This is a genomic window from Microbispora sp. GKU 823, assembly GCF_002027145.1.
In the GTDB taxonomy this organism is placed as follows: Bacteria; Actinomycetota; Actinomycetes; order Streptosporangiales; family Streptosporangiaceae; genus Microbispora; species Microbispora siamensis.
In genome coordinates this window covers 1-55,207 of sequence record NZ_MWJN01000050.1, presented here as the reverse complement: position 1 = coordinate 55,207, position 55,207 = coordinate 1, and the positions used below count along the sequence as shown (strand labels likewise).

The window sequence follows — 55,207 nt, the reverse complement described above, 5'->3', positions numbered from 1 at the left end:
GCGCAGCGTGCGGTAGCCCTCGACGATCTTGTGGACGTTGCCGCTGGGGTTCTCGCCGACGCCCATGCCGATGAGAGCGGTGGCGACCACGAGGAGCTGGCCGATCGTCTTGTAGGTCGTCTCCATCGAGGGGTGCGCGACGGCGAGGTCGTTGAACGTGGCCACCATGATCGTGAATCCCACTCCGGCCATCAGCCCGCCGAACAACGCGCCGCTGATGTAGCCGATGCCGCCGACGACCGTGAGCATGACCAGCGCCAGGCTCGCCATGATCGAGAAGTTGTCGCCGGCGACCGAGCCACTGGCGCTCGCCATCAGCACCCCGCCGAGGCCCGCGATGGCCGCCGAGAGCATGAACACGCCGAACTTCAGCTTCACCAGGTTCTGGCCGAGCATGGCGGTCGCCGCCGGGCTGTCCTTCATCGCCGCCAGGCGCCTGCCGTACCCGCCGGCGCGCAGCGCGGCCAGGCCGACCGCGATCAGCGCGAACAGCACGGTCGCGGTCATCAGGAACGTGCGCGGGTCGCGCAGGTCGAGCGGGCCCACCCGGAGCGGCGGCACGATCAGCGTGCCGTTGGGGAAGATCGAGAACGTCACGCCGAAGACCGTGTGCTCGACGGTGTCGCGCAGCACCATGTTCGACAGGAACACGCCGAACGCCATCGTGGCGAGCGCCAGGTAGAGTCCGCGCAGCCGCAGCGCCGGCAGCGCCACCAGGCCGCCCACGACCGCGGTGACGAGGACGGCGAGCAGCACGCCCCACAGCGTCAGCCGGGAGGCCAGGCCGCTGCCGGTGACGCCGAAGTGGAACGCGATGATCGTGCCGACCGCGCCGAACGACAACGGGGCGAGGTTGATCTCCCCGGCGTACCCGGTGAGCAGGGTGAGGGAGAGCGCGATGATCGCGAACGTCATCCCGAGCGCGAACGTCGTGATCGACCCCTCGTCCATGAGCAGCGCGAGCAGGAAGACCGCGGCCACGAGCGCGACGCCCCACACGGCGGCGGACCGCGGCGTGGGCGGCCGGTAGCGCTCTCGGGTGCGCACCGCCGCCACCCGCAGGCGGTCCTGCGGCAGCACGATGAGCACCACGAACAAGATGATCATCGGCAGCGAGACCCGGAGGTTGCCGGTCCACGTCCACTCGGTCGGGAAGAACGCCATGACGTACGTCGCCGCCATGCCGAGCACCATCGCGCCGGCGAAGGTGCGCGGGATGCTGCGCAGCCGCCCGAACATGGCCGCCGCGAACGCGTCGATGACCAGCAGCGTGAGCTGGTTGGCCTCCAGCGCCCCACCGCCGATCGGGGTGACCAGGATGCCGGCCAGCACGGCGAGGGTCGAGCCCGTCGCCCACGACAGCATGGCGATCCTGTCGGGGTCGTGGCCATTGAGCCGCAGCAGGTCGGGGTCGTCCACGGCGCCCCGCATGACCACCCCGACGCGCGTGCGGGTGAACAGCAGCCGCAGCCCGATCGCCACCGCCACGGCGACCACGAGGCAGATGAGCTCGTGGACGCGGACGACGACGCCGCCGAACTCGATCTTCGCGCCGGCCCCGAAGAACATCTCCATGATCCGGGCGTCTTCCGGGTGCCAGATCCACTGGGACAGGTAGACCATCCCGAGCAGGATGGCGACGGTCACGACGATCTTGGTAACGTCCGCCGTCTCGCGCAGCCCCTTCATGATCAGCGTGTGGAGCAGGGCCCCCATGGCGGGCCCGGCCACGCCCACCACGACGATGAGCGACAGCCAGGCCGGCCAGCCCCAGCCGTAGGTGAACTGCCAGTACAGGAACGTGCCCAGCATCGCCTGGGCGCCGTGGGCGAAGTTGAAGATTCCCGAGGTGGTGTAGGTGAGGACCAGCCCGGACGCGGCGATGGCGTAGACCGCGCCGAGGACCAGCCCGAGGATCGTGAAGGTCAGAAACGTCGTCATGCGAGGCCCTAGCTCGAAACGGCTGCTCTGGACGGCGAGGACGGCGGCGGGCCGGCGGGCCGGCCCGCCGCCGGGGCGATCAAACCTGCGGCTTGATCACGTCGGAGGTGAGGAAGGTGGTCGCGATGCGGTCCTCGTTGAGCTTGGTGCCCCAGGTCGACGGGTCCGTCTTGAGCAGGTTGCTCTTGTCACACGCGAACTCGCCGATGGCGGCCGGGGCGACCTGCTTGTACGTCGAGCCGGTGAGCTTGACCAGCAGGGTGCAGTCGGACGGCATGTTGGCACCCGGGTCGGTCGGGGCGTGCAGCCCGCCGCCGGTCCACTCGTGGATCTGCGACAGCTTGTTCACCATGCACTGGCGGGTGAGGTCGGCGCCGCAGTCCTTGGCCGCGGTGGCCCACAGCAGGAACGCGGAGGTCGCCTGCATGCCGAGCAGCGCGGTCTTGCCGCCCTCGGCGTTGACCAGGTTGAGGTACTTCTTCACCGCCGGCACCTTGTCGGCGTTCTCGAACGGCTGGAAGATCAGGCCGGCGTGGATGTTGTCGCCCTGGCCGCTGGTGTTCCACTTCGCGACGGCGTCGCTGTACCAGGTGGCCTCGAACACCAGCGTCGGGTGGGCGTCCACGCGGTCCAGCGACTCGAGCAGGCTGAAGGCGGCGGGGTCCGGCGACTTGGACGTCCACAGCGCCTTGACGCCGCACGACTTGAACTTCTCCGCGAACGGCACGTAGCTCGGGTCGCCCTCGGCGTTGAGCTGGACGCCGCAGTCCTTCGGCGTGATGCCGATCTCCTTCATGGCGGACTTGATCTTGTTGCTGCCCGTCATCACGGCGGGCGAGTTGGACGTGATCAGGTCCACGTCCGAGGCGAACTCGGGGAAGGTCTTCGCGGCCAGCTTCAGCGGGGCGGCGTTGTAGTAGTCGACCGGGTACGGCACGGCCTCGAACTTCATCGGGCCCATCGCGGCGTTCGGCCCGATGGTGTAGCCCGCGACCACCGGCAGCTTGCAGGCGACGCGGTACTGCTCGGCGGCGTCGTCCATCGCGAAGCCCTCGCCGACGAGCATGAAGTCCTGCTTGCACGCCTTCTGCATGACGGTGGCCGCCTGCATGTAGGCCGCGTCGTACTGGTGGCCCACGATCTGGCGGCCGTTGATGCCGCCCTGCTTGTTGCACCACTTGATCATGGTGCTCACCGCGTCGCCCATCTCCTTGGACAGGCCGGGGGCCTTGGTGAAACCGCGGTCGTCGCCGTAGCCGATGGTGATCGCCGTGTCGGTGATGCCCTGGTCGGTGGCGCCCTTGGCGTCACCCGGTCCGCAGGGCGACGCCAGGGTGCCGAACGTCTCCTGACCGCCTGGGGCGGCGGACGACTGCGCGTCGCCGCCGCTCGCCGGGACCGCCGCCGAGCCGCCGCGCTCGCCGGCGCAGCCCGCCAGCATCGCCATGGCCATCACGGGGGCCAGGGCACCGGCCGCCACGCGGCCGATCGCCTTGCCGTTCATCCGGTGGTTCTCCTTTCACTGACCGCCGGGCGGCGGCAGGTGGTGCGGGGGGTGCGGCGGCTCAGCCGAAGAAGGCCTGCCCGCCGTCGAGGGGCACGGTCGCGCCGGTCAGGTAGCGCAGATCCGGGCCCACGAGCGCGACCACGGCGCGGCCGATGTCCTGCTCGCAGTCGCCGATGTAGCCGAGGGGGATGGTCTTGCGGAACGCCTCCGCCTCTTCGGGGAAGGCCTCCGTCCACCGCTTCAGCCCCGGAGACAGGGCGTGCGGGGCGATGTTGTTGGCACGGATCCCGTCGGGTCCCCACTCGGCGGCCGCCGTACGCGTGAGCGAGCGCAGCGCCTGCTTCGCGGCGGCGTACGCGCCGTACGTGGTCGGGTCCCAGCGGACCATGGCCGAGGTGACGAGGTTGACGATGCTGCCGCCGCCGCGCGCCTTCATGTGGGGGTGGCAGGCCTTCATGAACGCGAACGCGGCGAACGGGCCGCTGCGGAAGCCCTTCTGGAAGTCGGCGTCGCTCATCGACAGCAGCGGGCCGTACGCGCCGGTGTAGGCGTTGTTGACGAGGATGTCCACTCCGCCGAACCGGGTCACGACGGCCTCGACCACCGCGGGGATCGCGTCGGTCTCGGTCACCTCGCACTGGAACGGCTCCGCCGTCCCGCCCCGCTCGCGGATGAGCTCGCAGGTCGTCTCCAGCTTCGCCGTCGTACGGCCGAGCACCGCGACGGCGGCGCCTTCCGAGGCGAGGGCGAGCGCGATGCCCTGGCCGACGCCCTGGCCCGCTCCCGTAACAATCGCGACTTTTCCGTCCAGGCTTCCCATACGTCTTCCGTCCGCCGTGTGTTGGGCCGAAATAGTGGTGTGACGCGGCACACCGAAAGTGAGCAGTCTCGCTCAATGGGAACAGGCTGCCTGCCGGGGTGACGGCGTCGCGGGGCCGTCCCGGTCACCGGGAGGGTCGCCTCCGCGCAGGCCGGCGCGGGGTTGGCTGGGCACCGGTGCAACATCTGGCAGGCCGGTGCCCGCACGGGAACACGGCGGAAGACGGCTGTGAGTGCCGGCTCCTCGGCTATCGCACGACGATCACCGCGTCGGCGATGAAGTCCGCCGCGGTGACCGACCGCGGCGGCAGATCATGGAAGGGTTCGTCCGGGGACCGGCTTCTGCGGCCGGACACTCAGTCCGAGACGGGCCCGCCGAGCCGGAGGCTCTTGAATTCGGTCGCCTGGGCGGCGATCGCCTTCTCCGTGGGGAGGCGTTCCATCGACGACGCCCCGAAGAAGCCCGCGATCCCGTTCGTGTGGTCGAGGACGAACTGGGCGTCCTCCGGTTCGGCGATGGGACCGCCGTGACAGAGCACGATGACGTCGGGGTTCACCGCGACGGCTGCGTCGCGCATCTCCTGCACCGCGGCGGCCGCCTCTTCGAGGGTGAGGGCGGTCTCCGCACCGATGCTGCCGCTCGTGGTCAGCCCGACGTGGGGCACCAGGACGTCGGCTCCGGCCTCGGTCATCGCCGCGGCCTGCTCGGCGTCGAAGACGTAGGGGGCGGTGAGCAGGTCACGCCGGTGCGCTTCCCTGATCATGTCCACCTCGAGCCGGTAGCCCATCCCGGTCTCCTCGAGGTTCTGCCGGAACCTGCCGTCGTACAGGCCGACGGTGGGGAAGTTCTGCACACCGGCGAAGCCCATCGCCTTGAGCTGGTCGAGGAAGGGGCCCATGAGACGGAAGGGGTCGGTGCCGCAGACCCCGGCCAGCACGGGGGTGTCGCGCACGACCGGGAGGACTTCCCTGGCCATGTCGACGACGATCGCGTTGGCGTCGCCGTACGGAAGCAACCCGGCGAGCGACCCTCGGCCGGCCATGCGGTAGCGGCCCGAGTTGTAGATGATCAGCAGGTCGACGCCGCCGGCCTCGGCGGCCTTGGCCGACAGGCCGGTGCCGGCGCCCGCTCCGATGATGGGCCGGCCGGCCTCGACGGTGGCGCGCAGGCGCTCGAGAGCGGTCTCGCGGTTCATCTCATCCTCCGGTTCGGCGTGCGCTGATGAGGCGGTGCAGGGCTTCGGCCGCGGCCCGGCCGAAGCCCGGATCGTTGATGGCGGCGTCCACGTCGTGGACGGGGACGCCGGTGTCCTTCAGGCCGTCCCGGAGCGCGGCGAAGCAGGCGGCGTCGGCGTCGGGGTCGGCGAAGGGCCCTCCTTCGACGTCGATCCCGGAGACGCCCTTCAGCGGCAGGTAGACCTCCACCGGCCCGGTGGCGCGGCTGAGCTTGCCGCCGATCCTGGCCCCCAGCTCGGCCATCTCCTCGCGGGTCGTCCGCATGAGGGTGACCGTGGGGTTGTGCACCAGGAACTTCCGGTCCGCGAACTTCTCCGGGACGGTGTCCCGGGGGCCGAAGTTGACCATGTCGAGAGCGCCGACGCTGACCACCTGCGGGATGCCGGCCCGTCCCGCCGCCTCCAGCCGGTGGGGGCCTGCGGTGAGGACCCCGCCGACGAGGTCGTCGGCGAGTTCGGTGGTGGTCAGGTCGAGGACGCCGTCGAGCATGCCGGAGGCGGCGAGGGCCTCCATCGCCCGCCCGCCGGAACCGGTGGCGTGGAAGACCAGCACCTCGTATCCGGCGCTCGTCAGGTAGTCACGGGCCTCGTCGACGGCGGGCGTGGTGAGCCCGAACATCGTGGCGGCGACGAGTTTCCGCTCGTCGCCGGCGGTCTCATGCCGGACCCGGGCGTACCGCTGGGCCATCCCGGCCGCCGCGGCGGCGGCGTTGCCGAGAACCGCGCGCGAGAGCCGGTTGATGCCGGAGATGTCCACGACGGAGTACATGAGGGTGACGTCGACGTCCCCGACGTAGGGGCCCACGTCACCCGAGGCCATGGTCGAGACGAGCAGCTTGGGCACGCCGACGGGCAGGGCCTGGAGCGCACGCGCGGCGACGGACGAGCCGCTGGAGCCGCCGATCGCGAGCAGGCCGTCGAGGCGCCCCTCGTCGAACAGCCGCCGGACGATCACGGCGGCGCCGGTCGCCATCGCGTCCATCGCGGCGCCGCGGTCGCGGGCGTCGCGGAGCCGGTCGAGCTCGGTGCCGGCCGCCCGCGCCACCTCGTCCGCGCCGATGTCGGCGAGTTCCGCCCCGTGGGCGAAGGTGCCCACGTTGATCAGGAGCACGTCGCAGCCGGCGTCGCGCAGCCGGTCGCGGACCCAGCGATACTCCTCGGTCTTGGTGTCCAGCGTTCCCAGCAGCACCACCGTCGCCACCGCGACCTCCCTGTCGTCATCGGCCTGCGCGTACGGACGAGGATGTCGGGCCGTCACCGGCTCGGCCAGGCCAATCACGCAGAATTGGTCCATGGCACGTGCGGAACATGTCGACAGCGCCGCGTTGGCCCGTTTGATCGGAGGGTGGCGGACGGAGGACGTGCCGCTGCCGCACGCGCTCGCCGACGCGCTCGCCGAGCTGATCGCCGGGAACGTGCTGGTCGACGGGGCCGCGCTGCCGCCGCAGCGCGCGCTGGCCGCCGCACTGGGGGTGTCCCGCGGGACCGTCGCCGAGGCGTACGCGGAGCTGACCGCGCGGGACGGCTGACGTCCCGGCAGGGGTCGGGGTCGCGCATCCGGCGCGGCCGGAGCGCGGGAGGCGATCACCTCGTCGAGGGACGGCTGGCGTCCTTCGGCCGCACCCGCCGCCCCGTGGAGCTGGACCTCTCCAGCGGCGCCCTGCCCGCCCTGTCGCTGGTGCGGGACGTCGTCTCGGCGGTCGACCTGCGCGAGCTCGACGTCTACCTCGCGGACGACGGCTACTACGCGGCGGGGCTGCCCCGGCTTCGCGCGATCGTGGCCGAGCAGTACACCACGCAGGGGCTGCCGACCGGGCCGGAGCAGATCCTCGTCACCTCCGGCTCCCAGCAGGCGGTCTGGCTGTGCGCGTCGTCCCTGGTCGCGCCGGGGGACGAGGTCCTGGTCGAGGAGCCGAGCTACCGAGGCGCGATCGAGGCGTTCCGTACGGCCGGGGCGCGGCTGACGGGGGTGCCCGTACGGCGGGACGGCCTCGATCTCGACCACCTCGAACGGGTCGCGCATCGGGCCGCCCTCCTCTACTGCCAGCCCACGGCGCACAACCCCACCGGGATCAGCTGGCCGGCGGCGAGCAGGGAGCGGCTCAGCGAGATCGTCGGCAGGCACGACGTGCTGACGATCGAGGATCGATCCTGCGCCGACCTCGTCCTCGACGACCCCGGGGTCCGGCCCCCGCTGCCCGATCCGGCGAAAGGCGGCTCGGTGATCCGGATCGGCACCGCGTCCAAGCTACTCTGGGGTGGGCTGCGGGTCGGGTGGATCCGCGCCGAGCGGCCGATGATCGTACGGTTGACGCAGGCCAAGGCAGCACTGGACCTGGCCGCTCCGGTGATCGACCAGATGGTGACCGCCGAGCTCCTGGCGCAGGCCGATCGGGCCCGGCAGGAGCGCACAGCCCGCCTGCGCGCCCACCTCGCCGAGGCGGCGGCGGTCCTGGCGCAGCGGCGCCCGGCGTGGCGGTGGACGCCGCCGCACGGCGGCACGGCGCTGTGGATCGACACCGGAACCGATGCCGTCGCCCTGGCCGAACGCGCACGGAGGAGGGGCGTGCTGGTCACGGCCGGCCCGGCCTTCTCCCCCTCGAACGCGCAGCGTTCCCGGCTGCGGCTGCCGTTCTGGCGGCCCGTGGACCAGTTCGCGCACGCGGTCGAGCTGCTGGAATGACGCGCTGCTCTCCGGTGGCGGGCCGCTACTGCGCCGTGCCGAGCCACGGCATGACCATCGGCCGTCCCGGTGACCGGGAGTGCCGGCGTCCCGCGTCCGGCCTTTGCCGACAATTTCGGCCACGGACGGACTCCGGCTCGCGGCGCATCCCGGTATGAAGGGGAACTGATAGGCATGTCGACAGATCCGAGGCTCGCGGCGGCGGCGGTGATGGCCGGGCTCACCGGTCCCGGCGGGGCGTTCGAACTCGCCGAGGAGGAGGTCCTCGGCGCGCGCATGACGGTCTTCAAGAACCGGCGTCGCAACCTCGGAGAGGTGCTCGCCGCCTCGGCCGCGTACGGCGACCGCGACTACATCGTGACGGCGGACGAGCGGCTGAGCTTCGCCGAGCACGCGCGCCAGGTGGCCGCGCTCGCCGCCGCGCTGCGGGAGGAGCACGGCGTGCGCCCCGGCGACCGCGTCGCGATCAACGCGGCCAACCACCCGGGCTGGATCGTCTCGTTCTGGGCGTCGGTGGCCGCCGGTGCCATCGCGGTCGCGTACAACGCGTGGTGGTCACGCGGGGAGGTCGAGTACGCCCTCGGTCACACCGAGCCGAAGGTGCTGGTCGCGGATGCCAAGCGGGCCGCGCTCGCCCCCGCGGGGACGACGGTCCTGACGATCGAGGAGGACCTCCCCCGGCTGATCGAGCGGTACGCGGGCGCTCCGCTGACCCCGCACGCCGCCGCCGAGGACGACCCTGCGGTGATCATCTACACCAGCGGCACCTCGGGCCGTCCCAAGGGCGCGGTCCACACGCACCGCAACCTCACCTCGGTGGTCGAATACCACCGGATGAACGACGCGCTGGCCCAGGCGTTCGGCGACCCGATGGATCCGGCGGACCGGCGCTACCTGCTGGCGCTGCCGCTGTTCCACATCGCGAGCCTGCACAATCTCGCGGTGCCCCGCCTCGCGACCGGCAGCGCCGTCGTGATGCACATGGGCGCCTTCGACGTGGACCGCGTGCTGCGGCTCATCGAGCGGGAGCGGGTCACCAACTGGGGCGCGGTGCCGACGATGGCCAACCGCCTGATCGAGCACGGCGACCTGTCGGGCTACGACCTGTCGTCGCTGACCGCCTTCGCGCTGGCCTCGGCGCCGTCCTCCCCCGCGTTCAAGCAGCGGCTGCGCGAGGCGTTCCCGGTCGCCCGGCAGTCCCTGGTGGACAGCTACGGCCTGACCGAGTCGTCCACCGCGATCGCCGTCGCCACCTCGGCCGACCTGGAGGAGGCCCCGGGGACGCTGGGCCGCCCGATCACCGCCGTGCGCCTGGAGATCCGCGACCCCGAGGGCAAGCCGCTGCCGGAGGGCGAGGAGGGCGAGGTCTGCGTCCGCAGCCCGTACAACATGCTCGGCTACTGGCGGGACCCGCAGGCGACCGCGCAGGCCGTACGGGAGGACCGGTGGCTGCACACCGGCGACATCGGGGTGATCGAGAACGGGCGGCTGCGCCTCAGCACCCGCCGCTCCGACCTGATCATCCGGGGCGGGGAGAACGTCTACCCCGCCGAGATCGAGAACGCGCTGGCCGAGCACCCGGCGGTGGTGGAGTGCGTCGTGCTCGGCGCCCCGCACCCCGACCTCGGCCAGGAGGTCGTCGCCGTGGTCGTCAGGGCGGCCGGGCAGGACGTGGGCGAGGACGACCTGCGGGCGCACCTGCGCGACCGGCTCGCGTACTTCAAGGTGCCGTCGCGGTGGCGGATCACGACCGAGGCGCTGCCGCGCAACGCCACCGGCAAGGTGATCCGCCAGGAGGTCAAGCGCGGACTCGGGATCGCCGACTCCTGAGGCGTGGACCCGGTGCCGGGGGGTAGCGCGGGTAGGCGGATCCGATCACACCGGACAGCCGGAAGCCGGGGGGACGCCCATGACACGTGTGAGCGAGAGCCGGACCGCGAATGTGACCGGCCCGGCCGCGGGTCATCCGTCCGTGTCGATGGCGCTGGGGGCGCTGTTCGTGTCGGCTTCGGCGGTGCTCATCCACCTGTCGGGCGCCTCACCGGGGACCGCCTCGTTCTACCGCTGCCTGCTGGCCCTTCCCGCGCTGGTTCCGCTCGCGCTGCTGGAACGCCGGCGCGAGGGCGCGGTGGCGGCGCGCCGGCGGGCCGTCACCCTCGCCGCGGGCGCCCTGTTCGCCGGCGACATGCTGCTGTGGACTGCGGCGATCGCCGAGGTCGGCGCCGGGCTGTCCACCGTGCTCGTCAACGTCCAGGTGGTGATGGTGCCGCTGCTCGCCCTGCTGGTGGACCGCGAGCCACCGCCCCGCCGCTTCTTCGTGTCCCTGCCCTTCCTCCTGCTCGGCGTGGTCCTGGCGAGCGGGGTGGCCGAGGGCGGCGCCGGCGGGAGCCGGCCGCTGCTCGGGACCGTCCACGCCGTGCTGGCGGCCGTGTGCTATTCGGGCTTCCTGTTCCTGCTCCGGCGGGAGGGCCGGCGCGGGCAGGCGGTGCAGTCCTACCTGTGGGTGACCGTCGCCGCCGCCGTCACCTCGCTGGCCGCGGGCGCCCTCTGGCAGGGCGTCGACCTGGCTCCCGGCTGGGCGGCCGTCGGCTGGCTGGCCCTCGTCGCGATCTTCGGACAGGTGCTCGGCTGGCTCCTCGTCGCCGTCGCCGCGCCCCGTCTCGCCAGCCATGTCGGGGCGATCCTGCTGCTGCTCACGCCCGTCGGGGCCCTCGTCCTCGGCTGGGCCGTCCTCGGCGAGCACCCCTCCCCCCTCCAACTGGCGGGCTGCGCCGTGATCCTCGCGAGCGGCACCCTCGTCACCACCCGTTCGGCCCCTGACTCCTGAGCAGGGTGATCCGGCCCGGCGGTGCGCCCTCGCACCGCCGGGCCGCTCTGCTCACTGAATGGTGAACCGCTGGGCGGCGGTGCCGTTGCAGTCGTAGATCTGCAGGCGGGTGCCGTTCCCGGTGGCGCCGCCGGGGGCGTCGATGCACCGGCCGGACTGCGGGTTCTGGATCGACCCGTTGGACAGCCGCACCCAGTTCTGCGCGCCGGTGTTGTTGCAGTCGTACAGCTGCAACGGGGTGCCGTTGGCGGTGCCGCCCGACTGGACGTCAAGGCAGCGGCCGAGGGTACGCACCGTCTGCCCGCTCCAGGTCCAGAACTGGTCCTTCGCGTACGACTGGCAGTCCCACAGTTGCACCGGCGCGCCGTTGCCGCCCGTGTCGTCGCCCGCGACGTCGACGCACTTGCCGCCCGGGCCGATGATCGGCCGGCCGGAGGCCGTGCCACCGGTGCCGAAGCTCCCGATCGTCATCCCCGCCGACGACGGGTTGGGCTGGTCGATCGTCGGGGCGAACCCGCCGACGTCGTCGTAGGAGAAGCCGTAGGCCAGGTTGTTCAGCGAGTTGGCGTGGATCGTCCTGCTGAACAGGTTCGACGTGGACTGCCCGTAGAACTTCGTCGCGTCCGTCGTCGGCTGGGTGTCGTACATGACCCGGCCGGCCGTCGACAGCGTCGCGCGGTTGAGCGCGGCGCACACCCGCGCGCCGACCGCGAGGATGGCCGCCTGGTCGGGCTGGTTCTGCGGTTGCATGCCGCCGGAGCACGCGAAGACGTCGCTCGTGGCCGGTCTCGTGAGCGTGCCGATGACGGTGCCGGACGCGTTCCTGAACGTCCAGTTCGTGCCGCTGGTGGTGCCGGTGAAGGTGCCCAGCGACGTCTGCACGGTCAACGGGTGCGTGGCGTAGTAGGACCACACCCCGCTCACGTAGGAGTCGAGGTAGGTCGAGGGGAACTGGCCCTTGGCGATGGCGTGCGCGGGCGCGAGCACGCGCAGCGGGAGGCCGTCGGATGCCCGCGTCGTCGTCAGGCCCGACCACGGCGACCCCAGCCCGGCGAACGCGTCGAGGATGCCGGCGCGGTTGCCGGGGATGCCCTGCGTCTGGGTGTTGCCGGAGGCGTCGGTGACGCTGACCGTCATCGGGATGCTGAACATGTCGACCGTGGTCGAGTTGATGAAGATGCCCGTGCCGCCGTTGCTCGTCCGCGCGAACTCCGTCCAGTCGTAGAGGATGGCGGCGTTGGGGTCGCTGTCGACCCAGGGCGCCGGCTCGACCAGCCCGTTCGTGGTCAGGAAGAACCGCAGCTTCGCGCCCATCGACAGGTAGACGCGGCCGCCGGACAGGTTCGGCGCCAGCGTGACGGTCGTGCTGGCGCCGTTGCCCGGTCCGGGGATCGAGATGTCGGGCGCCGGGACGGGCCCGTTGGGGATCGACGAGGGGAAGCTCCACGGGCGCCACGTCCCCGAGGCGTCCACGTATCCCTGCTGGCCGGTGGCCGCGTTGCGGGCGACGACGTAGACGTACGTCGCGTCGCCCCGGCCGGAGTTGTTAGTGATCTTGAAAGGCAACTGCGCGACGGCGGCGTTCGCCGCCTGCTGCCCGGCGGCGAGGACGACCGCCTGGGCCAGCAACACGACGGCGAGCAGAGCCCGCCGCCATCGCCGGAACGACACGTGCATCTCTCGGCTCCTCTGGGGGGTGCGGAGGCAAGCTGTGAGAGCGCTCTCAGTAAAGTAACTTTACTGTTAACTGATCGCTCGTCAAGACCCGTCAACGCCGCCACTCACGTGAAGAGCCGAAACTCATCCTGGCGTGAGAGCGTTCCCCAGACGGCCGGGTCAGCGGGGCCGGTCGAGCTGCTTGTCGATGAACAGGCCCTCGGCGCTGACGCACACCTGCCCGCCCGCGGTGATCGTCCCGGTGGTGTAGATCTTCCGCCCGTCCACGGAGGTCTGCCGGCCGGTCACGGTCAGGCGCTCGAACAGCGGGGTGGGCCGGTGGTAGCGCAGGGTCAGCGTGCCCGTCATCCCGGACACACCGGCCCAGGCGTTCGCGACGCCCAGCGTGTGGTCGAGCAGCAACGCCGACACACCGCCGTGCACGCACCCCGGAGGCCCTTGGTAGGGCATGCCCAGCACGACCTCGCCCTCGATGGACCCGTCGTCCCTGCCGTACAGGTGCAGCGGCGGGGCGATCGCGTTCTCCGGCCCGGTCACGGGGTCGTGCCGGGTCACGCCCTCCCCCCGCCACATATCGACCATGCGCTCGCGCACCGTGGGTGCGTGCGCCTCGAGGTGGTCGGCCACGGCGTTCAGCTGCTCGGCGACCTGGGTCATCTCGACCGCCGACAGGTCGCCCGAGTGCAGCAGCGCGTCGATCACCCGGCGGGCCGCGGCGACCGCGGCGTCCACGCCCTCGTTGTTCGGGGCCGCCGTCAGCTCCGTACGGTCGGTCCGCGTCTCCGTCATGAAATCTCCGCTGTCGCGTGGGTGAGCACGGCGGCGTCGCCGCGCTCCGGGCAGGTGGACCGGAACACCAGCCGGTCGCCCTCGCGCCACACGGTGGTCCGGATCGTCTCGCCGGGGAACAGCACCCCGGCGAAGCGCACCGACAGCCCGGTCAGCCTGGTCACGTCACCGCCGAGGACGCCGTCCACCAGCGCCTTGGCCACTATGCCGTACGACGCGAGGCCGTGCAGGATCGGGTGGTCGAAGCCGGCCGCCCGCGCGAAGGCGGGGTCTGCGTGCAGCGGGTTGAGGTCGCCGTTGAGCCGGTAGAGCAGGGCCTGCCCGGGGGTGGTCGGCGAGTCGAGCACGTGGTCGGGCTCGCGGTCCGGCTCCGTCCACGGGGTCTCCGGGCCCGGCTCGCCGCCGAAACCGCCCTCGCCGCGCGCCCAGATCCGCATGGTCGTGGTCCACAGCGGGTCTCCCGAGGAATCGGCCGCCGCCTGCTCCATCTCGATCACGGCGGCCTTGCCCTTGTCCCAGATGTTCGCGACCCGGGAGGACACGACGGCCTCGCCGGCTCCGGGCAGCGGCCGGTGCACGGTGAGCGCCTGCCCGGCGTGCAGGATCCTGCGCAGGTCGATGTCGATGCCGGGCATGCTCATCGCGGTCGGCGGGCGCTCACCCGCCGAGATGCCCTGGCCGGCGACCATGGCGAAGGTGGGCAGCACGCGCAGGCCGCGCTCGTAGGTGTAGGACAGCTCGGGATCGGCGCCCGCGTCCCTCCCTGCGCCCAGGCTGAGGTGGTAGAGCAGCACGTCGCGGCTGGTCCAGGAGATCTCCCGGGTGGCCGGGGGCGCACCCAGGGCCTCGTCGAGGTCGATCGGCATGCTCCTCAGTCCTCCGCGTCGTCGTACAGGGCGCGCTCGACGAACGTCCTGCCGGTCATGCTTTGACCTCGGGGTCGCGTGGCAGCCCGAGCAGGCGCTCTCCGATGATGTTGAGCTGCACGTCGGTGGTGCCCCCGGCGATCGACATGCAGCGGGAGCTGAGGAAGCGAAGCGCGGGGTCGGACCGCCGGCCCATCCCCTCTCCGGTCAGGGACTCCGGGCCGATCCAGTCCATCGCGGTCTCCCAGACCTCCTGGACGTGCTCGACACCGATCAGCTTGGCCACGCTGGACTCCGCGCCGGGCTGCTGCCCGGTCAGCGACCGGAGCGTGGTCCGCAGGGCGAACAGTGCGCCGGACTGGGCGTCGCAGAGGATGCCGCCGAGCCGGGTCAGCCGCTCGTCGTCCATCTCGTCCGGCCGTTCCGCGGCGATGTGCAGCAGCGCCTCGCCGCCGCTCCCGAGCGAGGAGTCGTGCGACAGCGAGACCCGCTCGTTGGCCAGCGTCGTGCGGGCCAGCTTCCAGCCGTCCCCCGGCTGCGCGACGAGCATCTCGTCGGGGATGAACACGTCGTCGAGGAACACCTCGTTGAACAGCGCCTCGCCGGTCAGCTCGCGCAGCGGCCGGATGTCGATGCCGGGGCTGGACATGTCGAGCAGGAAGTACGACAGGCCCTTGTGCTTGGGCGCCTCCGGGTCGGTGCGGGCCAGCAGGATGCCCCACTGCGCCTGCCGGGCCATCGACGTCCAGACCTTCTGGCCGTTGATCTTCCAGCCGCCCTCGGCCTTCTCGGCCCGGGTGGTCAGGGCGGCGAGGTCGGAGCCCGCTCCCGGCTCGCTGAACAGCTGGCACCACACCAGGTCGCCGCGCAGCGTCTGCGGCAGGAACCGCCCTTGCTGCTCGGGGCTGCCGTGCGCGATCAGGGTCGGCACCACCCAGGCGCCGATGACCATGTCGGCCGCGCGCAGCCCGGCGGACCGCATCTCCTCGGCGATCACGAGCTGGGTGACCGCGCCGGCGCCCTTCCCCCAGGGCTCGGGCAGGTGCGGCGCGGTGTATCCGTGCTCGGCCAGGTACGTCAGCCGGTCTCGGCCGTCGAGGTCGAGGGCCGGCCGAAGTTCGGCCCCCACCTCGGCGCGGATCCGCTCGGCCTCCGGCGGCAGCTCGACGCCGAGCTCGCGGCGCACGCCGTCCAGCGTGAGCCGGGCCACCCTGCGGCGCCACCACGAGACCGAGCCGAGCGTGATGCGCAGCGTCTGCGCCCGGCGCAGGTACAGGCCGGCGTCGTGCTCCCACGTGAAGCCGATGCCGCCGAGCGTCTGGATGCAGTCCTTGGTGACGGAGAAGGCCGCCTCCACGCTGGTCGCCCCGGCGACCGCCGCGGCGAGCGCCGCCTCCCCGGCAGAGGCGCCGGTCTCGTCGAGAGCCCGCGCCGCGTCCCAGGCACACACCCGGGCCTGCTCGGCCCGGGTCAGCATCCGCGCGCAGCGGTGCTTGACCCCCTGGAACTGGCCGATCGGGCGGCCGAACTGGTGACGTACCTTCGCGTACTCCGCGGCGGTGGCGGTGGCCCAGTCGGCCAGGCCGGACGCCTCCGCCGCGAACAGCGTGGCGGCCAGATCGAGCACGGCGCCGTCGGCGAGGCCGGGCAACGCCTCGGCCGCCACGCCGTCGGCGCGCACCCGCGAGAGCCGCCTGGTCAGATCATGGCTGGGCAGGTCCTCGGTCTCCACCGCCTCGCGCGGCAGCACGACCCAGGTCGTGCCGGTCCCGTCGGCGGCGGGCAGCACGAACAGGTCGGCGACGTGGCCGCCGATGACCGGCTCGGAGACCCCGGTGACCACGGCCTCACCGTCGGCGCTCCGGGTGAGGGTCAGCCCGCCGGGCCGGAGGCCGACCGCGGCGGTCTTCTCCCCGCCGGCCAGCGCCGGCGGGTGGGCGGTGTGCCCGGCGCGGGCCAGCACGGCGCCCGCGAGCACCGTGGGCAGGAACGGCCCGGGGACCATCGCCCGGCCCAGCTCCTCCACCACGACGGCGAGTTCGAGCAGCCCTGAGCCCGCTCCGCCGGCCTCCTCGGGCAGGTGCAGCCCGAGCAGCCCCTGCTCGGCCAGCAGCGGCCAGAACTTCGGCAGCTCCTCGTGCTCGGCGTCAACCGCCTGCCGCACCACGGCCGGCGTCACGTGCCGGGCCGCGAAGGCGCGTACGGCGTCGCGCAGGTCGCGCTGCTCGTCGGTCAGTCCGATCGACATGCTTCCTCAGATCCGTTCGATGATGGTGGCCGTGGCGTGGGCGCCGCCCGCGCACATGGTGACGAGGGCGGTCGAGCCGCCGGTGCGCTCCAGCTCGTGTACGGCCTGGGTGATCAGGCGGGAGCCCGTGGAGCCCACGGCGTGGCCGAGCGCGATCGCGCCGCCGTTCACGTTGACCTTGTCCATGTCGGGATCGAGCTCCCGCGCCCAGGAGAGCACGACCGAGGCGAACGCCTCGTTGATCTCGACGAGGTCGACGTCGGACAGCTTCATGCCCGCCTTCTTCAGCACGTGCCGGGTCGCGTCGATCGGGCCGTCGAGGTGGTAGTAGGGGTCGGAGCCGACCATGCCGGAGGCGACGATGCGCGCACGCGGGCGCAGGCCGAGATCGCGCGCCCGGCCGGCGCTCATCAGCAGCACGCCGGCCGCGCCGTCGCTGATCTGCGAGGAGTTGCCCGCGGTGTGGATGCCCTCCGGCATCACCGGCTGCAGCCTCCCCAGGGCCTCCATGCTGGTGTCGCGCAGCCCCTGGTCCCTGGTGACGACGGCGGTCTCCCCCGTCGGGCCCTCGGGTCCCATCACGGGCGCCTCGACCGCGAGGACCTGTCCCTCGAACCTGTTCTCCGCCCACGCGCGCGCCGCGCGCTGCTGGGAGCGCAGGCCGAACGCGTCGGCGTCCTCGCGGGTGATGCCGCGCCGCCGCGCGATCCGCTCGGCCGCGGTGAACTGGTCGGGCATGTCCAGCGACCACGACGGCGGGAACGGGCTGCCTGCCTCCGGGGTGACCGCCGCGCCGAGGAAGACCCGGCTCATCGCCTCGACGCCGCAGCCGATGCCGACGTCGATCGCGCCGGCCGCGATCAGCCCGGCCACCAGGTGGACGGACTGCTGGCCGGACCCGCAGGCGCAGTCGATCGACGTGCAGGCCGTGCCGTACGGCAGGCGGGCGTGCAGCCACGCCTGCCGGGTGACGTTGTTGGCCTGCTCACCCGCCTGGGTGACGCAGCCGCCGATCACCTGCTCGACCGCGTCGGGGGCCAGGCCGCTGCGCTCGATCAGGCCCCGGTGCACGGCACCGAGCAGCTCGGCCGGGTGCAGCCCGGACAGGGCTCCGTAACGCTTGCCGACCGGTGTGCGCACCGCGTCGACGATGACGGCCCCAGTGACGGTCTCAGCCATCGTTCCTCCTGGTTTGCGTTGAAAGCACGAACTTGGCCCACCGGTACACCGGCCGCGACCAGATGGTTCGCGAGAGCGTTCGCGCGGGCGTAGAGCTCCGCGAAGCTCAGCCGCCGGGCGTCGCAGATCAGCGCGAGGCGTCCGGGGACCGCCGCGGCGACGGCCTCGAACAGGGATGCCACGTTCAGCGCCATGGGAGGAGGCTAGAAATCATTTCTGTTCCGGGCAACGGCCCAGTCCCGCTCAGTGGTGCCGCCGATCGCTTTCCGCACAGCATGGAGCCCATCCTTGTGCCGCTGGGTGGGATGCCCACGATCGCGGACATCTCGACGAGTCAAAACTAGAATACATACTAGTTTTTGGCACGATCACCGATTGAGCAGGAGCGCGCAGATGAGCTCGAACACGAGCCTGGAGAACAGGACCGCCGTCGTCACCGGCGCGGGAGCGGGCCTGGGCCGCAGCGAGGCCCTCGCCCTCGCAGAACGCGGCGCGAACGTCGTCGTCAACGACGTCGGCCCGGCGGCCGAGGACGTCGCGGCCGAGATCAGGGCGCTCGGCCGCGAGGCCGTCGCGGTGACGGGCGACATCGGCGACTGGTCCATCGGCGACCGCCTCGTCCGGACGGCCGTGGACACCTTCGGCGGCCTCGACATCGTGGTGAACAACGCCGGCGTGCTGCGCGACAAGATGCTGTTCAACCTGACCGAGTCCGACTGGGACGACGTCATCCGCGTCCACCTCAAGGGACACGCCGCGCTGTCGCGCGCCGCCGCGGTCCACTGGCGGGCGGCGAGCAAGGCCGCCGGCGGCCCGGTCTACGGCCGCGTGATCAACACCTCCTCCGAGGCGTTCCTGTTCGGATCGGCCGGTCAGCCGAACTACTCCGCCGCCAAGGCCGGCATCGTCGCGCTGACCCTGTCGACCGCTCAGGGCCTGTCGCGGTACGGCGTGCGGGCCAACGCGATCTGCCCCCGGGCCCGTACGGGCATGACGGCGCACGTGTTCGGCGACGGCGGCGAGGTGGGCGGGCTGGACACCCTCGCCCCCGAGCGGGTGGCCACGTTCGTCGCCTACCTCGCCTCCCCCGCGTCGGAGGAGATCAGCGGCCAGGTGTTCGTGGTGTACGGCGACATGGTGGCCCTCATGGCGGCCCCGACCGTGGAGCGCAAGTTCACCGCCGCCGACGGCGTGTTCTCGGTGGAGGAGCTGGACGCGCAGGTCACTCCGCACTTCCACGGGCGGGACCCGTACCGGACCTACGCGGCCTACTCGGTGGCGCAGCTCGACACCACGGGCGTGCAGAACAACGCGGCCGCGAAGTGACAGACGTGGGGCGCCGCGGACATCCGCGGCGGCCCCCACTCCGAATGATCAGTACACGTCGGGGCCGCGCAGGGTGGCCTCCGCGCCGCCGTCCACGAAGATGATCTGCCCGGCCATGTGGGAGTTCTCCGGGCTCACCAGCCAGCGCAGCGCGCCGGCCACGACCTCGGGCTCGGCGTAGCCGTTCAGCGGCATCGGCACCGCCCTGTCCATGATCTTCCGCATCGTCTCGTCCTCGAACAGGGGCGCCGACATCGGGGTCAGCACGACGCCCGGCGCCACCGCGTTGAGCGGGATGCCGCATCCGGCCCACTCCGGCGACGCGGCCCGTGCGCGCAGCCAGCGGACCAGGGCGGACTTCGAGGCGGGGTAGAGCAGCCGGCCCTCGCCGCGCTCGACCGCCTCCCCGGCCAGGGCGACCGCCCGCGGCTCGTCGCCGTCGAGGCAGGCGCGGACCACCTCGGGGTCGGCGGGCTGGGTGGCGGAGATCGAGGCGACCGCGGCGGCGCGGGGCCGCTCCGCCCGGGCGAGCGCCGGGCGCAGCCCTTCCAGGATCGCGGTCACGCCGAAGAAGTTGACGGTGATCGTGCTCACGGTCACCCCTGAGACGCCGGCGCAGGCAACGACGCCGTCCAGCGCGCCGTCCGCCCTGTCGAGCACCGACTCCACCGCGAGCGCCCGCCCGTCCGGCGTGGACAGGTCGGCGCACACGTCGGCGTCCTTGAGATCGACGCCGATCACCTCGTCGCCGCCCGCCCGCAGCGAGGCCGCGAGGGCCCTGCCGATGCCCGAGGCCGACCCGGTCACCGCGATCTTCCGTGTCACGTCGTCGCTCCTTGTCGAAGGGGGGCGTCAGGTTCCGGAGCCGCCGTCGACCCGGAGGTTCGCACCCGTGAGGTATCCGCCGTCAGAGGAGGCGGCGAACGCGATCGCCGCCGCGATCTGCTCGGGGGCGCCGCTGCCGAGCAGCGAGCGGATCCGCCCGAAGTAGCGCAGGTCCGCACCCTCGGGAAACTCGGTGTCGCGCGTCAGCGGGGTCGTCACCGTGCCCGGGGAGATCGGCACCACCCGGATGCCGCGGCCCACCACCTCGGCGGCGAGGCTCAGCGAGAAGGCCAGCACCGCCCCCTTCGACGCGGCGTACGCCGTCATGTACGGGTTGCCCTGGGTGGCCGCGATCGACGCCACGTTCACGATGACCCCGGTCCGGTCGGGCAGGTGACGCAGCGCCTCCCGGCAGAACAGCGCGGTGCCGACGAGGTTGACCGAGAACAACAGGGTGAGGTCGGCCACGGTCAGCGACTCGATCGGCGTCGTCCGCTGGATCCCGGCCACGTTGACCAGCACGTCGATGCCGCCGAGCGCGGCGGCCGCCGCGTCCACGGCCGCGACCACGGCCCGCTCGTCCGTCACGTCGGCCACGTGCGGGACGTACGCGCCCCGCACCAGCCGGCCCGTTTCCGCGAGGCCCCGCTCGTCGCGGTCCACGCCGAAGACGTGCGCGCCCTCGGCGGCGAGCCGGACCGCGGTGGCCCGCCCGATCCCCGAGGCTGCGCCCGTGAGCAGGACCTTCACGCCCTCGAAACGGTTCATGGCGCCGCACGCTACCGACGGGCGGGCGGGACGGCGGAGGCCGTCCCGGTCAGCGGGAGGCGGCGTTGGAGCGGGGCGCGAGCAGCAGTCGGCAGGCGATGCGGATGTCGCTCTCGGTGTCGGGGACCGAGGCCCGGCCGTTCAGGCTCGACTGCAGCACGCCATACCAGCACTGCATGAGCAGCCGGATCAGCGTGACGTCCATGACGGTCGGCTCCTGGATGCCGAGCGTCCGCAGGACGATCTGCCGGAACGTCATGTCGATCGGCCGGCGTCGGCCACCGCGGCGGCGTTGGCGGAGTTCGCCGACTGCAGCATCGCGGTGGCGAGCGCGGGGCGGCGCAGCAACTGCCTGCTGGCCAGCACGAGCACGTCGGCGACGGCGTCCTCCGGCGCGGTGCCCGGCTTCGGCTGCGGGACGCTCTCGTCGAACCGGTCGATCTGCTCGGCCATCACGGCGGTGAACAGGTGGGTCTTCGAGGGGAAGTACCGGTACAGCGTGGCGATCGCCACCCCGGCCTCCTTGGCCACCTCGTGCATCTGGACGCGCTCGAGGCCCTTCTCGGCGCCCATGCGCGCCGCGGCCCGCAGGATCCGCAGGTGCCGGGCGCGCTGCTCCGGCGAGTTGGGCTCCGCCGGCGCCCTGACCTCGGCGATCCTCGGCACGTCTCCCCCTGACCTTTCGTGTTTCGCAACGACGATACACAGCCGTACGGGCCCACCTGCCACTGGTCCATACCACTCAGTGGGATGAGCGAGCCTGGCGCGCCTCCTGCTGCGCTTGCCTGTACGCCACCACTGTCAGGGACGACGGGAGGACGGGCATGGCGGCGCAGTCGTGGGACGACGAGTACGACGTGGTGGTGGCCGGTTCCGGCGCGGGAGCCATGACCGGCGCGCTGGCCGCCGCGGCGAGCGGGCTGCGTACGGTCGTGCTGGAGAAGACGGCGCTGCTCGGCGGCACGTCCGCCTACTCCGGGGCGGCCGTCTGGCTGCCCGGCACCCAGGTGCAGCGCCGCGCCGGGATCGGCGACTCGGCGGAGTCGGCCCGCGCCTACCTCGTCGCGCTGCTGGGCGAGGCGGAGGCCGACCGGCGGGAGGCGTTCCTCGCGACCGCGCCCGAGGTGGCCGAGTTCCTGGAGCGCGACCCGGCGATCGAGTTCGAGTGGAGGGCCTTTCCCGACTACTTCCCCGCGCCGGGGCGGCTGGACGCGGGCCGCTCGTTCGTGCCGCTCGATATGCCGGCCGAGCGGCTCGGCGACCTCGCCGCCCTGGTCCGGCCGCCCGTGGACCGCGACCGCGCGGGCCTGGGCCACGCCGAGGGACCGCTGTCGGCCGGGCGGGCGCTGATCGGCCGGCTGCTGCTCGCCCTCACGAACACCGGGAACGGCACCGTGCGCACCGGCACCGCGCTCACCCGGCTCGTCGTCGAGGACGGCCGGGTGACCGGGGTGGAGGCCGCGACCGCCGACGGCGGAACCGTACGGCTGCGCGCCGCGAGGGGCGTCCTGCTGGCCGCCGGCGGATTCGAGGGCGACGCCGCGATGCGCGCGGAGCACGGCGTCCCGGGGACCGCCGAGTGGTCGATGGCCCCGGCTGGCGCGAACACCGGCGACCCGATCAGGGCCGCCGCCGCGATCGGCGCGGCCACCGGTCTCATGGACGAGGCGTGGTGGTGCCCGGGCGTGGCGCTGCCGGACGGCCGGGCCGCCTTCACCCTGGGCTTCCGCGGCGGGCTCATGGTCGACGCGTCGGGCCGCAGGTTCGCCAACGAGTCGCTGCCCTACGACCGGATGGGCCGCGAGATGACGGCGGCGCCCGGCCGCGTGCCGGCCCATCTGATCTTCGACTCCCGCTCCGGCGGGCGGCTCCCGGCGATCTCGCTGCCGGGCCGCGCCGCCGAGGAGCACCTCGAGGCCGGCACCTGGGTGCGCGCCGAGAGCCTGCCCGAGCTGGCGGAACTGATCGGCGTGCCGGGCGATGCGCTCACCGGCACCGTCGAGCGGTTCAACGGCTTCGCCGAGACCGGCGTGGACGAGGACTTCCACCGCGGCGAGGACCCCTACGACCTGTTCTTCGCGGGCAGGCCGGAGGACCGGCCGAACCCGTGCCTGGTGCCGGTGGACACCCCGCCCTACTACGCCGCGCGGGTGGTGCTCAGCGACCTCGGCACCAAGGGCGGCCTGCGCACCGACCCCGACGGACGGGTGCTCGACGGGAACGGACGGCCGATTCCCGGCCTGTACGCCGCGGGCAACACCAGCGCCTCGTTCTCCGGGCGCCGCTACCCCGGCCCCGGCGTCCCGATCGGTTCGGCCATGGTCTTCGCCTACCGGGCCGTCAGGGACATGGCACGTTGAAAGGAACGCTGATGCCACTCCCCCGATCACGCCTCACGGCGCTCTCCCTGGCCGTCCTGGCCGCCGCGGCGATCATGGCACCCGCCACGGCCGACGCCCGTCCCGTACCTCCAGGGCAGCGGGGCACGCTGCTGTCCGCCCGTCCGCTGACCGGCGCGGCGGCGCTGCCGACCGCGGCCCGCAACTGGTACGTCACCTACGTCTCCGAGGGCGCCTCGGGCAGGCCCGTCACCGTGTCGGGTGTGGTCTCGGTGCCGGCGTCGCCCCCGCCGCCCGGCGGCTGGCCGGTGATCAGCTGGGCGCACGGCACGACCGGTACGGCCGACGTCTGCGCGCCCTCGGCCGACACGGCCGGCGGTCCCGCGCACGGCTACCTGGCCTCGGTGAACCCGACGCTGGACGCCTGGGTGGCGCACGGTTTCGCCGTCGTGCGCACCGACTACGAGGGCCTCGGCACCCCGGGCGGGCATCCGTACCTGAACGGGCGGAGCGCGGCGGACAGCGTGATCGACATGGTGCGCGCGGCGCGCCGTGTGGACCCGCACATCGGACGGGACTGGTTCGCCGCGGGCCACAGCCAGGGTGGCCACGCCGCACTGTTCAGCGCCGCCGCCACCGGCGAGCGCGGGGACGTGCGGCTGCGCGGCGCGATCGCGATCGCCCCCGGCGGCTGGGGCTACTCCCAGACGGTGGCCTACCTCCAGGCGATGCCGGGGGCGAAGGACGCGCTGGCCTTCCTGCCCACGATCCTGTTCGGCGCGGCGGCGGCCGATCCGGCGATCACGCCGGAGGAACTGGTCACCGACGGGGTGAAGCCGCTGCTCGACGCGGCGCGTACGGGATGCATGGACCAGGTGCGGGCGGTCGCCGCGGACACGTCCGTGAGCAGCGTGTTCCGCCCCGGTGCCGACACCGCGACCCTGACCGGCTATCTGCGGGCGCAGGAGCCGGTCGGGCTGAAGGTCCGGGTGCCCACCCTGGTCGCCCAGGGCACGGCCGACGTCCTGGTGCCGAAGCAGACGACCGACCTCATGGTCGCCGACCTGTGCGCGGGCGCGGCGAAGGTCACCTACCGGACCTACGCCGGCGCCGACCACCGGGCGTCGGTCGCGGCCTCGTTCGACGACGCGCTGGCGTTCGCGCGGACGATCCTCGCCGGAGGAACACCCGCGTCCACCTGCTGACGGCGGTGAGAAGGGGCCCGGACGCGGCGCCGTCCGGGCCCCTTTCGCCGTCCGTCAGATCAGGTTGTCCTCGACGGCCAGGCCGAACTCGCCCTTGCCGTACATCGCGAGGGCCCGCTCGACGTCGTTGGCCACGTGGACGCTGCCCGCGTGGGCGTCACGCCAGGCCCGCTCGATCGGGTTGCCCCGGCTGAGGGAGTTGCCCCCGGCGGTCTTGAACAGGATGTCGATCGCCTCCAGCGCGCGCTCGGTGGCGCGCACCTGGTCCCTGCGCACCCGCAGCCGCAGCTCCACCGGGATCGTCTCGCCCCGCACCGCGTGCTCGTACATCTCCCGCACGTTGCGGTCGGTCTGCAGGATGGCCGCGTCGATCTCCGACGCCGCCCGGGCGACGGCGACCTGCGCGAACTGGTCCTCGGCGAACCGGCCGCCGCCGAGGCTGAGCCGTACGCGGTCGCGCATCGCGCTCACGTACGACCGGTAGCAGCCGACGGCCATCCCGATGACCGGGGCGGTGATCGTGGTGGTGAACACGGTGCCGAACGGGATGCGGTAGAGCGGGCCGGTGTTCACCTTCTGGCCGGGGCCGCGAAGCTGCGCCATCTCGTAGTTGCGCATCACGCGGTGCGCGGGCACGAAGGCGTCCTCGACGATGATGTCGTTGCTGCCCGTGCCGCGCAGCCCGATGACGTCCCACACGTCCGCGATCAGGTAGTCGGAGCGGGGCACCAGCACGGTCATGAAGTCCACCGGCTTGCCCTGGTCGCCGAGGACGAGGCCGCCGACCATCGCCCACGACGCGTGCTCGCAGCCGGAGGAGAACCGCCACCGGCCGGACAGCCGGTAGCCGCCCTCGGTCGGGACGAGCCGCCCGACCGGCGCGTACGACGAGGAGATCAGCGCGTCCGGGTCGCTTCCCCACACCTCGTCCTGGGCGGCCTCGTCGAACAGGGCGAGCTGCCAGGGGTGCACACCGAGCACGGCGACGGTCCAGCCGGTGGACCCGCACACCGCCGAGATCTCCCTGACCACCTCGTAGAAGCTCACCGGGTCGCTTTCCACGCCGCCGTACCTCTTGGGCTGCAGCATCCGGAAGACCCCGGCCTGGACCAGCTCCCTGATCGACTCCGCCGGGACCCGCCGGTCCTCGTCGGTGGACCGGGCCCGTTCGGCGATCTTCGGCAGCAGCGCCCGAACCGCGTCCAGGACCTCGTTGCTCATCTGGGAGTCCTCCGTGTCACGCTCGTCGGTCAGATGCCGTCCATGATGGTGCGTGGAGCCGATGACCGCATGTCAGGACACTCCCGGCCAATGGGACTCACCGTCCGGCGGGCCGCCACAGCTCCTACGTTGGCGGACTGAGAGAACGTGCGTCCTGAAGGGTCGGATCAAGGTGACTGCAGTAGAAGCCGGGAACGACGACATCCGCAGAATCGAGGCGGAGGCGGTGCCCACCCGGTTCGCCCGGGGCTGGCACTGCCTGGGCCTGTCGGAGAAGTTCAAGGACGGCAAGCCGCACACGGTCAACGCCTTCGGCCAGAAGCTCGTGGTCTTCCAGAGCGGCGACGGCAGGATCAACGTGCTCGACGCCTACTGCCGGCACATGGGCGGGGACCTGTCGCAGGGCACGATCAAGGGCGACGAGATCGCCTGCCCGTTCCACGACTGGCGCTGGGGCGGCGACGGCCGCTGCAAGAAGATCCCCTACTCGCGCCGCGTCCCGCTGCGCGCCCGCACCGCGGCCTGGACCACGATGGACCAGGACGGCCTGTTGTTCGTGTGGAACGACCCGGAGGGCAACCCGCCGCCGCCCGAGGTCACGATCCCCCGGATCGAGGGCGCGACGCGGGACGACTGGACCGACTGGGTCTGGACCGAGACCATCGTGAACACCAACTGCCGCGAGGTCGTGGACAACGTCGTCGACATGGCGCACTTCTTCTACGTCCACTACTCGTTCCCGACGTACTTCAAGAACATCTTCGAGGGCCACGTCGCCACGCAGATCATGAAGGGCACCGGCCGCCAGGACACCCGCCCGCCCGCGAAGGACGGCGAGCCGAGGCTGCTCGGCAACGACTCGGTGGCGTCGTACCACGGGCCGTCCTTCATGATCGACGATCTGACGTACCACTACGACACCATGGACATCAACTCGGTCCTGATCAATGCGCACTACCCGATCGACGCGCACTCGTTCGTGCTGCACTCGGGGATCATCGTGCAGCGCACCGACAAGCTCTCCGGGCCCGCGGCCGACGAGATGGCCAGGAAGATGAGCTCCTTCATCCTCAAGGGCTTCGACCAGGACGTGCAGATCTGGAAGAACAAGGCACGGATCGACAACCCGCTGCTGTGCGAGGAGGACGGGCCGGTCTACCAGCTGCGCCGCTGGTACGAGCAGTTCTACGTGGACGTCGCCGACGTCAGGCCGGAGATGGTGGAGCGCTTCGAGTTCGAGCTCGACACCGCCCGCCCGGTCGAGGCGTGGAGGAAGGAGGTCGAGGAGAACCTCGCCCGCAAGGCCGCGGAGCTTTCGGCGAGCACGGGCCGGCCCGCATGACGATCCGCCCCGACAACCGGCTGCTCGACGCGCCCATGCAGCCGCTGACCTGCAGGCGGTGCGGCGCCGGGGTGGAGGTACGCAAGGCGAGCTGGCACCAGACCAGCGTCCAGTGGAACGCCGACGCGGCCGGCACCTGCCAGGAGCGCCGCGCCGCCGGGCCCGGAGTCTTCCCCGGCTGCGCGGCGCTGCGGGACTCCATCGTCCAGGCCGCGCTCGACGGCGAGATCGCCGTACCGGAGGAATCGTGATCGACAAGGACGTGTACGGCCCCTGGGCCGTCGTCGCGGGCGGATCCGAGGGAGTGGGCGCGTCGTTCGCCCATCGGCTCGCCGACGCCGGGTTCGACCTCGTGCTCATCGCCCGCAAGCCCGGGCCGCTGGCCGATACGGCCGAGCAGGTCAGGGCCAAGGGCGTCGAGGTGCGCACGCTGGAGCTCGACCTGACCGACCCGGGCGCGATCAAGGCCGTCCGCTCGGTGACCGACGACGTCGAGGTGGGCCTGCTGATCTTCAACGCGGGCGCCAACAGCTACGGCCACGAGTTCGTGACCGGCGACCTCGACCGGGTGCGCGGGGTCGTCGACCTCAACATCACCGCCCAGCTCGCGCTCACCCATCACTTCGGCGCGCTCATGCGGGAGCGCCGCCGCGGCGGCATCATCCTGGTCGGCTCGCTCGCCGGATACATGGGCCAGGCGCAGATCAGCGTCTACTCGGCGGTCAAGGCGTTCAGCCGCGTCTTCGCCGAGGGACTGTGGCTGGAGCTGGGCGAGCACGGCGTGCACGTGCTCGAACTCGTCCTCGGCGTCACCCGCACTCCAGCGATGGAGCGGGCCGGGCTGCGGATGGACCTGCCCGGGCTCAACGTGGCCGAGCCCGACGACGTGGCGCGCGAGGGCCTGGAGCACCTCGCCGACGGCCCGGTCTGGATCGCGGGCGGCAACGAGGAGACGGCCCGCAAGCGGAGCGGCTTCCCCCGGGCCGAGATGGTCCGCAGGGCCCACGAGGCGACGAAGCGAATGATCCCCCCGCCCAGCTCCTGAACGCTCGACGCTCGCCGGCGCGACAGGCGGTCACCCCTCCCGGGTGGCCGCCTGTCGTCTTCATACCTTCAGCCGGGCGGCGATGCCGTCGAGGACGCTGTCCAGCCCCAGCTCGAACTGCCAGTCGTCGTCGTCCTTCCTGACGCCGCCGCGGATGTAGCGCTCGAACGCCGGATAGCGGCCCGACTCCAGCAGCCACCTCATCCGCGACGAGTAGAGGGTGCGCAGGTCGTCCATCTTCTCCGCGCCCTCCTTGCGCATCAGCCTGGCCATCCTGATCCTGGCGGTGGTCGCCCCGGTGACGAACGCGCCGACCGTGCCGATGACCGTCATCGCCGTGTCGGGGTCGAGGCCGAGGCCGTCCAGCGACGCGAGCAGCCGGTCGGTGCGCGCGACGAAGTTGGGGGTCAGCGGCCCGGTCTGGGCCGTGGTCTCCACCAGCCAGGGATGGCGCAGGATGAGGGCGCGCAGCCGCAGGGCGGACACGCGCAGGACCTCCCGCCAGTCACGGCCCTCCACGGCCCGCGCCTCCTCGGCATAGACCGCGTCCACCATCAGCTCGATCACGTCGTCCTTGCCGCGCACGTAGCGGTAGAGGCCCATGGTGGCGACGCCGAGCCGTTCGGCCAGCCGGCGCATGGAGACCGCGTCGAGCCCTTCGGCGTCCGCGATCTCCACGGCCGCCGCGGCGATCTGCGCATGGGTCAGCGCCGCGCGGGGAGGCCGGGCGGGGCGCTCCATCCGCTGCCAGATGGACTCGTGGGCGCCGTCGTCCGCGTCGTCCGCTTTCTTCCCGGCCATCGTCGTGCTCCTCCCGGTTCGGTGTGTACATCGTACTCGGACTTGTACGCCGTACGCATCTGCGCGTACGGTGTACTCGTTGCGTACGCCGTACACACCTCGTGGAGGAACCATGCCCGGAGAACCCCGGCTCAATGTGGCGATGATCATCGGCAGCGTCCGGGACGGGAGGGTGGCCCCCCTCGTCGCGAACTGGTTCGCCGGCCAGGCGGAACGGCGCGACGACCTCGCGCTCGACGTGATCGACCTGGCCGAGACCCGGCTCCCCGACGGGCTGCGCGGGCACTTCGGCGGCGAGAGGCCGGAGGAGGTCGTCGGGCTGCGGCCCCGGGTGGAGACCGCGGACGCCTTCGTCGTCGTGACCCCCGAGTACAACCGCAGCTTCCCCGCCGCGCTCAAACTGATGATCGACAGCTACCACCGGGAGTGGGCGGCCAAGCCCGTCGGGTTCGTCTGCTACGGCGGCATGTCCAGCGGCCTGCGGGCCGTCGAACAGCTCCGGCTGGTCTTCGCCGAGCTGCACGCCGTGACGATCCGCGACTCCGTCGCCTTCCAGAGCCCCTGGACACTGTTCGACGCGGAGGGGAACTGGCCGAAGGACCCCGCGGGCCCGGAGGGCGCCGCCAAGGTCATGCTCGACGAGCTCGTGTGGTTCGGGCGGGCCCTGCGCGACGCGCGCGCGGCCCGGCCGTACGGGGGCTGAGATGGGCTCCCTGCTCCGCTCCGGCCTGCGTCCCCGTCGCGGCGCCGTCGCCCTGATCGCCGTGCTCCAGATCGCGCAGGCGCTCGCCGCCCTCCTGCTGCCCACGTTCAACGCCACGCTCATCGACGACGGCGTGCTGCGCGGCGACACCGGGCTGATCGTGCGTCTCGGCGGTGTCATGGTGGCCGGGACGCTGGCACAGGTCCTGTGCTTGGCCGTGGTGGGCGTCCTCGCCGCCAGGACCGCCGCCACCCTCGGTCACGAGCTGCGCGCCGCCGTCTACGCGAAGGTCCAGGAGTTCTCCTCGCGGGAGGTGGGCCGCTTCGGCGTGCCGTCCCTGATCACCCGCACGGTCGGCGACGTGCAGCAGGTGCAGACGCTGGTCTTCATGGGGCTGACCGGCCTGGCCGCCACGCCCATGATCTTCCTCGGCGGGGTGGTCATGGCGCTGCGGCAGGACCTGCGCCTGTCCACGCTGCTGCTGGTCGCGCTGCCGGCGCTGTCGGCCGTCCTGTGGGCGATCCTGCACCGGCTCACCCCGCTGTCGCAGGCGACGCAGCGCGGCGTCGACAAGGTCAACCGGCTGGTGCGCGAGCAGATCGCCGGGGTCCGGGTCGTCCGGGCGTTCGCCGCCGAGGACCGCGAGCGCGCCAGGTTCGCCGAGGCCAACGGGGCCCTACAGGACTCCGCCGTACGCGCGGCGCGGCTGACGGCCGTCATGTATCCCGCCGGCATGCTGATCGGCAACCTCTGCGGCGTGGCGGTCGTCTGGTTCGGCGGGCACCTCGTCGACGACGGCGTCACCCAGGTGGGCTCGCTGGTGGCGTTCCTGAACTACCTGGCCGTGATCCTGGGGTCCGCCCTGCTCGCGACCTTCACCGTCCTGGCAGCGCCGCGCGCCCGGGTCTCCGCCCTCCGGGTGCGCGAGGTGCTGGAGACCGGGACCGAACCGATGGAGCCGCCGGCCGGCACCGATCGGGCCTGGCGGGGCCGGATCTGGAAGGGTGAGGTGGAGGTCCACGACGCGCACGTGCGCTATCCGGGGGCCGAAGAGCCGGTGCTGCGGGGCGTGAACCTCCTCGTCCGCCCCGGCGAGACCGTCGCGGTCGTCGGCTCCACCGGCTCGGGCAAGACGACCCTGCTGAACCTCGTGGCCCGGCTGCTCGACCCGACCGGCGGGCGGGTGCTCCTCGACGGCACGGACGTCGCGTCGCTGCCCCCGGAGGAGCCGGCCGGCGTCGTCGGGCTGGTGCCGCAGCGGCCATACCTGTTCTCCGGGACCATCGCCGGCAACCTCAGGTACGGCAGGCCCGAGGCGACCGACGCCGAGCTGTGGCACGCGCTGGAGATCGCGCAGGCGCGCGACTTCGTGGAGGCGCTGCCGGAGGGCCTGGAGACGCCGCTCGGCCAGGGGGGCGCGTCGCTGTCCGGCGGCCAGCGGCAGCGCCTGACCGTGGCGCGGGCCCTGGTCGCCCGTCCCCGGGTGCTGCTGCTCGACGACCCGTTCTCCGCCCTCGACCCGCTCACCGAGCGGGCGCTCGCCGACGCGCTGGCGCGGGAGACCCGCGACGTCGCCGTCGTCCTGGTCGCCCAGCGGATCTCCTCGATCCGGCACGCCGACCAGGTGGTGGTGCTCGACGAGGGCCGCGTCGCCGGGTCCGGCACCCACGAGGAGCTGATGGCCTCGTGCCCCGCCTACCGCGAGATCGTGTTCTCCCAGACAGGCCAGGAGGTGGCCGCATGACAGCCCGGAAGCGAGGCGCCGTCCGGCGTCTGCTGGAGACCGCCCGCCCCGAACTCCCGCTCGCCGTGGCCGCCCTGGCCTGCGCGGCCGGGTCCGTGGCCCTGACCGTGGCCGTCCCCCGGTTGCTCGGCGCGGCCACCGACCTGGTGCTGTCGGCCGTGTCCGGGCACCACCGGGTGGACTTCGCCGCGACCGGCCGGGTCCTGCTGGGCGCCCTCGCCTGCTACCTGGCCGCGTTCCTCCTCTCCTTCGTCCAGCAGCGGGCGACCGCGACCATCGCCCAGCGGCTGGTCTTCCGGCTGCGGGAGCGGACCCAGGCCAAGCTCGCGCGGCTGCCGCTGGCCTACTTCGACGGGCGGCAGCGGGGCGACGTGCTCTCCCGCGCCACCAACGACGTCGACAACGTCGGCCAGACACTGCAGCAGGTGCTCAGCGTGGCGGTCACCGCACTGCTCACGCTCGTCGGCGTGCTGGTGATGATGGTGTGGACCTCGCCGCTGCTCGCCCTGGTCTCGGTGGTCATGGTGCCGCTGTCCGTCGTGGCGGCCAGGGCGGTCGGCAGGCGGGCCCAGCCGAGGTTCGCCGAGCAGTTCGCGGCCACGGGCCGGCTCAACGCCCACATCGAGGAGACCTACACCGGGCACGCCCTGGTCAGGGTCTTCGGCCGGCGGCGCCAGGCCGTACGGGAGTTCGGCGAGCGCAACGACGCGGTGTTCCGCGCGGGGTTCCGGGCGCAACTGCTGTCCAGCCTGATCGGCCCGTCGATGTCGCTCGTCATGAACCTCAACTACGTGCTCGTCGCGGTCATCGGCGGCCTGCGGGTGGCGGCCGGCGCGCTGTCGGTCGGCGACGTGCAGGCGTTCATCCAGTACTGCCTGCAGTTCGGGCAGCCGGTGAACCAGGTCACGTCGATGTCCACCCTCCTGCAGTCGGTGCTCGCCTCGGCCGGGCGGATCTTCGAGCTGCTCGACGAGGACGAGGAGGAGCCCGTCGCCGATCCCGTCCACCTTCCGGCCACGACCACCGGGCGGGTGACGTTCGAGAACGTCTCGTTCCGGTACGCGCCGGATCGTCCCCTGATCGAGGACCTGTCCCTGGTCGCGGAGCCGGGGCAGACCGTCGCGATCGTCGGCCCGACCGGCGCGGGCAAGACCACGCTGATCAACCTGCTCATGCGCTTCTACGACGTCACGGGCGGGCGGATCACGGTGGACGGGGTGGACATCTCCCGGGTGCCCCGGCAGGAGCTGCGCGCCAGGATCGGCATGGTGCTCCAGGACACCTGGCTGCGGCACGGCACGATCGCCGACAACATCGCGTACGGCGCCGGCGACGTGCCGCGCGAACGGATCGTCGAGGTGGCCAGGGCGACCGGCGTCGACCACCTCGTGCGCACGCTGCCCGACGGGTACGACACGGTGGTCGACGACGACGGCGAGGGGCTGAGCGCGGGCGAGCGCCAGCTCGTCACCATCGCCCGCGCGTTCCTGGCCGATCCCCCGATCCTGGTGCTCGACGAGGCCACCAGCGCCCTCGACACCCGCACCGAGGTGCTGGTGCAGCGGGCCATGACCTCGCTGCGGGCCGGGCGCACCGGTTTCGTCATCGCGCACCGGCTGTCGACCATTCGGAACGCCGACCTGATCCTCGTGATGGACGAGGGGCGGATCGTCGAGCAGGGCACGCACGACGAGCTGCTGGCGGCGGAAGGCGCCTACGCCCGGCTGTACCGTTCCCAACTCACCGGGGCCCAGCCCGCGGCGCCGGCCACCGTCACCTGGTACGACCGGACATGACCGGCGTGACCGGGGCCGGGACGGCGGTCAGCTGTGCGAGCCGCCGTCCACGCGGACCTCGACGCCGTTGAGGTAGGCGCCGTCGGCCGAGGCCGCGTACGCGATGGTCCCGGCGATGTCCTCGGGGCGGCCGGGCCTGCCCCAGAGGGGATAGGTGCGCGCGTACCACGACGTGTCGACGCCGGCGAACGTCTCCCGGTTGGCGGTCAGCGGCGTGGCGACCCCGCCGGGCGAGACCGGGACGACGCGGATCCGCCGCGACGCGAGCTCGGCGGCGAGGCTGATCGAGAACGACAGCAGCGCCCCCTTGGACGCGGCGTAGCCGGTCATCCACGGGTGCGCCTTCGTCGCCGCCGTCGAGGTGACGTTCACGATGACCCCGGTGCCGTCCGGGATGTGCGGCAGCACCTCCCGGCAGAGCGTGACAGGGGCGAACACGTTGACCGCGAAGATGGTCCGGTAGTCGTCGAGCCCCACCGACTCCAACGGGGTGACCCGCAGCACTCCGGCGACGTTGGCCAGCACGTCCACCCGGCCGAGGCGGGCGACGGCCGCGGTGGCGGCCGACACCACCGCCGTCTCCTCCGCCAGGTCCGCCCGGTGGGGGATGAACCGGTCCGTCCCCGCCAGCTTCCCGGTCTCCGCGAGCCCCTCCTCGTCCCGGTCCACCGCGAAAACCGTGGCGCCCTCGGCCAGCAGCCGTACGGCGGTGGCCCGCCCGATGCCCGACGCCGCCCCGGTGAGCAGCACGTTCTTGCCGTCGAACCGGTTCATCACGCCTCCTTGGCGACCGCGCGGCCGGCGCGGCGGCCGAAGAAGGTGCCGTCGCCGAGAGAGGTGCCGCTGACATATCCCTCGCCGTGGATGCCGGAGGAGGCGCGTCCCGCGGCGTACAGGCCGGGGATCGGCCGCCCGGACTGGTTCAGCACCTCGCCGTCCACGGTCGTGCGCAGGCCGCCGAGCGTGAAGCCGGCGGCGCCGGTCCCCTTGCCCGCGCTGTCGCGGTCGCCCATGCCGAATCCCAGCCGCGGATCGGCGGCGGCGAACGGCCCCTTCAGCGGGCGCAACCACTTGGGGTCCTTGTGGAAGTAGGGGTCCTCGCCGCGCTCGGCGTGCCGGTTGTACACCGCGACGGTGTCCTCCAGCGCGCCCTGCGGCATGCCGAGCGACTCCTCCAGCTCGGCGAGGGTCTCGGCCACGAAGACCGGGCGCACGCCCCACAGGTCCCGCGCGGGGATGTCCTCGTAGCCCTCCTCGTCGATGATCGCCCAGTACGGCCCGGGCTGGTGCCGTACGGCGGCGACGCTGAACAGGCCGGGATAGACGTCCTCGTTTATGAAGCGCCGGCCGAGCCCGTTCACGAGCATGCCGCGCACCAGCATCGCGGGCAGCGCGGTCATCGCGATCTCGACCTCGCCCATGCGGCGGGTGGCCGCGCCGAGCGCGGTGGCCATGCGGATGCCGCCGCCGTCGTCCAGGCCGTCGCTGACCTTGCCGTGCCCGAGCAGCACCGGAGCGTGGTCGGCGAGCATCTCCTCGTTGTCGACGAACCCGCCGGTGGTCAGCACCACTCCCCTGCGGGCGCGGTAGGTCACCTCCTCGCCGTACCGGCGGGCCACGACCCCGGTGACCCGGCCGTCGCCGTCGACCACCAGGTTGGTGGCGCGGGTGTCGGCGTGGCAGGCGGCTCCGGCCGCCCGCGCCGCCTCCACCAGCCTGTCCATCAGCAGCCGGCCGCCCCAGCTCTCGACGGCCGGGCGGTGGCCGCGCGGCACCGGCCGCGCGACGGTGTTGTACGGCCAGGCGTTCTCCCCGAGCCACATCAGGCCGTCGGTCGTCGGGGGCATCCAGCTCGGCGCGTCGAAGAACGACTCGTTGAAGGGCACGCCCCTGGCCCGGAACCACTCGAAGTGCTCGACGCTGCCCTCGCAGTACAGCCGCAGCTTCTCCTCGTCGGCGTGCGGGCCGAGCGCCGCCGTGAGGTAGGCGAACATGGTGCCCGGGTCGTCCTCGAAGCCGCAGGCCCGCTGGATCGCGGTGCCGCCGCCGAGGTACAGCTCGCCGCCGGACATCGCGGACGAGCCGCCCGGCCCGCCCGCGCGCTCCAGCACCAGCACGTCCGCGCCCGCCGCGGCGGCCTCGTACGCGGCGGCCGCGCCGGCGCAGCCGAAACCGACGACGAGCACGTCGCACTCGTGGTCGAACGCGGCGACGGAGGCCGCGGGAACGGGCTCGACCGACGGCCGGGGAGTCATCGGCGGCTCACTCACTTCTTCGGCACGAAGGTGGCCAGCGGCTCGGAGCCCGACCAGTCGTGGCCCCAGTAGCTGTCGGCGGTGATCTCCTCGGCCGTGTAGTACGTCTCGTCGACGAGCATGCCCTCGGTGCCGTACTCGATGTCCCAGCCGCCGGGGGCGCGGACGTAGAAGGAGACCATCTTGTCGTTGGTGTGCCGGCCGAGGGTGGAGGAGATGGAGAAGCCCGACCTGCGCACCCGGTCGAGCGCGATGCCCACGGCGTCCAGGCTGTCCACCTCGACCATCAGGTGCACCAGGCCGGGGTCGCCCGCGTACCCGGCGGGACAGACCGCGAGGCTGTGGTGGCGCTGGTTGACGCCCATGAAGCGCACCCGGCGGTACGGCGGCTTCCCGCCGCCCATCTTGATGGCCCCCCGGGGCAGGAAGCCGAGCACCTCGGTGTAGAAGGAGACGGTCTCGTCCATCGCGGTGGTGGGCACCACGACGTGGCCCATCCCCTGCGCGCCGGTCACGAAGCGCTGGCCCAGGCCGGTCACGACCGGGCTGTGGTCGAGCACGGGGCCGAAGAAGACCTCGACGGGAACGCCCGCGGGGTCGGTGAACGCGATGACCGCCTCGGCGTCGCGCTCGGCAGACTCCTCCTCCGACAGCACCTTCACCGGCGTGCCGGACGCTTCGACGGCCCGGCCGACGGCGGCGAGCGCGAACTGGTCGCGCACCTCCCAGCCGACCGCGAGCACCCGGTCGGTGTCGCCGGGCAGCACGACGAGGCGTGCGCGGCGCTCGTCCATGCGCAGGTACAGGCCGTCCGGGTCCGGCCGGACCCCTCGGCCGAAGCCGAGCCCGTCGATGAGGAGTTCGCGCCAGCGCCCGATGTCACGCGTCTGGACCTTGAGGTAGCCGAGTCCTCGGATCTGCGTCACTTGTGCTCAATCCAATCTGCCGGTCGGGGGGCCGAGCGTCGATCCCCACCGTGACAGACCCCGCGCCCGGCCGCCCCCGTCCTCCCGCTGAGTGAGAGTCCCCGGCGGGCCCGCTGCCGTACGGGGCTTCGACCCCGCCTCCGACCTCGGCCTGACGAGCTGACCGGCCCGTCCCACTGATCGGAAGCGGCCCGGCTCGCGGCGGCGGGGGCGGCTAACCTCTCCGCGTTTCCGGCGAGGAAGGGCGGGCACAGTGGGCGACGGGGCGGCTGGCCGGGCGGACGGCCATCATCACGGGCGCGGGCGACGGGGATCGGCAGGGGCGTGGCCCGCCGCTTCGCCGCCGAGGGCGCGAAGGTGCTGGTGGCGGAGATCGACGAGGAGACCGGCACGCGGACCGCCCGGGAACTGGCCGCCGAGTTCGGCGCCGACGCCAGGTTCGTCCGCACCGACGTCACCGACCGGGCCCAGGTCGAGGCGATGGTCGAGGCCGCCGCCGAGGCGTGGAGGCGGATCGACATCCTGGTCAACAATGCCTGGGGCAGCGTGGGCCCGATGAGCCGGGTGGAGAACAAGACCGACGAGCAGCTCGACCGCGGCTTCGCCATGGGCTACTACGGCCCGTTCTGGGCGATGCGTGCCGCGTTCCCGCACATGAAGCGGCAGGGCTGGGGCCGGGTCGTCAACATGTGCTCCCTGAACGGCGTCAACGCCCACATGGGCACGCTGGAGTACAACTCGGCCAAGGAGGCGCTGCGCACGCTCACCCGTACGGCGGCCCGGGAGTGGGCGCCGACCGGCGTGGTGGTGAACGCGGTCTGCCCGGGCGCGAAGAGCGCGGCCTTCGCCCGCAGGATGGCCGAGAACCCCGAGCTCGATGCGGCGGCCGGCCGGTCGAACCCGATGGGCCGGATGGGCGATCCCGAGCTGGACATCGCTCCGGTCGTGCTGTTCCTGGCCGGCGAGGACGCCCGCTACCTGACCGGCAACACGCTGTCCGTGGACGGCGGCGCGCACATCAACGGCGTGGCGTGGGCGCCCGACCTCGACGCCTCCTGAAGCGCGCGGGCGCGCCCGCTCCGCACCGGTGGGCGGTGGCGGAGCGGGCGCGCCGGCGTCAGCGGGCCTCGTGGCGCCGCTGGCAGGCGATGCAGTAACGGGCCATGGGCCGGATCTTCAGCCGGCCGAACGGGATGACCGCGGTGCAGTCGGCGCACCGGCCGTAGCTGCCCTCCTCGATCCGCTCCAGCGCCTTGCGCAGCTCGGCGACCGCCCGCTCGGTGGCGGCGACGTCGGCGAGCAGGGCGAGCCTGGCGGTGTCGTCGTTGCGCCGTCGACGGCGGCCCGCAGGTCGCGCAGCTGCACCTCACGCCACTGGAGCTGCTCCTCCAGGTCGGCGCGCATCGCCTGTGTCTGCGGCTCGCTGATCGCGGTGAACTCGTCACTGGTGGTCATCGTCGACGTCCTTTCGTCCGATGGCAGAGGTGCCGGAGGTGCCGGAGGTGCGGTGCTCGACCGTGGACAGCAGGCAGGCCAGCCCTCTGACGGTCGCGTTGGCGGGATCGGCCGCGGGGCTGACGGTGATCCGCAGCTCCGCGCAGAGCTTGCGGGCCAGCTCGGGGTCGCGGGCGCCGCCGCCCGTGATCAGCAGGCCCTGCTGCCGGGCGGTGGCCCGCAGCGCGGCGGGAACGCGCGCGATCAGGTCGGCGACCATCGCCACGACCCGTTCCCGCGCGTACGGCGGCAGCCGGTGCCCTCGGCAGGGTCGCCCGCGGCGACCTGTACGGCGCCCGCGTCGGCGATTTCGCGGCCCGGATGACGACGGCCTCGGCGATCCCCGCCCCCGCGTCGAGCAGGAGCCGGGGCCTCGGGTCGGCGATGTCCACGCCGCAGCCGACCGCTGCGGCCAGCGGCTCCTCGACGATCCTCACCCGGCAGCGGGCGGCGCTGCTGACCGCCGCGTACGCCGCCCGCCGGTCCAGCCGGGAGGCCGCGACGGGCACGCCGAGCAGGACGAGATCGAGGGACTGGTGCCGCTCGGTCACGGCGTCGCCCAGCGCCGTGCGGACCAGCCGGGCGCAGGCCGGCATGTCGGCGACCATGCCGTGCCGCACGGGCCACTGGCGGGCCGTCCCCGGACCGCCGCACGCCGAGGGCCGTTCCTTGATCGCCGTGCTGCCGGACAGCAGCAGCCGGGTCCGCGCGGTGCCGAGGTCGAGGGCCAGGGCCGCTCCCCCGCCCCTCCTCCCGTTGACACCGGTCATGCCGGTCATGACCGTCATGCCGTCAACCGGGTCTCGCCGGCGCAGGAGGCGCACTGCTGCACGTGGGGCGCGAGCCGGAGCCGGTCGAGCGGCAGGAACGCCTCGCATCGGGTGCAGGTGCCGTAGAGGCCCCGATCCATCCGCTCCAGTGCCGCCTCGATCGCGGCGACGTCGAGACGCGCCTGCCGTACGCGCACGGCGGACGGACGGGACCAGGCCAGCTCGGCCCGGGCGGCGTGGAGCCGCTCCTCGAGCAGCATGCGCAGCTCGGACAGCTGCGCGGTGTACCGCCGGCACTCCTCCATGAGGAGGCGCGGCGACCTGATCTCTGCCATAAGCGGCATCACTCCAGGTGAGGGATGAGGTCGGCGCGCGAGCACGCGCGCCATCGACGCACCGGTGCCGGTGCGCGATACGAGTACGCGGGCGGACCCGCGCATGGTGGTCAAGGGCTCGGAAGGCGACCCCGCGGAGCCGGGGGACGCGACGACCGCCCGCCCGGGCGGCCGAGGCGGGACGGCGGGGTGCGGGTGCGCGAAACGGGCACCGGGTCACCGGGTCGCGTCGCCGGTCGCCTGACGCGCCGGGCCGGTGCGGCCGGGGACGGGTCAGGCGTGCGACGACGAGGACCGGGACGGTGCCGCGGTTCCGGCGCGCCCCGAGCGAGCTCGTGTCACAGGGCCTGTGGTGGGCTGCGCGAGCCGGCGGTGCGGTGCCCGGTCTGTTGTGGACTGAGGACGATGTCCTCGTGGTGCCGGGCGTGCACGATGCGGAGACGGGAGCCGCCGGTGCGGCCGCCGCGGTGCGCGGCCGGAACGGGAACGGCAGATGCTCGGGACCGGCGGCGCCCGTGGGCAGGGTCGCCGACTGCGGCGTCCACGCCCCCGGCGTCCACACCTCGGCGGCGGCCTGCGGCGCGCGCTGGGCGGGATCTCCGCCATACCAGGCGGGCGTGGATGCGACCAGCGCGAGGGCAAGCATCAGCAGGCCCACCACCAACGTGAAGGCGGTGGACCCGCACGTGCCACGTCGTGAGGTCGCCATGAGACCGACCATAACCCACCTTCGCGAAACGGTCATCTGCGTTTCCCGCTGCCCGTTTCTCCCGATCGGTTCGCGCCCGATTTCCGCCATTCGCTGTGTGTACCCGTTCTCCGAAACCGTTCCCGTCCGCCCGGGTGCGTTCTCCGTTCCCCCCCGGCTGCCGTTCTCACCGGCACGGGATGCGGCACCCGGGCGCGGAACTCGCTACGGTGGCCGGAAGACCGGGTCTCGTGAGAGAGGGCCGAGCCGTGCGGAAGGGAGGGAAGGCTCGTGCGACGCAGGCTGACCGCCGCGCTGCTGCTCCTGCTGCACGCGATCTTCCTGACCGCCGGCGGGGTTCCCGCGTCCGCGTCCGCGTCCGTGTCCGCGTGGGAGACGCCGCACCGCGCGGCGGCCCTCCAAACAGCGGGCCACCAAACAGCGGGCCACCACACCGCAAGCGCCCGGCTCACCGACACGCGGATGTGCCCTCCGGCGCACGCCACGCGGCCCGGTCCCAGGGGCGACCCCGCCCCGGGTCCAGGCGGGCGCGGGCGGTCCCGGCGTGTCCGGCGGGCCGGTCGTGCTGCCCAACCCGGCGACGCCACGCGGCGGCACCCGGGTCACCCGGGCCGGGCCGCACCACGACGGCCCGCCCGCACAGTGCCCGCGCCGGGCCGCCTCGGCCCGCGCTCCTCCCTCCACCGCGTACTGAGACCTTTCCCGCTCGTACGCCTGTGGAGGCTTCATGTCCCGTGCGCCCCTGTGGCGCGCGGTGGCGGCGCTCGCCGTCATCGCGACCTCACTGCTGCTCGCCCTCACCATGGCCCCGCGTCTCGGTCTCGACCTGCGCGGCGGCACCCAGCTCGTCTTCGAGACGAAGGACTCTTCCACGGTCAAGGCGGACGCCGACGCCACCGACCGTGCCCTCGACGTGCTCCGGCGCAGGGCGGACGCCCTCGGAGTCGTCGACCCCACCCTGGTCCGCTCCGGCGAAAGGCGGATCATCGTCGAACTGCCCGGTGTGCTCGACCCGCGCGAGGCCGCCGCGGTCATCGGCAAGACCGCTCAGCTCAACTTCCATCCGGTGCTCGGTCCCGCCGAGGACGGCGACAAGGACGCGGTCGCCGACGAGAGCGGCCAGAAGCTGAAGCTCGGCCCGGTCGCCCTCAGCGGGGCCGGCGTCACCGACGCCGCCGCGCGCAGCGACCCCCAGATGGGGCCCGGCTGGTTCGTCACGATCGACTTCAAGGAACCCGGCCCCTGGCGGGAGCTGACCGGGAAGGCGGCCTGCGCGCCGGTCGGCGACCACAAGCGCCGCGTCGCCATCGTCCTCGACAACGAGATCATCTCCTCACCGCAGGTGGCCGACTCGGTGGCCTGCGACGCGGGGATCTCCGGCGGCACCACGCAGATCACCGGGTCGTTCACGCCGCAGGAGGCGCAGAACCTCGCGGTGCTGATCAAGGGCGGCTCGCTCCCGGTGCCGCTGGAGCTGGTCGAGCAGCGGACGGTCGGCCCGACCCTCGGCGCCGACGCCATCACGGCGAGCGCCAAGGCCGGCGTCGTCGGGGTGATCCTGACCGCGGTGTTCATCGGCGTCGTCTACCGGCTGGTGGGCGTGCTGGCCGCGGTCGCGCTCGCCTGCTACGGCCTGATCTCGTACGCCGGGCTCGTGGCCATGGGAGCAACGCTCACGCTGCCCGGCCTGGCCGGGTTCGTCCTCGCGATCGGCATGGCGGTGGACGCCAACGTGCTGGTCTTCGAACGGGCCAGGGAGGAGTACGGCGCGGCGCCCCGCCGGGGCCTCAAGGCGGCCCTCGACCGGGGCTTCAAGAACGCCTGGAGCGCGATCGCCGACTCCAACATCACCACCCTGCTCGCCGCGGGGCTGCTGTTCTGGCTCGCCTCCGGGCCGGTGAAGGGCTTCGGCGTGACGCTGGCCATCGGCGTGCTCGCCTCGCTGGTCTCGGCGATGCTGATCACCCGGGTGCTCGTCGCCGCCCTGATCGGCAGGATCGGCCCCCGGGCCTCCGGCATCGGCTCGATCGGCCGGGTCAGGACCTGGCTGACCCGGCGCGACCCGGACCTGATGCGCGGCAGGCGGCTGTGGCTCGCCGTCGCGGCCGGGCTGCTCGTGCTGGCGGGGGCCGGGCTGGTCACCCGTGGGCTGAACTACGGCGTCGAGTTCACCGGCGGCCGCATCGTCGAGTTCGGCACGAGCAGGCCGGTCGACGTCGCCACGGCGAGACAGGCGGTGGCGGACGCCGGGTTCCCCTCGGCCGTCGTGCAGCAGTCGGACGACGCGATCTCGGTGCGCACCGGGCAGATCGGCGCCGACGACGTGATCCGCATGGAGGAGGCGCTCGACCGGCGCGTGGGCGAGGTCACCAAGCAGCGTGACGAGCTCATCGGGCCGAGCCTCGGCGAGGAGTTGCGCCGCAACGCGCTCATCGCGCTCGCCGTCGCGCTCGCCGCGCAGCTCGTCTACCTGGCGTTCCGGTTCCGGTGGACGTTCGGCACGGCGGCCGTGGCGGCGCTGTTCGTGGACGCGGCCGTCGTCGTCGGAGCGTTCGCCTGGATGGGCAAGCCGATCGACGGGGTGTTCCTGGCCGCGATGCTCACGATCATCGGCTATTCGGTCAACGACAAGGTCGTGCTGTTCGACCGGGTACGCGAACTGTGGCCGGTGCGGAGCGGGGAACCGTTCGGCCGCGTGGTGAACAGCGCGATCCTGCAGACCGTGCCGCGCACCGTCAACACCGGGCTGGGGGCGCTGTTCATCCTGGCGGCGCTGGCGGTGTTCGGCGGCGACTCACTGCGCGACTTCGCCGTCGCCCTGCTGATCGGCATCATCGTGGGGACGCTGTCGTCGTCGTTCGTGGCCGGGCCGGCAGCGATCGCGCTGGAGAGGCGCACCACCCAGCCGCCGCCGGCTCCCGCCGCCCCGCGTGCCAGGCCCGTACGGCGCGACGGCTCCGGCGCAGTGGTCTGACGTGATCTGATCGGCCGGGCTAGGCCCCGGGGTGGGGTGTCCCGCCCCGGGGCCCGTACGGCTACGGACGGCCGAGCGCGCGCAACTGGAGGGGCGTCAGCGCGGAGACGTTCTGGTCGATGGGCGAGTCGGTGTACTGGTGGATCGCCCAGGACTTCCAGTCGGCCGGCGGCGTGATGTCGCCCGGGGCCTTGCTGTAGTGGGCCACCCACAGCGGGTACTGGCCGAGGCCGTGGCCGTACTCGTTGGCGAAGTTCCAACCGCTGTAGAACATCGGCCTGGTCCCGGTCTTGGCCGTCACGTACTCCAGCCAGGTCTTGGCCCACTGATTGACGTGCTCGACGGACTCGCCGTCGCTGGTCTCCAGGTCGAGCACCAGGATGTCGCCGGGCTTGCTCGGCTGCGCGTTCACCACCTCGAGGAAGTGGTCGGCCTCGGCGATGGGGTCGTTGGAGGGATGGCCGTAGTGGTAGACGCCGCGGACGATGCCCTTCTTCTCCAGCTCCCGCCAGTGGCGGGGGAAGGACGAGTCGGTCCACGAGGTCCCCTCGGTGGCCTTGATGAAGCCGAACTGCGCGCGGCTGTTCATCCAGTCGTGGTCGGCCTCGTAGCCGGAGACGTCCTGGCCGTACGTGTGCGGGTTCGCGTAGGCCGGGGCGGGCAGGACGACGGCCGCCGTGACGGTGGCCGTGGCGGCCGACATCGCGAGGGTCGCCGCCGCGAGGGCGGAGCGCAGGCGCCGGCGGGAGGGCCGGCTCCCGAGGGAGAGCCGATGGCTGGACATGACGGGGTTGACTCCTTGCTTCCATGCCGCCTACCGGGTTAGCTGACGGGTTCGGGCAGGAAGTGCCCTACGGGCGCATCTGGGGGCCTGCGCGCCGATTCACCCCGAAGAGAGTGGGTCCCCGGCTCCACATGACGCGGATTCGGCGGCCGCGCGGTCATCGCGCGGTCCGGGCAACGACACGGCAAGGGTTACGACGGCGGAAGTCGGTCGGTTACCCATTCCGTGTGCCCTAAAGGTACACACACCACCAGAATGGTGTAAACAGGATAAAACACGTCTTTACCTGGCTCGACACCGGCCCGGGCCGCCCCGCCGGACAAGCGGGGGCCGCGATTACCAACAATCGGTGTTCACCGCGTCACCTTCTGTGAAAGAGTCCCTCTCCGGAGGGATTCGACGAGTGACTTCGGTAGGGCGGGTGGGGTGAGAGGCATCCCTCGTCACGTCGCCTGTGTCATGGACGGGAACGGCCGGTGGGCCGCGTAGCGGTCGATGCCCCGCACCGCGGGGCATCGGGCGGCCGAGGCCGCCGTGATCGACGTCATCGAGGCGGCCCACACGGCCGGCGTCGAGTGGCTGAGCCTGTACGCCTTCTCCACCGAGAACTGGCGGCGGCCGGCCGCCGAGGTCGACGTCCTGCTGCGGCTGGTGCGGCGCGCCATCCGGAAACACGCCCTGGCACTGCACACACGCGGGATCCGCTGCCGGTTCCTCGGGGTCACCGATCCGCGGATCCCGCCCGCGCTGGCCAGGGACATCGCCGACCTCATGGCGCTGACCCGCGACAACCGGCGGATGACGTTGACGGTGGCGTTCGACCACGGCGGCCGCCGCGACATCGTCGAGGCCGCCCGGTCGCTGATCCGCGACGGGGTGCCGCCCGAGCAGGTCACCGAGGAGAGTTTCGCCCGCCGGCTGCCCCACCCCGACATGCCGGAGGTGGACCTGGTCATCCGCACCTCCGGAGAACAGCGGATCTCCAACTTCATGCTCTGGCAGGTGGCCTACGCCGAATGGGTCTTTCCCCCGGTGCTGTGGCCCGACTTCCGGGCCGAGCACTTCTGGGAATGCCTGGAGGTCTACCGACGGCGCGACCGCCGGTTCGGCGGCGTACAGGCACCGGCTCCTACAGGAAAGGGATGTCGATGAGCGACGCAGCAGCAGCCGGAACCGACGCCGATCCGCTCGGTCCTGGATCGATGCTCTACCGGTTGACCCGGCAGGCACGCTGGGGGCTGGTGGCGACCCGGGCCATCGTCCTGGAGGCGGCGCACCCGCAGATCGGCGCCGCGCTGATCACCAACTCGACCTTCGTCGCGCACCCCTGGCGGCGGCTGCGCAACACCGTGCTCAGCTCACAGCGGATGGTCGACCCCGACGCGCGGATCCGGCAGCGGGAGGCGGCTCGGCTCAACCGCCTGCACGCCCGCATCACCGGCACCGACGCCGAGGGCCGCCCGTTCAACGCCGCGGATTCCGAGGCGCGTGCCTGGGTGGTGGCGACGCTCTTCGAGTCCACGGTCACGATGTGCCGGCTGAGCGGCGAGTCCGTCGACGGCCCCACCTTGGACCGGCTGTACGCCGAGTTCCAGGCGTTCCTCGCCCTGATGGACCCCTACGGGGGCAAGCTTCCGCCCACGGTGCGGGAGTTCTGGCGCTACTACGCGTCCGTGGTCGAGGAGCGACTGGAGAACACCGAAGCGGTCCACGTCGTCCTCGACCGCCTGTTCGCGCAGGTGCCCGCTCCCCCGCTGCTCCGCGACCGGCCGGCCGTGTGGGCCGCGGGCAGGGCGCTCGCCGGTCCTGCGGCCACCGCCATCATCGTGGCGTCGCTGCCCGAGTCGCTCCGCGCGCGCCTGGGGCTCGCCGAGTTGCCGGGCACGCGCACGCTGATGCACGCCGCCTACCTGTCCACGCGGCTTGCGACCCGGGTGCTGCCGGAGGCGTGGACGCGGCTCGACACGGTCATGACCATGCTCGACCCCGCGTACGTGCCGCAGCGGAACGGCGACTCGTCGGCCGGGCTGCCCCTGCTGGACGGGCTTCCTGTGCTGGACGGGCTCCGCCGGGGCGCGGCGAAGGCGGGGGCGCTCCTGCGCCTCCTCACGCCCGATCCGGAGACGGCGGCCGACGGCGACTCGGCGGTGCGCTCCGCCTCGCGGTTCTTCTCCGAGGTCCTGGACCAGACCGGCGACGGCCACCTCGACTGGCCCGACCTCGCCGCGATGGCCCGGGAGATCGCCACCCGTCTCGACCTGGACGCCCAGGACGAGGACCGCCTGTTCGCCGCCTTCGCCGACTGGTGGCGCGAGCTGCAGAAAGAGCTGGACACCGACGGCGACGGACGCATCACCGGCCACGAGTACGCCGCGGCCGCCGCCGCCATGGCCGGCTCCGCCCTCATCAGGATCGCCGAGGTCCTGTTCGACGTCACCGACACGGACGACGACCAGGTCATCGACGCGCGGGAGTACCAGGCTCTCTTCCGCACCGCGTTCGACCACGACCCGGGCGGCGGCGACGCCGGCGAGCGGCTGACCCGGGGCGAGTTCGTCCGCCGGTTCCTGGGCTTCATGGCGGGTCGCCGGCACTCCGGCGTCTACGACCGGATGTTCGCCCAGTCCTGACGGCATCGCCTCCGGCAGGCTCGCCGGCGCAGGCCGGCTCAGGCGCTAGATCATTGAGCGCATCGGCCCGTGCGGCGGCTCGATGCCGAGCTGCGTCAGCGCGGAGACGTGGAAGACCGAGCCGGGCACGTGGATCGCGTGGGCCAGCCCGACGTGGGCGTCCCGCCAGAAGCGCTGGATCGGGTTGTCCACGCGCATCGCGTTGCCGCCCGACCGCGCCACGATCTCGTCCATCGCCCGCACCGCGCGCAGGCCGCCTGGACCTGGGTGCGGCGGCCCACGGCCCGCTCGTCGAAGGTCACCTCGCGGCCGGAGGCCACGATGTCGTACATCCGCGAGGCGTTGTCGAGCAGGGCCGCCCGCGCCGCCGCGATCTCGGCCGCCGCCTCGCTGATCGCATACAGGACGTACGGGTCGTCCTTGATCCTGGTGCCGGTGATCTGCACGCGGCCCTTCTGGTACGCCATGTGCTGCGCGAGCGCGCCCTCGGCGATCCCGATGACCGAGGCGGTGATGCCGAGCGGGAACGCCGCGGAGAACGGCAGGTGGTACAGCGGGTTGGTCAGCCCCGCCTCCCTGGCCTGGCTGCCGTCCACGACCTTGTTGTACGGAATGACGCGGTAGTCGGGGACGAACGCGTCCTTGACGATGATGTCCTTGCTGCCGGTGCCGCGCAGGCCGACGACGTTCCAGGAGTCCTCGACGATCTCGTAGTCGGACCGGGGCAGGATGAGGTGCAGCGAGGCCGGCGGCTGGGCCATCTTGCCTTCGGCGTCGCCGAGCATGCCGCCGAGGAAGATCCAGTCGCAGTGGTCGGTGCCCGAGGAGAACTGCCAGCGGCCGTTGAAGATGTAGCCCCCGTCGACCGGCCGGGCGATGCCCATCGGCGCGTACGGCGAGGCGATCCAGGTGTCCTGGTTCTCGCCCCAGATCTCCTGCTGCACGCGGGGGTCGGCGAACGCCATCTCCCAGGGGTGCACGCCCACGACGCCCGCCACCCAGCCGGTCGATCCGTCGAGGCTGGCCAGCTTCATGATCGTCTCGGCGTAGTCGCGCGGGTGGAACTCGAAGCCGCCGTGGGTCTTCGGCTGGAGCATCCGGATGACGCCCGCCTCCCGCAGCACCTTGGCCGCCTGGTCGTCCAGCCGGCACAGCGCCTCGTTGGAGGGGCCGAGCGCGCTGATCTCGTCGGCCCGCTGTGTGATCGCTTCGAGTACCGGGTTGGCCATGGCTTTTCTCACTTCTTCGCCGCGAGGGCGACTGCGATTTCGATGAGCTGGTCTTCCTGTCCGCCGATGAGCTTGCGGCGGCCGGCCTCCATGAGGATCTCGGCGCCGGACACGCCGTACTTCCTCGCCTGACGGTCGGCGTGCTTGAGGAAGCTGGAGTAGACGCCCGCGTAGCCCATGGTCAGGGTCAGCCGGTCGAGCAGGCACTCGCCGTCCATGATCGGACGGACCACGTCCTCCGCGGCGTCGATGATCTTGAGGGTGTCGATGCCGGTGCGGATGCCGATCTTGTCGCTGACGGCGGCGAAGGCCTCCAGCGGCGTGTTGCCGGCGCCCGCGCCGAACCGCCGCACCGACCCGTCGATCTGCTTCGCCCCTGCCCGTACGGCGAGGATCGAGTTGGCCACCCCGAGCCCCAGGTTCTCGTGGCCGTGGAAGCCGACCTGGGCGTCGTCCCCCAGTTCGGCCACGAGCGCGGCGATCCGGTCGCTCGTCTGCTCCATGATCAGCGCCCCGGCCGAGTCGACGACGTACACGCACTGGCAGCCGGCGTCGGCCATGATCCGGGCCTGCTCGGCCAGGACCTCCGGCGGCCGGCTGTGCGACATCATCAGAAACCCGACCGTCTCCAGGCCGAGCTCCCTGGCCAGGCCGAAGTGCTGGATCGAGACGTCGGCCTCGGTGCAGTGGGTGGCGATCCTGCAGATGCTCGCGCCGTTGTCGGCGGCCTCGCGGATGTCGTCCTTGACGCCGACCCCGGGCAGCATCAGGAACGCGATCTTCGCGCGCTTGGCCGTGGCCACCGCCGCCTTGATCAGCTCCTGCTCGGGGGTGTGGCTGAATCCGTAGTTGAACGACGAGCCGCCGAGGCCGTCGCCGTGCGTCACCTCGATGACCGGCACGCCCGCGTCGTCCAGCGCGGCCACGATCGGCCGTACGTGCTCGACGGTGAACTGGTGCTGCTTGGCGTGCGAGCCGTCCCGCAGACACGAGTCGGTGACCCTGATGTCGAGGTCGGCGCTGTAGGGCATGGTCGATCTCCTTATGCGTGGATGCGCTGCGCGAAGCCCTCGCCGACCTTGGTGGCGGCGGCCGTCATGATGTCGAGGTTGCCGGAGTAGGGCGGCAGGAAGTCGCCCGCGCCCTCGACCTCGACGAACACGGCGACGCGGGCGAGCCCGCCGCTGACCGCCGTCGGGTCGTCGAACTGTGGCTCATGGAATTGGGGCTCGGTCCGCAGCCGGTATCCGGGCACGTACGACGCGACCTCGGCGGCGACCTGCTTGATCGAGGCCGCGACGGCGTCCCGGTCGGCGTCGACGGGGATCGAGCAGAAGATCGTGTCCTGCATGAGCATCGGCGGCTCGGCCGGGTTGAGGATGATGATGGCCTTGCCCTTCGCGGCGCCGCCGATCGTCTCGATGCCGCGCGCGGTCGTCCTGGTGAACTCGTCGATGTTGGCGCGGGTGCCGGGACCGGCCGACGGAGAGGCCACGCTGGCCACGATCTCCGCGTACGCGACCTCGGTGACCCGCGAGACGGCGTGGACGATCGGGATCGTCGCCTGGCCGCCGCAGGTGATCAGGCTGACGTTGGGAGCGTCGAGGTGGGCGCCGAGGTTGACGGCGGGAACCACGGCGGGCCCGAGCGCGGCCGGGGTCAGGTCGACCGCCTGGATGCCCAGCTCGCGGTATTTCGGGGCGTTATCCCTGTGCACGTACGCCGAGGTCGCCTCGAAGACGATGTCGGGCCGCTCGTCCTGCGCCAGGAGCCAGTCCACGCCCTCGGCCGAGGTGATCAGCCCCCGGTCGGCGGCCCGCTTCAGCCCGGGGCTGTCGGGGTCGACGCCGATCATCCAGCGCGGCTCGATGTGCGCCGAGCGCAGCAGCTTGTACATCAGGTCGGTCCCGATGTTGCCCGAGCCGACGATCGCGGCGGTCGCTCTGGTCATGGAAGTCCTCTTATCCGGATTAGTCGAAGCGAGCGGACACGGAGCCGAGCCCGGCGAACTCGGCGCGGAAGACGTCGCCGGGGCGCACGTCCACGGCCCTGGTGCAGGACCCGGGGAGGATGACGTGCCCGGCCTCGAGCTCGACCCCGAACGAGGCGACCTTCCTGGCCAGCCAGGCCACGGCGGTGGTGGGATTCCCGAGCACCGCGCTGGTGTTACCCCTGGTGATCTCGGTGCTGTCACCGGCGTACAGCACGGCCTCGATGTCGGCCAGATCGAGGCCCTTCGGGCTCACCCGGGCGTCGCCGAGGATCACCCCGGCCGAGGACGCGTTGTCGGCGATGGTGTCGGCCAGGCGGATCCGCCAGTCCCTGATGCGGCTGTCGATCAGCTCGATGCTCGGCACGACGTACTCGGTCGCGGCGAGCACGTCCTCCTCGCTGCAGCCCTCGCCGGGCAGGCTCGCCCCGAGCACGTAGCCGATCTCCACCTCGATCCGGGGGTAGCAGTAGCGTCCCACCTCGATCGGCTCGTCCTGCGACAGCACCATCTCGTCGAGCAGGTGGCCGTAGTCGGGCTCGTCCACGCCCATCATGCGCTGCATCACCGGGGAGGACAGCCCCACCTTGTGCCCGTACACGCGGGCTCCGGCCGCCAGACGCCCGCGGATGTTCGCGAGCTGGATCTCGTAGGCGTCCACCACGTCGATGTCCGGGTAGGTGTCGGTCAGCGGCTCGATCGGCGCCCGGTCCCGCTCGGCCGCCCGCAGCCGCCCGGCCGCGTCCGCCCGCAGCGCCTCGTCCAGCATCGGGGTCCTCCCTCGTGTCCTACTGATGGTCAAAGGGTCGCGTCATGACCGCCGCCCCGCCCGCCGGTCTCCCGCTGAGTGGGAGCGGTGGAGATCTGCGCGAGGTCAGCCGTCGTAGGTGACCTTGAGCCGGTCGCTCAGCGGGATGGCCTGGCAGGCCAGGATCAGCCCGTCGGCGAGGTCCTGCCGGTCGAGCACCGTGTTGTGCTCCAGCTCGACCTCGCCCTCCAGCAGCACGCAGGCGCACGCGCTGCACGACCCCTCGCGGCAGGAGTACGGCGCGTCCAGACCGGCCTGCAGCAGCACGTCGAGCAGCTTGTTGCCTTTCGGCCAGGCCAGGGTCCGCGTCTCGCCGTCGAGTTCGACCTCGACCGTGCTCGCCGGGCCCGCCGAGTCGAGCACCACCCCTGTCTCCGCGAACGGGTCGGTGGTCAGCGACTCGAACTTCTCGACGTGGACGCGCTCGGGCGGCGTGCCGTGCCGGGTCAGGACGTCCACGGCCAGGTCCATGAACGGCCCGGGGCCGCACACGAACGCCTCCCGCCCGGCGTACGGCCGGGTCAGACCGGCCAGGCCGGCCGCGGTCGGCAGGCCCTGCACCGACTCCAGCCAGTGGATCACCGTCAGCCGGTCGCCGTGCTCGGCGGCCAGCGCGACCAGCTCGTCGCGGAAGATCACCGAGCTCTCGTCCCGGTTGGCGTAGACGAGCACGACCGAGCCGGTCCCGCCGCGCAGGCACGACTTGAGTATCGACATCACCGGCGTGACGCCGCTGCCGCCCGCGAGCAGCAGCAGGTCCTCGTCGAGCGAGGCGGGGGTGAAAAGCCCAGAGGGCCGCAGCACCTCCAGCACGTCGCCCTCCGCGACGTTGTCGCAGATCCAGTTGGACCCGTAGCCGCCCGGGGTGCGCTTCACCGTCACCTTGAGCTTGTCGTCGCACACCGGTGAACTGCTGAGCGAGTAGCAGCGCGCCGCGCCCTCGGGCCGCGTGGTGGGCACCCGGATCGTCAGGAACTGCCCGGGTCTGTAGGTGAGCCTGGCCGCGTCTCCCCCGGCGGGTTCCAGCACGAGCGAGTGGGCGTCGGCGGTTTCGCGGATCACCTCCACCACCCGCACCCTGAGCGGTCCCGGCTGCGTCGTCCCTTCCGCAGTCGCCTCTCCCGCAGTCGTCTCTGCCACTGCGGTCACGTCCTGGCCGTGCTCGTCGTACGCGCCCGCAGGGCCGCGTGCCGCGCGGCGATGTAGCCGAAGACGATGGACGGGCCGATCGTGGCCCCCGGGCCTGCGTACTCGTTGCCCATCACCGACGCCGAGGTGTTGCCCGTGGCGTACAGGCCCTCGATGGGCGCGCCGTCGGCCCGCAGCACCCGGCTGTGCTCGTCGCACACCAGGCCGCCCTTGGTGCCGAGGTCGCCGACCTCGAGCCGGAAGGCGTAGTACGGCGCCTTGTCGATCACGTCGATGTTGGGGTTCTTCAGCGTGGGGTCGCCGTAGTAGCGGTCGTAGGCGCTGTCGCCGCGGCCGAAGTCCAGGTCCTTGCCCGTGCGGGCGAAGCCGTTGAAGCGCGAGACGGTCTCGGCCAGCGCGTCCGCCGGGACGCCGATCTTCTCCGCCAGTTCGGCGATCGTGGCGGCCCGGAACGCGATGCCCTGGGCGTAGAACTCCTGGGGAATCGGCATGCCCGGCAGGATCTGGGCGAACGGATAACGCGCCCGCGCCTTGGCGTCCATCACGAACCAGGCCGGGACGTGGCCGCCGGCGAGCTGCTCGTGCACGAAGTTCACGTACGGCGCGGACTCGTTGGTGAACCGCCGCCCGTCCCGCGACACGATGACCGACGGCGGGATGCACCGCTCGGACACCAGCGGGATCGTCGCCCCCGCCGGATGCCGCACGGCCGGCATCCACCAGGCGTCGTCCATCAGGTCGAGGGCGGCGCCGACACGCTCGCCGGCGAGGATGCCGTCGCCTGTGTTCTCCCTGGCGCCCATGCCGAAGTCGGGCTTGGCGCCCTCCGGCAGATACCTCTCACGCAACTGCGGGTTGTGGTCGAAGCCGCCGGTCGCCAGCAGCACGCCGTACCGGCCGCGGACGCGGACCGTCCTGCCCTCGCGCTGGGCCACGATGCCGGTGACCATCCCGTTGTCGTCGGTGACGAGGTCCGTCATCGGGGTCTTCAGCCAGAGCGGGATGCCCGCGTCCTTGAGCGCCATCCGCAGCCGCGCGACCAGCGCGCGCCCGCCCGTGGCCATGTGGCGGCGGCGTATCACGTTGGACGACACCCGCCAGGCCGCGACGACCGAGGCCCAGCGGCCGCGCCAGGTGCGCCTGACCATGGCCAGGTCGTGGTAGTCCTTCGCGGTGATCCACAGGCCGAGCGGGCCCTTCATGCTGTTCGGCCGCTGGTACTTCTCGTCCTCGCCGAGCTTGCGGGTGTCGAACGGCAGGGCCTCGATCGACCGGCCGAGCGGCCGGCCGCCCTCGTACTCCGGGTGGTAGTCGGCGTAGCCCTTCACCCAGAAGAACCGCATCCACTTGCTCTTCTCGAGAAGTTCCATCGCCGCCGGGCCGTTGTCGACGTACGCGTCGAGCCGGGCGGCGGGGACGCGACCCTCGGTCAGCAGGTCGAGGTAGCGGCGGATCGACTCGCGGCTGTCGTCGTGCCCCCTGGCCCGCAAGGTGGGGTTGTTGGGAATCCAGATTCCGCCGCCGGAGATGCCGGTGCTTCCGCCGAACTTGGCACCCTTCTCGACCACGACGCACGACAGGCCGCTGTCGTGCGCGGTCAGCGCGGCGGCCATGCCTCCGCCTCCGCTGCCGACGATGACGAGGTCGAACTCCTCATCCCAGCCGGTCACCGCTCGTCCTTCCTGGTGAGGAAGGCCAGCACGACGCTCTCCCACGCGGCTTTCTGCTCGATCATCACCCAGTGGCCGCAGTTGGGGAACACGTGGACCTCGACCTCGGGGATCGTCCGCATCGGCAGGAGCGCCATGTCGACGGGGCTGACCCGGTCGTCGCGCCCCCAGGTGATCAGCGTCCTGGCCTTGAGCTTGTGCAGCATCGCCCAGTAGGGCGGGGCGTCCGACTTCGCGGCGGCCTTCTGACCGGCGGCGAAGGCGGCCTTGCCGTACATCCGCCGCGCGGCGGCGAGCGTCTCCGGCTCGGTGGCCAGCGCCCAGCGCTCCTCGATCAGCTCCTCGGTGACGAGGGCCGGGTCGTACACCATTGAGTGCAGCCACTGGATGAGCCGCTCGCGGGTGGGCTCCTCGGTGAACTCCATCAGGAGCTTGATGCCCTCACCCGGCGAGGGGCTGAAGATGTTGCGGCCCATGCCGCCGATGGTCACGAGGCGGCGGATCCGGTCGGGGTGGGCGAGCGCCACCTGGGTGCCCACGATCCCGCCCATCGAATTGCCGATCACGTCGACCTGCTGGAGCCCAAGGCCGTCGAGGAAGCGGATCACGGCGCCGTTCGCGGCCGCCATCGGATGCTGGTCGGTCGGGTCGCTGACCCCGAATCCGGGGAACTCCAGCACCAGGCAGCGGAAATGCTCGGCGAACGTCGCCAGGTTGCCGCGATAGTTACGCCAGCCGGTCACCCCGGGCCCCGATCCGTGCAGAAGCAGCAGCGGCGGGCCCTGTCCGGCCTCGTGGTAGCGCAGCACGCCCTGGTCGGTCGCGAGTTCCCGCAGGGTCGACTCGTAGGTCAGCTCCGTCATCGTCCGTCCCGAATCGCAGGAGTGTCGGATTCCGTGACGCTAACTGGACAGACGCCGCGAACAGGGTGATCATCCCGATGAGCGAGACCGGGGCGGGCGGGCCCGGTGACCTGCTCGGACCGTGACGCCGCCCGTGCACGGCTTCCATTGACCGGGATCCCCGTGCGATCCGCCCGAGAGGGGGTTTGTAAGTTCGTTACCTGAGGCACCGACACGCACGCGAGGTGAGTCCATGACCGCTGCACCCGCCGACCCCGAGTTCACCGAGGTGGCGCCGCCGACGCCGGCCGAGTTCCGGCGCGCGCTGGGCATGTTCGCGACCGGCGTGACCGTGGTCACGGGCCTCGACGACGGCGAACCGGTGGGCTTCGCCTGCCAGTCGTTCGCGTCGGTGTCCCTCGAACCGCCGCTGATCCTGTTCTGCGCCGACCACAAGGGCCGCGCCTGGCCGCGGATCAGGAAGTCGGGCCGCTTCTGCGTGAACGTCCTCGGTGAGGACCAGGTCGACATCTGCGGCCGGTTCGGCTCCAGCAAGGGAGCCAAGTTCGCGGGACTCGACTGGGACCTGTCGCGATGGGGCACCCCGGCGTTGCGGCAGGTGCTGCTGCGCGTCCACGGCGAGGTGCGCGACGTGCACGTCGCGGGCGACCACGACGTGATCATCGGCCACGTCCGCGAGCTCGAACCCGTCGACATCGAGCAGCGCCCGATGCTGTTCTTCCGCGGCCGGTTCGGAGTGGACCAGGACGACCAGGCCGCCGCCCTCGGCCCCAACCTGTGGGGCTGGGGCGACCACTGGGGCTGAGATCTCTTCGGGCGGATCATCACGCCCGCCGCGGCCCGATCAAGCTGTCCTAGGGTGTGGGCATGCATCGGAGCCGCGTCTACGCCATCCTCATCGACTCCCCTGAGGGCGAGGCCGCCGAGGCCGCGGCCTTCTGGTCAGCCGCACTCGGCGTCCCCACCCGGACCGACCCTCAGGAGCCGCAGTTCGTCTCGATGCACGAGGCGATTCCGGGGCTCACCGTCGCCGTACAGGCGATCGACGGCGCACCCCGATACCACCTGGACATCGAGACCGATGACGTCGAGGCCGAGACCGCACGACTGACCGCTCTCGGCGCCACACAGGTGGCGCGTTGGCTGGATTGCCACGTGCTGCGCGTACCCGGCGGCCAGCTGGTCTGCGTCCTCCCCGTGGCGAGCGACCCGGATGCCTTCGCCGCAACCGCCAGGACCTGGCCCTGACCTCGTCCTCGCCTCCCACCTGTAACTCCAGCTAATCGCGCCGTCAGGTTGCTCGATGACGTGCAGTGCTGGGAAAATTAATACAGGTTTTCGAATTCATCGAGGGGGTGTGATGGATCTGTTCGACCGTGATCCTGATCGTCCTCGTCATTCGAATAATGCCGACGGCGGCTGGTGGGATCAGCTGACGGCCGATTCCCCACTGTGGTCGTCCGAAGGTTCGCTCGCCCACGAGCATTTTCCGATCCTCGGCGACGCTGCCGGCAGCACCGACCACAGCATCGGCAGCGGCACCGACAGCGGGCTCACGGGCGGTGAGGACACCGGCGACGGCGCGCCCGGTGCCGGTCAGGGCCGGGCCCGGTCGTCGTGGGTGTTGGTGGGTTCGCTGCGGGAGTCGGCGCAGGAGCTGGCGCTGACTCCGCTTCCGGACGATGTGGACATCTGTCTGGCCGAGGCCGAGGAGTTGATGTTCGCCCGGGATCGG

51 protein-coding genes, 3 pseudogenes and 1 riboswitch (1 of these 55 cut by a window edge) are annotated in these 55,207 nt (G+C 72.3%); of the genes and pseudogenes, 21 read left to right on the top strand and 33 right to left on the bottom strand.

Annotated features, from left to right (window positions below; translation table 11 throughout):
• From B1L11_RS24985 to B1L11_RS24965, 5 genes are all read right to left on the bottom strand, one after another.
• On the bottom strand, positions 1-1,941 hold the 5' portion of the coding sequence (locus B1L11_RS24985; protein WP_079316740.1) for an ABC transporter permease. The gene continues 297 nt to the left of window position 1, outside the view; the window shows 1,941 of its 2,238 coding nt (coding positions 1-1,941); the start codon lies at positions 1,939-1,941; the stop codon falls past the left edge of the window.
• Positions 1,942-2,020: 79 nt separating this feature from the next.
• On the bottom strand, positions 2,021-3,445 hold the full coding sequence (locus B1L11_RS24980) for an ABC transporter substrate-binding protein (protein WP_079316739.1): 1,425 nt from the start codon (positions 3,443-3,445) through the stop codon (positions 2,021-2,023).
• 61 nt (positions 3,446-3,506) lie between these two features.
• The gene (locus B1L11_RS24975) at positions 3,507-4,268 is read right to left on the bottom strand and encodes an SDR family NAD(P)-dependent oxidoreductase (protein WP_079316738.1); all 762 of its coding nucleotides are present in this window, start codon (positions 4,266-4,268) and stop codon (positions 3,507-3,509) included.
• A 355-nt stretch (positions 4,269-4,623) separates the two neighbouring features.
• The gene (locus B1L11_RS24970; RefSeq protein WP_079316737.1) at positions 4,624-5,463 is read right to left on the bottom strand and encodes a phosphoenolpyruvate hydrolase family protein; all 840 of its coding nucleotides are present in this window, start codon (positions 5,461-5,463) and stop codon (positions 4,624-4,626) included.
• Position 5,464: 1 nt separating this feature from the next.
• Positions 5,465-6,781, bottom strand: coding sequence for a Tm-1-like ATP-binding domain-containing protein (locus B1L11_RS24965; RefSeq protein ID WP_306291705.1), 1,317 nt, complete (start codon positions 6,779-6,781; stop codon positions 5,465-5,467).
• Positions 6,782-6,794: 13 nt separating this feature from the next.
• Here B1L11_RS24965 and B1L11_RS47105 point away from each other — a divergent pair, with 13 nt between their 5' ends.
• From B1L11_RS47105 to B1L11_RS24950, 4 genes are all read left to right on the top strand, one after another.
• A complete protein-coding gene (locus B1L11_RS47105; RefSeq protein ID WP_179155311.1) occupies positions 6,795-7,031 on the top strand; it encodes a GntR family transcriptional regulator in 237 nt (78 codons plus the stop codon).
• A 104-nt stretch (positions 7,032-7,135) separates the two neighbouring features.
• A complete protein-coding gene (locus tag B1L11_RS24960; protein WP_179155310.1) occupies positions 7,136-8,185 on the top strand; it encodes a PLP-dependent aminotransferase family protein in 1,050 nt (349 codons plus the stop codon).
• A gap of 174 nt (positions 8,186-8,359) precedes the next feature.
• A complete protein-coding gene (locus B1L11_RS24955; protein ID WP_079316735.1) occupies positions 8,360-10,015 on the top strand; it encodes a class I adenylate-forming enzyme family protein in 1,656 nt (551 codons plus the stop codon).
• A gap of 79 nt (positions 10,016-10,094) precedes the next feature.
• Positions 10,095-11,012 (top strand): DMT family transporter, encoded by a 918-nt coding sequence (locus B1L11_RS24950; RefSeq protein WP_204052142.1) that lies wholly within the window; start codon positions 10,095-10,097, stop codon positions 11,010-11,012.
• A 51-nt stretch (positions 11,013-11,063) separates the two neighbouring features.
• Here B1L11_RS24950 and B1L11_RS24945 read toward each other — a convergent pair whose 3' ends face one another.
• The 6 genes from B1L11_RS24945 to B1L11_RS55105 form a co-directional block, all read right to left on the bottom strand.
• Positions 11,064-12,689, bottom strand: coding sequence for a beta-1,3-glucanase family protein (locus B1L11_RS24945; RefSeq protein WP_079316734.1), 1,626 nt, complete (start codon positions 12,687-12,689; stop codon positions 11,064-11,066).
• A 159-nt stretch (positions 12,690-12,848) separates the two neighbouring features.
• Positions 12,849-13,478: a PaaI family thioesterase gene (locus B1L11_RS24940; RefSeq protein ID WP_079316733.1), complete on the bottom strand. Its 630-nt coding sequence runs from the start codon at positions 13,476-13,478 to the stop codon at positions 12,849-12,851.
• A complete protein-coding gene (locus B1L11_RS24935; RefSeq protein ID WP_079316732.1) occupies positions 13,475-14,344 on the bottom strand; it encodes a MaoC/PaaZ C-terminal domain-containing protein in 870 nt (289 codons plus the stop codon). Before B1L11_RS24935 ends, B1L11_RS24940 begins: the two co-directional genes overlap by 4 nt.
• A 55-nt stretch (positions 14,345-14,399) precedes the next feature.
• The gene (locus B1L11_RS24930; RefSeq protein ID WP_079316731.1) at positions 14,400-16,592 is read right to left on the bottom strand and encodes an acyl-CoA dehydrogenase; all 2,193 of its coding nucleotides are present in this window, start codon (positions 16,590-16,592) and stop codon (positions 14,400-14,402) included.
• 6 nt (positions 16,593-16,598) lie between these two features.
• A complete protein-coding gene (locus B1L11_RS24925) occupies positions 16,599-17,744 on the bottom strand; it encodes a steroid 3-ketoacyl-CoA thiolase (protein WP_372974719.1) in 1,146 nt (381 codons plus the stop codon).
• Positions 17,648-17,965, bottom strand: coding sequence for an AMP-binding protein (locus B1L11_RS55105; protein WP_143737514.1), 318 nt, complete (start codon positions 17,963-17,965; stop codon positions 17,648-17,650). The genes B1L11_RS24925 and B1L11_RS55105 overlap by 97 nt, the downstream gene beginning before the upstream one ends.
• A gap of 199 nt (positions 17,966-18,164) precedes the next feature.
• Between B1L11_RS55105 and B1L11_RS24915 the strand changes: the two genes are divergently transcribed.
• Positions 18,165-19,097: a 3-oxoacyl-ACP reductase gene (locus B1L11_RS24915; RefSeq protein ID WP_079316728.1), complete on the top strand. Its 933-nt coding sequence runs from the start codon at positions 18,165-18,167 to the stop codon at positions 19,095-19,097.
• A gap of 48 nt (positions 19,098-19,145) precedes the next feature.
• On the opposite strand, the gene B1L11_RS24910 is transcribed toward B1L11_RS24915, so the two are convergent.
• The 3 genes and pseudogenes from B1L11_RS24910 to B1L11_RS24900 form a co-directional block, all read right to left on the bottom strand.
• A complete protein-coding gene (locus tag B1L11_RS24910; RefSeq protein WP_079316727.1) occupies positions 19,146-19,922 on the bottom strand; it encodes an SDR family oxidoreductase in 777 nt (258 codons plus the stop codon).
• Positions 19,923-19,949: 27 nt separating this feature from the next.
• Complete coding sequence (locus B1L11_RS24905; RefSeq protein WP_079316726.1) at positions 19,950-20,690, bottom strand: SDR family NAD(P)-dependent oxidoreductase; 741 nt, start codon at positions 20,688-20,690, stop codon at positions 19,950-19,952.
• A gap of 49 nt (positions 20,691-20,739) precedes the next feature.
• Positions 20,740-21,230: pseudogene (locus B1L11_RS24900) on the bottom strand (TetR family transcriptional regulator).
• 284 nt (positions 21,231-21,514) lie between these two features.
• Here B1L11_RS24900 and B1L11_RS24895 point away from each other — a divergent pair.
• Both B1L11_RS24895 and B1L11_RS24890 read left to right on the top strand, forming a co-directional pair.
• Complete coding sequence (locus B1L11_RS24895; protein ID WP_079316725.1) at positions 21,515-23,050, top strand: FAD-dependent oxidoreductase; 1,536 nt, start codon at positions 21,515-21,517, stop codon at positions 23,048-23,050.
• An 11-nt stretch (positions 23,051-23,061) separates the two neighbouring features.
• The gene (locus tag B1L11_RS24890) at positions 23,062-24,234 is read left to right on the top strand and encodes a serine aminopeptidase domain-containing protein (protein WP_079316724.1); all 1,173 of its coding nucleotides are present in this window, start codon (positions 23,062-23,064) and stop codon (positions 24,232-24,234) included.
• A gap of 54 nt (positions 24,235-24,288) precedes the next feature.
• Here the strand turns inward: B1L11_RS24890 and hsaA are convergent, their stop codons facing one another.
• Positions 24,289-25,455, bottom strand: coding sequence for a 3-hydroxy-9,10-secoandrosta-1,3,5(10)-triene-9,17-dione monooxygenase oxygenase subunit (gene hsaA / locus B1L11_RS24885; protein WP_079316723.1), 1,167 nt, complete (start codon positions 25,453-25,455; stop codon positions 24,289-24,291).
• Positions 25,456-25,627: 172 nt separating this feature from the next.
• On the opposite strand from hsaA, the gene B1L11_RS24880 reads away from it, so the two are divergent.
• The 3 genes from B1L11_RS24880 to B1L11_RS24870 are packed head-to-tail and all read left to right on the top strand — an operon-like array spanning position 25,628 to position 27,842.
• A complete protein-coding gene (locus B1L11_RS24880) occupies positions 25,628-26,797 on the top strand; it encodes a Rieske 2Fe-2S domain-containing protein (protein WP_079316722.1) in 1,170 nt (389 codons plus the stop codon).
• The gene (locus B1L11_RS24875; RefSeq protein WP_079316721.1) at positions 26,794-27,048 is read left to right on the top strand and encodes a ferredoxin; all 255 of its coding nucleotides are present in this window, start codon (positions 26,794-26,796) and stop codon (positions 27,046-27,048) included. The genes B1L11_RS24880 and B1L11_RS24875 overlap by 4 nt, the downstream gene beginning before the upstream one ends.
• On the top strand, positions 27,045-27,842 hold the full coding sequence (locus B1L11_RS24870) for an SDR family oxidoreductase (RefSeq protein WP_079316720.1): 798 nt from the start codon (positions 27,045-27,047) through the stop codon (positions 27,840-27,842). Before B1L11_RS24875 ends, B1L11_RS24870 begins: the two co-directional genes overlap by 4 nt.
• Positions 27,843-27,902: 60 nt before the next feature.
• Here B1L11_RS24870 and B1L11_RS24865 read toward each other — a convergent pair whose 3' ends face one another.
• Positions 27,903-28,643: a TetR/AcrR family transcriptional regulator gene (locus tag B1L11_RS24865; RefSeq protein WP_079316719.1), complete on the bottom strand. Its 741-nt coding sequence runs from the start codon at positions 28,641-28,643 to the stop codon at positions 27,903-27,905.
• Positions 28,644-28,755: 112 nt separating this feature from the next.
• Between B1L11_RS24865 and B1L11_RS24860 the strand changes: the two genes are divergently transcribed.
• Genes B1L11_RS24860 through B1L11_RS24850 form a run of 3 tightly spaced genes read left to right on the top strand, consistent with a single transcriptional unit; the run spans position 28,756 to position 32,886 of the window.
• Positions 28,756-29,346 carry an NADPH-dependent FMN reductase gene (locus B1L11_RS24860; protein ID WP_079316718.1) on the top strand — a complete coding sequence of 197 codons (591 nt, stop codon included), beginning with the start codon at positions 28,756-28,758 and terminating at the stop codon, positions 29,344-29,346.
• Between the two features lies 1 nt (position 29,347).
• Positions 29,348-31,090, top strand: a complete 1,743-nt coding sequence (locus tag B1L11_RS24855) for an ABC transporter ATP-binding protein (RefSeq protein ID WP_079316717.1) — start codon at positions 29,348-29,350, stop codon at positions 31,088-31,090.
• A complete protein-coding gene (locus tag B1L11_RS24850; protein WP_079316716.1) occupies positions 31,087-32,886 on the top strand; it encodes an ABC transporter ATP-binding protein in 1,800 nt (599 codons plus the stop codon). Before B1L11_RS24855 ends, B1L11_RS24850 begins: the two co-directional genes overlap by 4 nt.
• 27 nt (positions 32,887-32,913) lie before the next feature.
• Here B1L11_RS24850 and B1L11_RS24845 read toward each other — a convergent pair whose 3' ends face one another.
• From B1L11_RS24845 to B1L11_RS24835, 3 genes are read right to left on the bottom strand one after another with little or no spacing between them, the layout of a single operon-like run.
• Positions 32,914-33,660, bottom strand: a complete 747-nt coding sequence (locus tag B1L11_RS24845) for an SDR family NAD(P)-dependent oxidoreductase (protein WP_079316715.1) — start codon at positions 33,658-33,660, stop codon at positions 32,914-32,916.
• Positions 33,660-35,141: an FAD-dependent oxidoreductase gene (locus B1L11_RS24840; RefSeq protein ID WP_079316714.1), complete on the bottom strand. Its 1,482-nt coding sequence runs from the start codon at positions 35,139-35,141 to the stop codon at positions 33,660-33,662. The genes B1L11_RS24845 and B1L11_RS24840 overlap by 1 nt, the downstream gene beginning before the upstream one ends.
• Positions 35,142-35,152: 11 nt before the next feature.
• Positions 35,153-36,067 (bottom strand): VOC family protein, encoded by a 915-nt coding sequence (locus B1L11_RS24835; protein ID WP_079316713.1) that lies wholly within the window; start codon positions 36,065-36,067, stop codon positions 35,153-35,155.
• Between the two features lie 312 nt (positions 36,068-36,379).
• Between B1L11_RS24835 and B1L11_RS24830 the strand changes: the two genes are divergently transcribed.
• Positions 36,380-37,126 carry an SDR family NAD(P)-dependent oxidoreductase gene (locus tag B1L11_RS24830; RefSeq protein WP_256862861.1) on the top strand — a complete coding sequence of 249 codons (747 nt, stop codon included), beginning with the start codon at positions 36,380-36,382 and terminating at the stop codon, positions 37,124-37,126.
• A 58-nt stretch (positions 37,127-37,184) separates the two neighbouring features.
• Here the strand turns inward: B1L11_RS24830 and B1L11_RS51835 are convergent, their stop codons facing one another.
• The 5 genes and pseudogenes from B1L11_RS51835 to B1L11_RS51825 form a co-directional block, all read right to left on the bottom strand.
• On the bottom strand, positions 37,185-37,262 hold the full coding sequence (locus tag B1L11_RS51835; RefSeq protein ID WP_256862860.1) for a TraR/DksA C4-type zinc finger protein: 78 nt from the start codon (positions 37,260-37,262) through the stop codon (positions 37,185-37,187).
• On the bottom strand, positions 37,244-37,522 hold the full coding sequence (locus B1L11_RS51830; protein WP_256862854.1) for a hypothetical protein: 279 nt from the start codon (positions 37,520-37,522) through the stop codon (positions 37,244-37,246). The genes B1L11_RS51835 and B1L11_RS51830 overlap by 19 nt, the downstream gene beginning before the upstream one ends.
• A complete protein-coding gene (locus B1L11_RS45575) occupies positions 37,509-37,781 on the bottom strand; it encodes a rod shape-determining protein (RefSeq protein ID WP_256862859.1) in 273 nt (90 codons plus the stop codon). The genes B1L11_RS51830 and B1L11_RS45575 overlap by 14 nt, the downstream gene beginning before the upstream one ends.
• A 109-nt stretch (positions 37,782-37,890) precedes the next feature.
• Positions 37,891-38,331 (bottom strand): annotated as a pseudogene (locus B1L11_RS55100) (rod shape-determining protein); the annotation flags it as partial.
• Between the two features lie 14 nt (positions 38,332-38,345).
• Positions 38,346-38,666 carry a TraR/DksA C4-type zinc finger protein gene (locus B1L11_RS51825; protein ID WP_256862853.1) on the bottom strand — a complete coding sequence of 107 codons (321 nt, stop codon included), beginning with the start codon at positions 38,664-38,666 and terminating at the stop codon, positions 38,346-38,348.
• Between the two features lie 1,253 nt (positions 38,667-39,919).
• On the opposite strand from B1L11_RS51825, the gene B1L11_RS47100 reads away from it, so the two are divergent.
• A complete protein-coding gene (locus B1L11_RS47100) occupies positions 39,920-40,069 on the top strand; it encodes a hypothetical protein (protein WP_179155308.1) in 150 nt (49 codons plus the stop codon).
• A 33-nt stretch (positions 40,070-40,102) separates the two neighbouring features.
• Positions 40,103-42,349, top strand: coding sequence for a protein translocase subunit SecD (gene secD, locus B1L11_RS24815; protein ID WP_079316712.1), 2,247 nt, complete (start codon positions 40,103-40,105; stop codon positions 42,347-42,349).
• 61 nt (positions 42,350-42,410) lie between these two features.
• Here secD and B1L11_RS24810 read toward each other — a convergent pair whose 3' ends face one another.
• Entirely contained in the window at positions 42,411-43,133 is a 723-nt protein-coding gene (locus tag B1L11_RS24810; RefSeq protein ID WP_079316711.1) for a glycoside hydrolase family 25 protein, read from the bottom strand.
• A 12-nt stretch (positions 43,134-43,145) separates the two neighbouring features.
• Positions 43,146-43,291, bottom strand: a riboswitch (cyclic di-AMP (ydaO/yuaA leader).
• A 337-nt stretch (positions 43,292-43,628) separates the two neighbouring features.
• On the opposite strand from B1L11_RS24810, the gene uppS reads away from it, so the two are divergent.
• Positions 43,629-44,285, top strand: coding sequence for a polyprenyl diphosphate synthase (gene uppS / locus B1L11_RS24805; protein WP_218671280.1), 657 nt, complete (start codon positions 43,629-43,631; stop codon positions 44,283-44,285).
• Complete coding sequence (locus tag B1L11_RS24800; protein WP_079316710.1) at positions 44,282-45,763, top strand: oxygenase MpaB family protein; 1,482 nt, start codon at positions 44,282-44,284, stop codon at positions 45,761-45,763. The genes uppS and B1L11_RS24800 overlap by 4 nt, the downstream gene beginning before the upstream one ends.
• Before the next feature lie 45 nt (positions 45,764-45,808).
• Here B1L11_RS24800 and B1L11_RS54145 read toward each other — a convergent pair whose 3' ends face one another.
• The 8 genes and pseudogenes from B1L11_RS54145 to B1L11_RS24765 form a co-directional block, all read right to left on the bottom strand.
• The gene (locus tag B1L11_RS54145; RefSeq protein WP_306291704.1) at positions 45,809-45,961 is read right to left on the bottom strand and encodes a hypothetical protein; all 153 of its coding nucleotides are present in this window, start codon (positions 45,959-45,961) and stop codon (positions 45,809-45,811) included.
• A gap of 113 nt (positions 45,962-46,074) precedes the next feature.
• Positions 46,075-46,230: pseudogene (locus B1L11_RS54140) on the bottom strand (hydroxylase); the annotation flags it as partial.
• A 770-nt stretch (positions 46,231-47,000) separates the two neighbouring features.
• On the bottom strand, positions 47,001-48,023 hold the full coding sequence (gene dmpG, locus B1L11_RS24790) for a 4-hydroxy-2-oxovalerate aldolase (protein ID WP_079316709.1): 1,023 nt from the start codon (positions 48,021-48,023) through the stop codon (positions 47,001-47,003).
• An 11-nt stretch (positions 48,024-48,034) separates the two neighbouring features.
• Positions 48,035-48,943, bottom strand: a complete 909-nt coding sequence (locus tag B1L11_RS24785; protein ID WP_079316708.1) for an acetaldehyde dehydrogenase (acetylating) — start codon at positions 48,941-48,943, stop codon at positions 48,035-48,037.
• A 19-nt stretch (positions 48,944-48,962) separates the two neighbouring features.
• Complete coding sequence (locus B1L11_RS24780) at positions 48,963-49,751, bottom strand: 2-keto-4-pentenoate hydratase (RefSeq protein WP_079316707.1); 789 nt, start codon at positions 49,749-49,751, stop codon at positions 48,963-48,965.
• Between the two features lie 105 nt (positions 49,752-49,856).
• The gene (locus B1L11_RS54135; protein ID WP_306291703.1) at positions 49,857-50,939 is read right to left on the bottom strand and encodes a ferredoxin--NADP reductase; all 1,083 of its coding nucleotides are present in this window, start codon (positions 50,937-50,939) and stop codon (positions 49,857-49,859) included.
• Entirely contained in the window at positions 50,936-52,609 is a 1,674-nt protein-coding gene (locus tag B1L11_RS24770; RefSeq protein ID WP_079316705.1) for an FAD-binding protein, read from the bottom strand. Before B1L11_RS24770 ends, B1L11_RS54135 begins: the two co-directional genes overlap by 4 nt.
• Positions 52,606-53,472, bottom strand: a complete 867-nt coding sequence (locus tag B1L11_RS24765; protein WP_079316704.1) for an alpha/beta fold hydrolase — start codon at positions 53,470-53,472, stop codon at positions 52,606-52,608. The genes B1L11_RS24770 and B1L11_RS24765 overlap by 4 nt, the downstream gene beginning before the upstream one ends.
• 232 nt (positions 53,473-53,704) lie before the next feature.
• On the opposite strand from B1L11_RS24765, the gene B1L11_RS24760 reads away from it, so the two are divergent.
• The 3 genes from B1L11_RS24760 to B1L11_RS24750 form a co-directional block, all read left to right on the top strand.
• The gene (locus B1L11_RS24760) at positions 53,705-54,277 is read left to right on the top strand and encodes a flavin reductase family protein (protein WP_079316703.1); all 573 of its coding nucleotides are present in this window, start codon (positions 53,705-53,707) and stop codon (positions 54,275-54,277) included.
• 62 nt (positions 54,278-54,339) lie between these two features.
• Entirely contained in the window at positions 54,340-54,720 is a 381-nt protein-coding gene (locus B1L11_RS24755) for a VOC family protein (RefSeq protein ID WP_079316744.1), read from the top strand.
• A gap of 112 nt (positions 54,721-54,832) precedes the next feature.
• Positions 54,833-55,207: hypothetical protein (locus B1L11_RS24750; protein ID WP_218671278.1), on the top strand; the 375-nt coding region annotated here is incomplete at its 3' end.

What these genes read in the sequence shown, in the direction of transcription:
- B1L11_RS51830 (WP_256862854.1), bottom strand. Translation starts at nt 37,522, where the DNA reads ATGACCACCAGTGACGAGTTCACCGCGATCAGCGAGCCGCAGACACAG.
- B1L11_RS54145 (WP_306291704.1), bottom strand. Translation starts at nt 45,961, where the DNA reads ATGCGCGTGGACAACCCGATCCAGCGCTTCTGGCGGGACGCCCACGTC.
- B1L11_RS24955 (WP_079316735.1), top strand. Translation starts at nt 8,360, where the DNA reads ATGTCGACAGATCCGAGGCTCGCGGCGGCGGCGGTGATGGCCGGGCTC.
- B1L11_RS24905 (WP_079316726.1), bottom strand. Translation starts at nt 20,690, where the DNA reads ATGAACCGTTTCGAGGGCGTGAAGGTCCTGCTCACGGGCGCAGCCTCG.
- dmpG (WP_079316709.1), bottom strand. Translation starts at nt 48,023, where the DNA reads ATGCCCTACAGCGCCGACCTCGACATCAGGGTCACCGACTCGTGTCTG.
- B1L11_RS24810 (WP_079316711.1), bottom strand. Translation starts at nt 43,133, where the DNA reads ATGTCCAGCCATCGGCTCTCCCTCGGGAGCCGGCCCTCCCGCCGGCGC.
- B1L11_RS45575 (WP_256862859.1), bottom strand. Translation starts at nt 37,781, where the DNA reads ATGGTCGCCGACCTGATCGCGCGCGTTCCCGCCGCGCTGCGGGCCACC.
- secD (WP_079316712.1), top strand. Translation starts at nt 40,103, where the DNA reads ATGTCCCGTGCGCCCCTGTGGCGCGCGGTGGCGGCGCTCGCCGTCATC.
- B1L11_RS24935 (WP_079316732.1), bottom strand. Translation starts at nt 14,344, where the DNA reads ATGCCGATCGACCTCGACGAGGCCCTGGGTGCGCCCCCGGCCACCCGG.
- B1L11_RS24840 (WP_079316714.1), bottom strand. Translation starts at nt 35,141, where the DNA reads ATGACTCCCCGGCCGTCGGTCGAGCCCGTTCCCGCGGCCTCCGTCGCC.
- B1L11_RS55105 (WP_143737514.1), bottom strand. Translation starts at nt 17,965, where the DNA reads ATGGCGCTGAACGTGGCATCCCTGTTCGAGGCCGTCGCCGCGGCGGTC.
- B1L11_RS24855 (WP_079316717.1), top strand. Translation starts at nt 29,348, where the DNA reads ATGGGCTCCCTGCTCCGCTCCGGCCTGCGTCCCCGTCGCGGCGCCGTC.
- B1L11_RS24975 (WP_079316738.1), bottom strand. Translation starts at nt 4,268, where the DNA reads ATGGGAAGCCTGGACGGAAAAGTCGCGATTGTTACGGGAGCGGGCCAG.
- B1L11_RS24980 (WP_079316739.1), bottom strand. Translation starts at nt 3,445, where the DNA reads ATGAACGGCAAGGCGATCGGCCGCGTGGCGGCCGGTGCCCTGGCCCCC.
- B1L11_RS24760 (WP_079316703.1), top strand. Translation starts at nt 53,705, where the DNA reads ATGACCGCTGCACCCGCCGACCCCGAGTTCACCGAGGTGGCGCCGCCG.
- B1L11_RS24800 (WP_079316710.1), top strand. Translation starts at nt 44,282, where the DNA reads ATGAGCGACGCAGCAGCAGCCGGAACCGACGCCGATCCGCTCGGTCCT.
- B1L11_RS24850 (WP_079316716.1), top strand. Translation starts at nt 31,087, where the DNA reads ATGACAGCCCGGAAGCGAGGCGCCGTCCGGCGTCTGCTGGAGACCGCC.
- B1L11_RS24780 (WP_079316707.1), bottom strand. Translation starts at nt 49,751, where the DNA reads ATGCTGGACGAGGCGCTGCGGGCGGACGCGGCCGGGCGGCTGCGGGCG.
- B1L11_RS24930 (WP_079316731.1), bottom strand. Translation starts at nt 16,592, where the DNA reads ATGTCGATCGGACTGACCGACGAGCAGCGCGACCTGCGCGACGCCGTA.
- B1L11_RS24865 (WP_079316719.1), bottom strand. Translation starts at nt 28,643, where the DNA reads ATGGCCGGGAAGAAAGCGGACGACGCGGACGACGGCGCCCACGAGTCC.
- B1L11_RS24940 (WP_079316733.1), bottom strand. Translation starts at nt 13,478, where the DNA reads ATGACGGAGACGCGGACCGACCGTACGGAGCTGACGGCGGCCCCGAAC.
- uppS (WP_218671280.1), top strand. Translation starts at nt 43,629, where the DNA reads ATGCCCCGCACCGCGGGGCATCGGGCGGCCGAGGCCGCCGTGATCGAC.
- B1L11_RS47105 (WP_179155311.1), top strand. Translation starts at nt 6,795, where the DNA reads ATGGCACGTGCGGAACATGTCGACAGCGCCGCGTTGGCCCGTTTGATC.
- B1L11_RS24915 (WP_079316728.1), top strand. Translation starts at nt 18,165, where the DNA reads ATGAGCTCGAACACGAGCCTGGAGAACAGGACCGCCGTCGTCACCGGC.
- B1L11_RS24785 (WP_079316708.1), bottom strand. Translation starts at nt 48,943, where the DNA reads ATGACCAGAGCGACCGCCGCGATCGTCGGCTCGGGCAACATCGGGACC.
- B1L11_RS24950 (WP_204052142.1), top strand. Translation starts at nt 10,095, where the DNA reads ATGACACGTGTGAGCGAGAGCCGGACCGCGAATGTGACCGGCCCGGCC.
- B1L11_RS24890 (WP_079316724.1), top strand. Translation starts at nt 23,062, where the DNA reads ATGCCACTCCCCCGATCACGCCTCACGGCGCTCTCCCTGGCCGTCCTG.
- B1L11_RS51825 (WP_256862853.1), bottom strand. Translation starts at nt 38,666, where the DNA reads ATGGCAGAGATCAGGTCGCCGCGCCTCCTCATGGAGGAGTGCCGGCGG.
- hsaA (WP_079316723.1), bottom strand. Translation starts at nt 25,455, where the DNA reads ATGAGCAACGAGGTCCTGGACGCGGTTCGGGCGCTGCTGCCGAAGATC.
- B1L11_RS24970 (WP_079316737.1), bottom strand. Translation starts at nt 5,463, where the DNA reads ATGAACCGCGAGACCGCTCTCGAGCGCCTGCGCGCCACCGTCGAGGCC.
- B1L11_RS24875 (WP_079316721.1), top strand. Translation starts at nt 26,794, where the DNA reads ATGACGATCCGCCCCGACAACCGGCTGCTCGACGCGCCCATGCAGCCG.
- B1L11_RS24845 (WP_079316715.1), bottom strand. Translation starts at nt 33,660, where the DNA reads ATGAACCGGTTCGACGGCAAGAACGTGCTGCTCACCGGGGCGGCGTCG.
- B1L11_RS24755 (WP_079316744.1), top strand. Translation starts at nt 54,340, where the DNA reads ATGCATCGGAGCCGCGTCTACGCCATCCTCATCGACTCCCCTGAGGGC.
- B1L11_RS24945 (WP_079316734.1), bottom strand. Translation starts at nt 12,689, where the DNA reads ATGCACGTGTCGTTCCGGCGATGGCGGCGGGCTCTGCTCGCCGTCGTG.
- B1L11_RS24895 (WP_079316725.1), top strand. Translation starts at nt 21,515, where the DNA reads ATGGCGGCGCAGTCGTGGGACGACGAGTACGACGTGGTGGTGGCCGGT.
- B1L11_RS24765 (WP_079316704.1), bottom strand. Translation starts at nt 53,472, where the DNA reads ATGACGGAGCTGACCTACGAGTCGACCCTGCGGGAACTCGCGACCGAC.
- B1L11_RS24860 (WP_079316718.1), top strand. Translation starts at nt 28,756, where the DNA reads ATGCCCGGAGAACCCCGGCTCAATGTGGCGATGATCATCGGCAGCGTC.